The organism is Pseudomonas caricapapayae (genome assembly GCF_001400735.1).
In the GTDB taxonomy this organism is placed as follows: domain Bacteria; phylum Pseudomonadota; class Gammaproteobacteria; order Pseudomonadales; family Pseudomonadaceae; genus Aquipseudomonas; species Aquipseudomonas caricapapayae.
The window spans coordinates 57,521-114,853 of the sequence record NZ_LJPW01000012.1 but is presented as its reverse complement, the minus strand read 5'-3'; the positions used below and the strand labels follow the sequence as shown (position 1 = coordinate 114,853).

The following is a 57,333-nucleotide window of genomic DNA, read 5'->3' as shown; positions in this document are numbered from 1 at the left end:
GAGGTGTGAGAAACTGGTGCTTCCCGTCTCGCGTACGGCGACGGCCCTGGGGCGAGCGATCAGGCTGGACTGCGCAAGCTGCCTGATAAGATCGTTCATGTTGGGGACCTGTGACGATGGATCGAGGTCGCTCAGTGCGCGCGTGATATCCCGATAAAGTGCCGGATATAGCGCCCAAACATGGTGTTCGGTTAGCCAGGCTTTGCGGGTTTCGGGCGGGTCGTTTTCAATGGTGTGACGCACAGCCAAGGCCAGCGCCTCACGTAGAAGCTCAACCGAGAACGATCCCGCTACTTGTTCTACCGCTGACTGGGGGGCTGGTGGTGTTGTTGCTTCCAACCACCAACCGCTGGGTGCTTGACGGACGTCGTCCAGCGTAGAGAGCTGTGCAGGCACGCCCTGTTTTCCATTCCAGAACCAGTAGTGGCCCGGCAGGGGCGGGGTTGTCTGCGACCAGGTAGGCGCTATTGGGGTTAACTCGATTGGCGTATTCATAGCGAGTGGGCCTCAGACGGCTGAACAGCAGACCGTTGAACCTGAGCGGGCAGAACCGCGCGGACTCGTGGGGAAAGGGTGCCGGACGCAGCCAGTAGTAAAGTTTGGGGGCTACGACACAAACTTCTGAACGCTGAAGGTCTGGAATGAAAACAAGTGACATAAAACTGACATCTAATACCGCATAAGCTTTTGATGTATTCATTGCCGTAACTCCCCTGGCCAATCACTCTCGGCCAGTGTTGAAAACTGGGTGTGCTTGGGGGGGAGGGCGGTTCTGACGGCGTCAGGCAAGCCATTCGATGCTTGCCTGGAGTCAACTTTGCGATGCCTAGGTGGGTGTCGCATTGAGCAACAGGGTGCTGGACGCAGCCGGTGGTAAATCGGGGGGTGGAATCCCAAACCAACGTTGACCTGCGGAGGTCCAGTATGAAATTTAGAGACGCACAGTCGTACGATGCTCTTGCGCAAACAATTTGGAAGGCCGCGCAGGCGCTGCTCGGGATTAGCTTGGTTGCACAGCGACAATGGTATGAACAGACCTTTTGCCTGGCTGCTTTGGGTGATTCCTTGGCTATCGCAAGAAAATGGGATTTGTCAGGCATGGAGGCGATTGAGTATGCGCTCATTCTTCGGCACTCCTGGCTTCCTGATCAGATCCGGCAAATGACTCCTCGCGATAAGTGGCTATCACTGCATGAGGAACTGGCAGGACTAGAGATGGCTTATGGTGCGAAGCAAGCGTTGAGAGGGCGTGAAGCGAGAGCGCCATTCGCCATTGATTCGCCGGAGGACGTGTGGCGAGTGCACCCGTGGGGATGTCCAGTACCATGAAAGGAGGATCTTCAACCTGATGGCCAACCCAGGGAAATACATCCTGAATTGCGTTGTACGGCAGTTCGCTTTTGGCGAGCTGCCGTACTAGACGCCAGCACGCTCGACCGCCGAATTTCGAGTCATACCTCAGGACATACCGCTGCGGGCATGATATCAATTCAAATTGAACGAGAAGCTCAGCCAAATCGTTTGGGATTTGCCGACGTGGCATAGGGCCCAATGCAATGCTGATAAGCGCGCTCAGGGCGGCTGCATCTATCAGCACGATGTCATCAACCAGCCAGGCAGACGGATGAGGCTTTTCTGTCAGGCATTGACTGATTGCTTCGTGCAGATGAGGGGCAAGAGACTCTTTTGTCAGTTCAATGAAGGAAGTCATGCCCTAGCTCCTTGCCAAGTGCTGGCCGAGAGGTTTTCAAAACGGGTGTGTTGGGGGATGAAGGCCGTTCTGACGGTGCCGAGCGAGCCGTTCCGGTGCTTGCCTAAGATCAGTTCAGCTACGCCTTTGTGTTCGGTATCCGCGTTATAGACCTCATCCCTGTACACAAAGAGAATCAGGTCCGCATCCTGCTCGAGCGCACCCGAATCACGTAGGTCCGCATTGATAGGCCGCTTGTTGGGACGCCGTTCAAGTTCTCTGTTCAGTTGAGAGAGCGCTACGACAGGGCAGTCGAACTCCTTGGCCAGCGCTTTGAGCGAGCGAGAAATTTCGCTGATTTCATTGGCCCGATTCTCAGTGCCTGGGCACTTCATCATTTGGAGGTAATCGATCATTATCAGAGCCGGCTTTCCAAAGCGCCTCGCACCTCTGCGAGCCCGCGCGCGTAATGCCGAAGGCGTCAGTTCTGATTGGTCGTCAATAACCAGCCGATCTCTGTAAGCGTTTACTTTGGCTACTGCCAACTGAAGCTTCGGCCAGTCCTCATCTTCCAGTTGGCCGCGCATCAGCTTCTCCAGATTCAGACGCCCTAATATGGACAAAAGCCTGAACAGCATCGCTTCGGCAGGGGTTTCCAGGCTGTAAATCTGAACGGTTGCGTCGAGATTTTTTTGAAGCGCCGGGTCCACGAAGTTGAGTGCAAGACTGGTTTTGCCCATTGACGGTCTGGCAGCGAGGAGGATTAGATCCGCTGGCTGTAGCCCACCTGTGAGTTCATCAAGATCGTCAAGTCCAGTGGGTACTCCGATGACTGACTCACCGGCGTTGAAGCGAAGATCGATCTTGTCGACCACCTGCATCAGCACCTTGTTGACGTCGACAAAGTCAGAAGTCTGACGTCCTTGCCCCAAGGCAAACAACTGCTGCTCGAGGAAGTCCTGCACTACAGCCGCGTCCGCCTGTGGATCAGAGGCCTCGCGTGCGCATCCATAGCCGTGTGATATGAGTCGACGTAGATGAGCTCGGTTGCTCACAGTGTCGGCATACGCCTTGATGTTGGCTACGGAGGGGGTGTTTTTGGCAAGCTCACTGAGGTAAGCCAAGCCACCAGCAGCCTCTATTGCCGCTATGGAGTCGGAAACCGTGACCACGTCAAATGGCCTGTTCGATTCAGCCAGCGCCGCAATGCTCTTGAAGATCAGACGGTGCTCGGCCCGGAAAAAGTCATCAGCTTTGATACGGTCTGCGATCAGATCCCAAGACTCGTTATCAAGCATCAGCCCGCCCAGCACTGCTTGTTCTGCTTCGACAGAGTGAGGAGGGGCCATGTGAGAAATATCCATCATGCCCTCCCGATTCTTGCAGAGAACGGGGAGTGCTGATCGACGCCTCTGTGCAACGCGGCTGTCGATCCTTGCTTCCATCCCTGATGCTGGGATTTGAGGTCGTGGCCTTTCACGGAGGTCGGCTCGATCTCCTTTTCGATCAGGGTAGGGTCATGCAACCCGATGTAGGCACTGATCGCTTGTTGGGTTTGTTCGTCCTGGCGACCGGCGAACTTGTAAACGTTGCGGGAGACTGCATCGATCCAGGCTTCGGCAAAGATTCGTCCACGTCGTCTCTTGGTCGTTGGATTGCAGCGTTTGAGCTGCGACACATGCTGACGCCGTGCCGTCACCAGTTGCAGGTGAAGCGCTGAATAGGCATAGCTGGACAGATCCGGCGATACACCCAAACCGATGAACTTGAAGTGCCAGTCTCCAGGCCGAGCTTGGTACGCAATGCAATCGCAGTCGAATGCGATCGCACACGTGTTTGCCAGGCTATGCAGCCAACTGGCGGGTGCCCGTTTCGTACCGGCCGAGACTGATGCCTCGCAGGCAAGATGAGCCTCCACCTCAAGCTCTTCGAGCTGGTACTGTTCCATGAGCTTGCGGCCTTGTCGCAGAGCTGTCTCAGCCTCGTTAGGAGAGGCTCCCGCAGAACGGGCCAATGCGAAGCATTTGATGACTTTGTCGATTATCCGTTGGCGGTCAATACTCATGGCTGCACCTCAGGTTGGGCCCCGGATGCAAGAGCCTCTTTCCAGAGCCTGAGGGTTTCATGTTCTTCAGCTGTGAGTTCTGCTTTCGCACGTTCCTCAAGGACTTTCGACTGCAGAGTGGCTAGCCGATATTCGACCTCAGATCCATCGTCGTAAGAGATGTCATTAGTCAGTGCCTCAATGAGTTGGGGACGCAGTGAGGCTAGACAACTGACTCGATAAGCGGTCAGGCTGGTCCAACCTATCAGGTTGCTAAACGGCGTCAGTAGATCGCGTCTGACTCTGCTATTGAGCTCTACTGTGGTGTAGAAGCTGTCGTATGCGCCAATACGATTGAATAACAGCACTGTTTTGAGGAGTTCAAGTTGCTGGTCCAGGCTCTCAATGGGCAGAGGATATGCAGCAGCAATCAGTAGTTTCGCTCTTGCGTTGCGCGCCTCCTGCCGACGTTTGGCCGTTTTCTCGTCGCGGACACGTTTTTCCTTGGCATGCTCGACATGAGAGTTCACTGATTCAAGAAGCTGCGCGGCCTGTGTGAGCAGTTCACGCTGTTCCACACTCAAGTAATCACCGAGTCGGCTAATCAGGCCTCCACCCATTTTATGGCCAGCGCCTAAATTACGGAGCTCACGTGACGTGCTCGTAAGCTTGGTCTGAGCTGCGCGCAATAGTGATGAGTTGTACTGCTCGTTGAGCTTGCGCATCAATTCAGGGGTAATGCCGGAAGCCTCTGTGAGGTTGGTCATTCCCATCTCAATGAACCCCTTTAACGCGCGCTTCTATGGCGTCTTCAGTCATCACCACGAAGCGGTCTGACCACCTAGGAAACAGTTCGATAGCGAGTTCGCGGATGATCTGCAGGGCGCTGGGCGCACGCCGATTGCTGGGCTGCTTGTATTCAACTCTGTGGGCGGACATGCCTGAGGTAGAAGCCTGACGGAAAACTACAGAGGCCGGGACGGTGCTTTGCGCCACATCGATCTCGTCGCTTTCAGCGAACGTCTGCCGGATGGCAAGGTGGATTGCTCGCGCATCGTTGGTGGCATCGAGGCAGTTCACTACGACTTTGATGGGGGGTATGTTCAAGCCGAGACGGGAATAGGGACGCAGGCCGTCAAGCATTTGCAAGGTGCCACGATTGAATTCACGGGCACTCAGCATGTTGGGCTGCAAAGGAGATACAGCAAGGTCTGATGCCAGTACCACCATTTCCAGCATGACACTGCGAGCACCTTGGGTATCTATGAGGATCAGGTCAAATTGGTCGGAGAACGCTTTCAACAGGTGAGCCAGTCGTAGCCGACCGTCCGGTGCCTGGAGCAGCAGGTTGATCAACTGATTGTTCGGATCGTTTGACAGGATCAGCGAAAGATTGGGGATGCTGGTTCGCGAGATGATTTTTTCAGGATCTGTCTGGTTGTGGGCGATCAGATCGAATATCCCGCCGCTGACCTCCTCGGCCATGGGGTAGTAGGAGGACAGCGAAGGCTGGACCGGGTCCATGTCTATGAGCAGGACCTTGAGGCCGGCATCGGCGCAGAAACCGCCCAGGTTGGCAGCCAGGGTGGTTTTACCGACACCACCTTTGGTGGACAAAAGCGAGGTAACGAACATGGTATAAAGCCTCTAATGGGAACATTAGAGGCTGCGTGGTCTTTCAAAACCGGGTCCCGCGTACTCGTGCTCAAGGGGCAGTAGGACCAATTGTCTTTTAACCAATTGGTCGTAGGTTCGAATCCCACACGACCCACCATTTTTGGCTTCAAGGTTCACCTTGGAGCCGAATCTTAAAGATCTGATGCCACTCGTATCAGGTCGCAGGCAGCTGGTTGAGGTGCCTTGATTTACCGGGGTATAGCGCAGTCCGGTAGCGCGCCTGCTTTGGGAGCAGGATGTCAGGAGTTCGAATCCCCTTACCCCGACCAAACAAGCGGCCGTCTGTCGCAAAACATAGCGCCAGCAAGCTGTGATGTAAAATTGAAACGCCCCGTACCAAGCGAAAGCTCGTGTACGGGGCTTTTTTTTGGCAAAAAATCTGCTCTGCGCGTGTCCCCGACGGCCCTGTCGCCCGCACGCTTGAAGCAATCGTAGATCGCTGGGCATTAATGATCATACGCGACGCGTTCGACGACGTTCGCCGCTTCAGTGAGTTTCAGAAACGTCTTGGTCTCGCCAAGAACCTTCTCACCGTCAAGCTCAAAATGCTCGTCGAGTTGGGCGTATTCAACGTCCAGCCGGCCTCCGACGGCAGTGCCTACAAGGAATATGTGCTGACTGATATGGGGCGCGCGGTGTTTCCCATCGTCGTCAGCATGCGTCAGTGGGGGAGCATTATTTATTTAAAGCAGGGGAGAGCTACTCGGTGCTGCTCGACAATGAATTGTCGGAGCCGGTAGAAACCATCGCAGTACGTTCCAGGAAGGGTAAGGTGCTGACTCCGGCCGATTGTCATCGGCGAGTCGTCAAGCGCTGGGGGTGAGACGACCGGAGACCGGAACGCAAGCTGATCTGTTCATCACTGGCAGTGTTGCTAGCGTGGCCAGCGTCACACAGGCATCTTGAGGCAAGCCTGCCTCAGTGACGGTGTAAGTCATCCCGTTCTCTTATGGAAGTGAGCTGGGCGATCAGTTGACCGACGTTACCGTGCTCGTTGTTGACGTCCGAACTGCCCATCCCGATCAGGATAACGATGAGAGCGAATAACAATTCAACCGAGATATAACCGCTTTGGTTCGTCCGAGCCGAATGGGTGGTGTTGTGCGTGTGTGTAGTCCTGAGTATGTGGGTTCGGGGTGCTTGTCCTCGATATGATTCGCTCTGGATCAGTCAGGTATGGATTTGCTGTAATCCAAGGAGACTTTTCGCCTTGGATTACAGCGGCCAGAAAGCGCCAAGGCACGCTGGCCATTACTCCCAGCCTCCCACAATTGCGCGGGAGTTATGCCTGGCTACAGCATTGCGGTTGAGTCGATGGACGCGCTGACTACGCCCACCAATGACACTTGCCCCTGCGGCGCGAAGATCATGTCGGCATTGCCCAGGTCCTGGGTCCAGTCGCCGGTGAGGCCGATTTCGAAGCGATGGCCCTGAGTGTCCGCTTCCACATCCTTGAGGTAGGTGCGGTCCAGGTCTTGGTTATAGACCATCTTCAGTGTCGTCCCGGTACCGTCTCCGAACCCCGTGTAACCCAATGCAGACACGTCGATTTTGTCGTTGTTGTCGGCGAACCGGACAATCAGGTCCACGAAGCTCTGGCTGTCCGTGCGGTAGCTGTCAGTCGCCGCCGTGTAGCGGAACACGTCGGCGTCATTTATGCCGTTACGGCCATAGACCGAGAGGTTCGGATCGTCGCCGCCGCTCAACTGGTCGGCACCCGCGCCTCCAATGATCACATCCGAGCCCCTGCCGCCGTCGATGCGGTCGTTACCGGCCAGGCCATAGATGACCTCCGACATGGCAGTTCCCGTGATCACGTCCCTGCCTGCGGTGCCTTCGGCGGTTGGAGCGGTGAACACCAGATTGTTGCTGTTCAGTTGCCCCGTGAGGTTGCCTTCGAACGCCAGTTCGAAGCGCTGCCCGTCGGCATCGGCATCGAAGCTTTTCAGATACGTGCGCGTGCCCTCGGCGTTGGCCTGGATGGCCAGCGTGCCATTGTGGCCGTCGCCAATGCCGGTGAAGCCCAACGCAATCAGGTCTACCCGGTCCTGGGAGGCGTCGAAGTCCAGGATCCGGTCGCTGCCGGTTTCGGTAGCGGTACGGAAGCTGTCGCTGATCTGGGTGTAGCGGAAAATGTCCGATCCCGTCCCGCCTGTCAGGACGTCACGGCCACCGGCACCTTGCAGCACATCGTCTCCGCCCAGGCCGCGGATGATCTCGGCCGTGTCGTTGCCAATCAAGTGATTGGCATCGCTGGAACCATCCACGTGGTAGTTCCCGTCCTGACTGCCAAAGCTTGTGTCCAGGCTGCCATCCGCATTCAAGCGGGTGATTACGTCGCCGGCGATCAGAATTTTGCCATCGGGCTGGACGACGACCGAATGGGCATAGCTGGAGGTGCCTTGGGGCACCTGGATCGTGAGCTTGCCATCGCCGCTGAAGGAGGTGTCGAACGAACCATCCGCATTCAGCCGCAGTACGTTGAAGGCTCTATCGTCGTTACTCTCGCCGGCAATGACGATCTTGCCATCGGCCTGCACGGTCATCGCAGAACGGTAGTCCAGTCCCAGCGTAGCATCGAAGTACACCACGCCGTCCGCGCCAAACCGGGCATCCACGTTGCCATCCGCCGTAAGTCGCTGAACGGCATAGACCGGATCGCCCGGGCTGCCAGGTCCTTCGCCGTCTGCATACAGCCAGCTGCCGAGCAATACGCTGCCGTCGGGTTGCACGACGGTGGCGATATTACCGGTGCCGTAATACCCGGTAGGGTTGAGGACAAGTGCACCACCGGTACCGAAATCCTCGGCCGGAGCACCGCTGTCGTCCAGCTTGAACACCATTGCTTGAGAGGTGCCGCGAAGGCTGACGTACACCGAGCCATCTGCTGTGGCATAGATAGCCATTCCATCAGCCCCGATCGGTACATCGAGGCCTGCAACGCCGCCATTGCCGAAAGTGGTGTCCAAAGTGCCATCCACGTTGAAGCGTTCTACTTTCAAACCCCCAAGCCCTGGCTGTGCCGACAGTACTTTGCCGTCGGCCTGCACTGCCATGACGTAGTAAGCATAATCTTCCGGATCCAGATTGGCAGGCACGAGGGCAATCCCGTCCTGGCTGAAGCTGTTGTCCAGGCTACCATCACTGTTGAGGCGCACCGCCGTGTAGCTGCCGCGCGTACCATAGCTTTCATCGCCCGGCGAGCCCGGGTAACCAATGGCGGTCTGGAAGCTTTCGCCGCCGACGATGATCTTGCCGTCAGGCTGGAGGATTATGCTCCAGTTTGAATCGCGTCCCGTGGACGGGTCGACCTGCACAGTTCCCGGGCCGGTTCGCACGGTGGAATTGATGGTGGCCTTGCTATTGATGATTGACGCCATGACGTTGTCCTTTTGGCATGGGACCCGATGGATTGGGAAAAGGGCTGCACAGGTCCGTTGAATCTGACCTTGGCAGGACCTATTAATGCGAACGATTTAGGCTCTGGCACACCACATCAACCGCACCCTGCGGCATGACTCCGATCCCGAAAGGCGTCGATACCTAAAGCCAGATGCAGCAGCTCAAAGCCCTGGGCTGCCCCTATGCAGTGGTCGACTCATCCCGAACACGACGTTAAGTATTTTTCTGACTGAGCGGGTGCCGGTCCATCATTGAACTGCTGTGGCCGGACCCAGTTGTAGCGATGCATCAGATTAATCTCTGATGTCCCGCTGAGCCTCTTGGACCGTCATGTAGCCCACGTTCGGTATCCACTCAGTTTTCAAATGACTGTTCAATGGGCTTTGATCGTTCGTGAACAAAAAAGCGGGCCTGCATGATCTGTTCAAGAGATCGGTTACCACGCTCTTCTGCGATATTAAAAAGAGCTCCCATGGATCCCTGCTGTTCCGCTTCACTTCGAGCTGAATAATTTGAACACCTTATCCGCTTTGCTTTCCAAACCAGACCGAGCCTGGGGCAACCCAATGAAACGCACATTTTTAGCCATATCGGCGCCTTTGAATCAGAACGTTGCAGCCGCTGAACAGACGTTTGACTTGCCGAGTTGTGATGTGGAGCTGCGTACTGTGATTGGAAAAACCGGTGGAGATATCGGTGACACCAGGCAAGCCCACCTGTCAGGGGAGCAGATTTTCTGAGTGCAGATATCAATACATCACGCAGAGCTCGCAGGGTTACTCAGGCTCACGCTGAGTTCATGCTCAAACACGTTGAGGCGATCCGGCAGCAGAATGACGACCTTGTCGAGCAGCAGGGTTTTTTGAGTGCTGCAGAAAAAGCGAGCGTTGACCGCGATTTCGATGCCATCGCATTGCAGCTGTGCCAATAGGGTAGACCATGTTAGAACATCTCGACCTCAACGCGCTGATTGCCGCCTACGGCTATTGGGTAATCTTCGTGGGCTGTCTGCTGGAAGGTGAAACAGTGTTGATCCTCGGCGGTATGGCTGCGCACCAAGGCACTCTGCAAATGCTGCAGGTGATCGGCTGGGCTACGTTGGGCGGCGTATTGGGCGACCAGTTGTTATTCTGGACCGGACGTTATTCCGGTGAGCGTCTGCTGCCCAGACTCAAACGTCACCAATCTGCCATCGAACGGGTCGAGGGTCTTATCAAACGCTACCCCACGACTTCTGTGTTCGCTGTTCGCTTTCTGTACGGAATGCGTCTTGTGGGGCCTATGGTGATCGGTGCAAGTGGCCTGTCGCCTTGGCGTTTCGCCTTGATCAATGTGCTGGGCGCGGCAGTCTGGGCAACCCTGTTCGTCTGTGCGGGCTATTGGGCCGGCGAGGCACTGGAGCATTTTCTTGGCGACATTAAGCCCTATCGCCTGCCGATCTTTCTCACGGTGGTAGCACTAGTGACCTGTGCGGCACTGTTACGGTATGTACGTAAGCGGGGGGAAGCAAAGCATCGGTGAGGCAGCGGGTTCGAGACATCGGAATGGTCAGATTCCACGCTTTGTCTTGATCTTCTTTCGCATGTCGAAGAGCACATCCTCAACACACACAGATTTCCTCAGATACCGACATGGATTTCATATCGATTTTTTAAACTGATTGCAACGGGAGATAGCAATTAATACCGGCAGTTTCTGTATGGGGATGGAGTATTCGGCGCACATATAGGTAACGCATTGTTACGAATTCGAGATTTGGACAGGTATGTGTCTATTAGAGTCAAAGTTCTATTTCATCCGTTCGTCGATACCCACCAAAAAAAATTTCAGAAAAGAAAAAGTGTGACGACATAATAGCGCTTAGCCATGGATCGGCTTTTTATATTAACTGAGAGATGCTCGATCTATGAATAGGCTTTCCCTGCCTAGGCCCCTCGTTGCCCCGAAAATAAATGTTTTTCGAGTATTTACTCAACCTGTTCGACGGGGGTGCGGATGACGCAGCAGTGCGTCCAGTCAATTATCCGGCCCTGCCCTCAATGAGGGGGTGAGCAGAATTAATAGAGTGGTTTATCCGGATTTTTATCAAACCTGATGCTCAGGTGCTTTTCCGGCGGACTTTTTTTTCAAAAAATTAATGGGTTATATATGTCCAGCGCAACATCAGGTGTGTTAAGTAATATGACGGTCCGGGCGAAGCTTATGGTCGGCTTCGGAGTGTTGATTTTAATGCTGCTATTGATGGCCTATACAGGAAAGGAAGCGACCGACTCGTTGAAGCGCCGTGCCGAACTGTCTGGAGATATTGCTCAGTTCAGCTCCACCGCTCGAGATATGCGCATCGAGCGTTTGGTTTATTTTTTAAAGGCAGACGATGCACAGGCTGCAAAGTGGTTGGAAGCATTAGAGCGGACCGAGCGTCAGCTGGCAACGATGTCACCGCGTTTCAAAACACCCAACAATATTGAGCTGCTGAAAGAGGCCCAGACAACGATGCAGCTTTATCGTGGGTTCTACAGTCGATCAGTCGAGGCTACCCGAGAGCGTGAGCAGTTACGTACACAGGCCGGCGCATCGGGCGAAACGATTAACGGGTTTTTAACGAAGGTCGCAGAAGCCGCCAATGGCGAGAATGGGAGTGCAACGGAACGTCAGAAACTTCCGGAGCTTTTTATCTCTGTCCAGAAGATGCGTACCGCCTTTCGTTCGTATACGGCATCCCCAAGTAAAAATGGGGAAGATACAGTTCGTCAGGCTATAGGGCAGGTGGGGGCACGTGTAGAGGCTCTCAGAAATACAAACTTACCCACTGCCGAGGTTCAAGGATTAGCTGCCAGCGTGGCCGTCTACAGTGGGCAGCTGGAAGCGTTGGTTGCCGCTCAGACTAAAGTTGATGAGGCTCAAGGCGGTATCACGACATCGATCGCTACCATTCTGGGTATCACGGACAAGATGACCGCCATTCAAAATGAGCTTCGTACATCCGATGCAGAGAAAGCACAGCAGAAGATTTTGCTCTGGCTGACCCTGTCTGCCCTCTTGAGTGTGCTTGCTGCCTGGTTGATCACACGGTCGATTGTTCATCCGCTCAAAGAGACTGTTGAAATCGTCGAGGTCGTTGCAGGAGGAGACTTTACGTACAAGACAGTCGTTACTCGTAGCGATGAGCTTGGCACGTTGCAGGGCAGCATGCTGCGTATGACGGCCGGACTTAGAAGCCTGATCAGCGAAATGAAAGACGGGGTTGTGCAGGTCGCAAGCGCAGCAGAGGAGCTTTCAGCGGTAACGGAGCAGACCAGTGCGGGCGTGAACGCGCAGAAGCTGGAGACTGAGCAAATCGCCACTGCGATGCAGCAGATGACGGCCACCACTCATGAGGTATCCCGTAACGCAGCTCAAGCCGTCAACACGGCACAAATCGCCAGTCAGTTGGCCCTGAAAGGTGGGCAAGTCGTTGACAGGACTCGCTCCCAGATAGAGACCCTGGCGCGTGAGATGAACATGACCAGAACGGCAATGGCGGCGCTTAGAGGGAATACTCAAAGCATTGGTGGCGTTCTGGACGTGATAAAAACGGTGGCTGATCAGACGAACCTGCTGGCGTTGAACGCGGCCATTGAAGCGGCGCGTGCCGGGGAGGCAGGACGTGGGTTTGCTGTAGTCGCGGATGAGGTCAGGGGCTTGGCCGTGCGCACCCGCACGTCGACAGATGAGATCGCGCTGCTCATAAACGAACTGCAAACCAGTACCCATCATATGGGGCAAGTGTTGGAGCAGAATCTGGCACTGACAGACAGCAGTGTTGAACTGTCTACCCAAGCCAGTGAGATGCTGCAAAGTATCACGGCATCTGTTCATGAGATTGAGGTCATGAACGAACAGATCGCTGTTGCCACCGAGCAGCAAAGTAACGTCGGTGAAGAAATAGGCAGAGGCGTCACAAATGTCAGGGACATTTCAGACCAAACGGCTGCTGCCAGTGAAGAGACAGCGACATCGAGCGTTGAATTGGCCAGGGTCAGCGCCAGGCTACAAGAAATGACCAACAGATTCATAATCTAGCCCAACTACCTGGTCCAGGGCGATTTCGTCGTGGGCCAGGACCTGAATTCGGAGGGGTATGATTTACCCTCTGTTCTTCAAAGCGTCTGGCTTTTTTGCAGGGGCGGTCAGTCAAGCAATGAATCATGGCGCGTTGCTGCAAACATCGACGTATGAGTTCGATTATCCACAACGGATATCCGGAAGTTTCGGATATTGGCTTCTGCGCAGGCAGCTTCCACAGCAGTGTGGGCTAACCTTGTGTCGCGCGACATTCACATCGGCTGCACAGTGATCTGAAAGGGCTACTGGCTTGTGCTCGCGGGCTCGAAATACACTGAACGCCCAATCTCTGTCTGACTCCAAATCTTGCCCCGGCGCTCAAAAACCAACGCATCACGTCGATGGGTATTCGAATCATCTGCCTATCAAGGAATTTCCATGACCGATCCACGTAACGTCGCACATGACAAAAAAGTTCAGCAAGAGAAGAAGAACCATGGCGAAGAAATCGCCCCCAATGCCGAACACGCGCCTCAGCCAGGTTTGAAGCCAGCACTCAAACACGAAAATGATGACAAGGACGACGAGCAAGCTTGAGCCGGGCATCCGCCTGACCTGAAGACTTTCGTTTGGCGCTGCTGGCTAAGGTCGGCAGCGCCATTTTTACTGGCGTTACCTGTACTTTGCGCGTCCTGAAAAACTTGCGCTTTATGATTGCCCTCAAGAAGACGTAAGGGGTTCGTGGAAAGGCGTATTCAGCGCGGTTATCCGCCGACGCTGGTTGATATAGCATTTACCCCATACCTGAACGTATAAATGTTCGCTGAACCAGCCCCCACGGTCGCTAATGAGTTCGGGCTGGTGACCATTCGAAGCAAAACTGCCCCAATGGCCATCCAGCCCGACGTTGCAACTACAGTCAGAAGCGAACCGTCACGCCTGCGTTAACCGAATGGAAGCGCGTGTCGGTACCGAACTGCCCCTGGTAGGACAAGTCCAGATCGGTCTGCCGATTCAAGCGCAGTTTCGCGCCCACTTCAGTCAAGGCGGTGTTGCGGGTTTGAGCTACACCCTGTACCTCAAAGTCTGGACCGCCGGCAAAGGACTGAATGTTTCGCGGGTCCAGGTCGCCATAGGCGCGTCTCCATCCCAACGAGCCGTACACCTGAGTATTGACGTTCGCCACATCGATGTTCGACGACGCGCGCAGACCCAGTGTCGAGAAGACGGTGTCCTGTTTGTCGCTGGACACGTCCAGGGCGGCTGGTCCGCCTTTTTCGTGCAGGTCCTGGGCGTCGTAGCGTACATAAGACAGGCCGGCGAAAGGCTCCAGAGCGACACGGCCAACCGGGATGCGGTAGGCCGCCTCACCACTGGCCTGCAGCGACTTGGCGTTGCGTTTGCCGGTCAGGTGGTCGCTGAATCCGGCAAAGGCCACGTTCCGCTCGCTTTCCAGCTTGTGCCAGGTGTAACCGACGTCAGCACTGAGGCGCAGGGCGTCGATTTGGCCACCGGTGTAGAGACCCAGATGGTAGTTGTCGCTGTGGCCGTCGGCATCGCGGTCATCGGCATCGAATTTCGAGCGGCTGTAGCCGGCGTAAACGCCACCGCGCCAGTCAGGGGTGAAACTGCCATCCGCCCCGAACAACAGGCCGCCGGTGCTTTGGTGCAGACCACCGGCACCGTTGTTGCCGTCTACCTTGGTCCAGTTACCGAAGGGCTGCACCCAGGCACCGTTTTGAGTGGTTGGCGCGCTTGGCATCAAATTGAGCGCCATGGCTGGCATGCGCAGCGTTCCCGTATCCAGAATATTGCGCAGGCGAGTGCCCAGCACGCCGGACACCACCTGGCTATTGGCGATCAGGGCCGTCGAGGTGCTGCCGTGATAGTCGCCGGACAGTTGATCGGCAGCGTTACGAGCGCTTTCCGCATCGAGAATCAGCAGGTTGTTGTAGAGGCGCAGCGGTTCACCACTTTGCTCGAGTACGCTCAGCGCGCCAGCGGTATTGAACTGGTTTTGAGTCAGCATGACCGTCTGAAAGATGCCGGGAGCTGGTGCAGGTTCTGGAGTGGGCGTAGGTGTAGGCTCCGGTGTCGGTGTCGGTGTCGGTGTCGGCTCAGGAGTTGGAGTTGGCTCCGGTGTTGGTGTTGGTGTCGGAGTTGGCTCAGGAGTAGGAGTTGGCTCAGGAGTAGGAGTCGGAGTTGGCGTAGGTGTCGGCTCTACGCTTTTTTGCTCGATGGTGAGGTTCAGATCATTGGCCGTGCGCTGCAGTCCGACATTCAGGAATGCCGAGTTGGTCAGCGCCTGGGCATAGGCGGTCCCTGCGGCGGCACCGTCGACCACACCGCCCTGAGCAGAGAGCAGGGTGTAAGTCCTGCCGCTCTGATAGCTCTGCGCGGGATCCAGCGCGGTCACGTTGACCTGCGTACCGCGCAGGGTGGCTGTGCCGCTGACGTTGATCTTGTCGGCTCTACCGTCGCCTGCGATGTCCGCGGCGTAACGTGAGCCTGCGGCCATGTCGAGGTCGCCTTGTATGGCCAGCGCACCTATGGCGTTTTCGCCGGGCGACAGGGTACCGCCGGAAGCTACCTGCGTAGTACCCACCTGACCGACGCCGGCCAGAACGCCGCCGTCCAGTACCTGGGCGCTGTTGGTATAAGTCCCGAACTCGGTGCGCCCGGCAATACCGTTGACCACCAGCGTGCCGTTGCCTACGTTAAATCGCGAAAGGCTTTGGGTCGTGGCCGTATTGCCGCGCTGATTAACCTGGTCGACGTTCCCCGACAGCACCAGTCGCCCGCCGCGCACAACAACGCTGCCGGCCAGTCCGGTAAGGTCGCCGCTCAAGGTGGTATTGCCGTTGAACGCATACACTCGGCCCGTTCCGTTCAGGGTGTTGGCGACCTGCAGATCAGTATCGGTATGGTTGAACGCCAGGTGCCCGTTGCCGGTACCGAAATTAATGGCGGTTTGCGGGTCCAGTCGGCCAGCCGCCTGAGCTGTTCCGGCAGTCACCGAATCGATATCGGTACGGTTGGGGTCGGCCACGACCGGACCGCCCACAGCAAGCGTGCCGCGTGTTGGAGTGTTGATGCTGCTTATGGTGCTGATGAGAAGACCGTTAGTGGCGCTCAGCTCTGCACCGTCTGACAGTGTCAGGTAGGTGCGGGTGTCGCTGGTGCCCAGCGTCATGATTTGCGCTGCGAGCCGTGTGCCTTGTCCGGTAATAGTCACCTGATTGCTGCGGCTGGTGATGGCCGAACCCAGCAAGAGCGAGTCGGTCGTCAGCACTGCACCGTTGTCGAGCGTGAGGTTGTTTCTGTTCCTGAAAACCCCGCTGTTGTCCCATCGGGTTCCGGCTCCGGAAAGATTGACGACGGAGTCGATGTCTACCTGTTGGCTATTGATTTTGCCGCCATCGTTGGCCGTGATGCTCGATCTATAGACAAAGACGCCACCGGCTTCGATGTTGACTGCATCGACCAGCGAGTTCTGGCCACTCACCAGCAGTTCGGCGTTCGAGAATGCGTTGGAGCGAGAGCCATTGACATCGCCCAGGTCGAGGTCCCGCACCGACACCTGACCTCCATTGCGAACAGTCAGGTCGCCTTGACCGACCCCACCGACAACGATCGTGTTACCCAGTACAAATGAGGTACGCGGTACTACCCAGCGCGAACCGGCCCCTTCGACTATGACGCTGGCCTGGGCCGGGTTTACGCCAGTACTGCTGGCTTGGCCAACGATGTTGCCGCCTTCGCTGGTCACGGTTGCGCCACTGTTGATGGTGAGGCTGGAAGAGTTGCCGTCAGTTGACCGCACCTCGATCGAGCCATCAATGACGCGGTCGCTGTTAAAGGTTTCCTGACCATTGGTAAGAACGTAATCCGCTGCCTGAGCATCTGGAAGCAGTGCAAGAGTAATCGCAAAAGCAAGAGGGGATATTCTGAATAAGGGGTTCATAGCGACTCCAGATACTCCATAAAGGCCACAAGGGTGGCTGCCAGCCCTGAGGGCTTGGGCGGTTCCGTTCGGCAGGTTGCCAACGACGGGAGTATTGGGAGGCGAGGGGGTAATGGATATAGTACGCATGTACTAGGCCTGTCTATAAAGTGGCTGCGCCCGGTGAAGCTGCTTTAAAAACAGGTTCGGGCGCGAGTCCGACCGGAAGACTTATTTATAACCTGATCTTCGCTCGCCAACTGTTCTTACAGCGCCGGGTGGCCGCTGAATAATAAAGCCTGCTCGGTTAATCCGGAACTGCCTTAGTGCATCTGTACTATTGATGTTAGGTCACGCAGTAGCTACCGTTTCGTGCGACGTTATCGGGCGCAAATTATTTAAATAATGAATGACAGGGTTAGGCACTTGGTTAGCCAGTCACTGGAGTGTGTAAATGAAAAGTGTAGCCTTGTTTCCATTGATCCTGGCTTTGTCGGGATGCGCGGGTCTTGATCAGGCCATGTCAGTGACCAATGGTGTTATTGATCAGACGGGTGATGTGCTGAGCGGAGATTTCAGAGGGCTGACGGACGCCAGGCAAACAACGTTGACGGAAATATGGGGCGATTGGCAGACCAATGAGGTTACTGCCAAAGAAAAATGGGACGCCCGTACACTGATTATTCCTGGCGTGGTGCAGCGTATTACCAAAACAGGCACAGTCGTCGGTCAGAATCAGATTGCCGTGATCTTCAGCGATCCGTCCAACCCGAAGTGCACGGGCCAGGGCTTGACTCGCGATGACCTGTTGGTGAACAAGAAAAAAATAAGCAGCTTCAAGAAGGGCGACAGAATCCTTGTGAAAGGGGTTTTAGGCACCAGTGAGTCGAAATGGACCGATAATGATTCCTGCTGGCTGTCGTTTGATAAAGCCGAATTTACACTTCAGAAATAAAGCACGGCAGCACAAAACCCGGACGGTGTCCGGGTTCTTCAAGCGGCCTGTCTGCTGCGCGGTCAGTTTTGCCAGGTGGTGTAATAAACCGGAACGCCGCGCGAGTTGGTGATGGAGGCATAGTTGAAACCCGGCGCAAACGATTCTCCGCCTGCGAAGGTATAACCAAACGCGCTGAATTCAATACCACCGCCGACCTGAGCCAACTCGCTCTCGTCCAGCACCCGAAGGGCGGGCACGGTAGGAAGTGCATCATGCGCCTGGTGTGGGTTCACTGCGTGAGTCATGGCTTTATTTCCTCTAAGCTGATCATTGAATGGGTCTTGCGGTCACCAGAAATGACAACAGACCACAGCATTAAAGTCAGCGCCGACAGGCACATCAATAGTACAGATGAACTAGTTATTCGTGTGTCTCTTGGCCATTAGTTCATCTGTGCTATTGAGGTTGCCTGGCATCAGGGGCTGTAATGCGTCGTCCTGTTGTCTCGATAGTATTGCCAGCGTGCCCTTGCAGATTCAGTGATGCAGTCAGGTAGCTGTTACATGGGCTGGTGACACGTCTGTTTTGATCTTTTCAAAACACGGGTGAACCCCCTATCTGTTTTTAGGGTGCATTCCTGATGATCGAAGCGATGTTCATTCATGCTCTTCCGGCCTGAGGCGCTTGACGCGCAAAAGCGCAGTACGCTGGGGACGGTTTTGCTGGTCAGCCCATTGTCGATGAGACTGGCCGCCGCAGTGGCGTTGCTGTTCTGCATGTGCATGGGCCTGTTCCTGACTTTCGCCACCTACACCAAGCGCACAGCCGCAAGCGGCGTGCTGTTGCCTGAAACCGGCCTGATCAGGATCTACTCGCCGCAGGCCGGAGTGATCATCCGTCTGAACATCGCCGAGGGGCAACGCGTGGATGCCGGTGCCGTGCTGATGACCTTGTCCAGCGACACACAGAGCGGCGAGGCGGGTGGTGCGCAACAGGCGATCAGCCTCTCGATCAGACGGCGTCAGGAAAGCCTCACTCAGGAAATCGACGAGACGCTTGCCCTGCATCGCCAAGAGCTGGACGGCAAGAAACGTCAGGTCGCTGCGCTGGAAACCGAGCAACAGAAGATACTCGCGCAAATCGATCTGACGCGTCAGCGACTGGCCTTGACCAAGGGCCTTGCCGAGCGCTACGCCAACCTGCAACGCCAGGACTACGTGTCCCGCGACCAGCTTCAGGAAAAAGAAGACGCCGTTCTGGACATGCGCCTGCGTGGCGAGGAACTGAATCGGTCGCTACTGACGGTTCGCGCCGAAAGCACAAAGCTGCGGGCGGAACTGGTCGAGTTGCCGTTCAACCAGAGCAAGCAGCTCGCCGATCTGCAACGCCGACTGGCCGAGAATCAGGATCGTCTGATCGAAAGTGAAACCAAGCGAGAGATTCTCATCACCGCTCCGACGCTGGGCGAGGCCACGGCGATTGCCGTCTCCAACGGTTCGCGAGTCGACAGTGCGCGACCGTTGCTGAGCATTGTGCCTGCCGACGCGCAACTGCACGCCGAACTCTATCTGCCCAGTCGCTCAGTGGGGTTCGTGCGCACGGGTGACACGGTCATGCTGCGTTACCAGGCCTATCCCTATCAGCGCTTTGGATTGCAACCGGGCACGGTTTCATCGATCTCGCGTACCGCGTTGCCGGCCGATGAAGTCATGACCCTGGGCAACGTCTCTGACCCGATGCGCGAGCAAGGGCCTTTCTATCGGGTCACGGTTGCCCTGGCGGCTCAAACCATCGACGGTCAGGGCATGCACGAGCGCTTGCGTTCCGGCATGCAACTGGACGCCGACATCATGCAGGAAAGGCTGCCGCTCTATGAGTGGATGCTGGAGCCTTTGCGCGGAATAGGAAAGCGGCTTTGAACCTGAAAAATGCCTTCACGTTTGGTATCGGGAGAAAGCTGCCGGTTGTGCTTCAGGCTGAGGCCACCGAGTGCGGTCTGGCGTGCATGGCCATGATCGCCAGCTATCACGGCCAGCACAGCGATCTTTTGTCATTGCGTCAACGCCTCTCGCCCTCGATGAAAGGGGTCAACCTCAAGCAACTGACCCACATGGCTGCGCGGCTCGGGTTAGGCAGCCGTGCGTTGCGCGTCGAACTGGACGCGCTCGGGCAGTTGCAGTTGCCTTGTGTGCTGCACTGGAATTTCAACCATTTTGTGGTGCTCAAGGAGGTCAATGCACGCGGCGTAGTGGTGCATGATCCGGGGCGGGGGGTGTGCAAGCTGACCTTCGACGAGGTGTCCGCAGCCTTTACCGGCGTGGCACTGGAGGTGTGGCCGGAAAGTGATTTCCAGCCCGCCGCTGCACAGCCGCCGATCCCGCTGCGCAAGCTGCTGGGGCGAGTGCAGGGCTTTGGCCGGGTATTGACGCACGTGCTGCTTCTGGCTCTGGCGCTGGAGCTGTGCACCATTCTCAGTCCGTTTTTCATGCAGACCGTCATCGACAAGGTCCTGGTCAGCGCGGATACCGACCTGTTGACGGTGCTGGCGATCGGATTTGGCATATTGCTGATCATTCAACACACCGTTGCGCTGGCCCGTGCCTGGGCGTTGATGTACCTGGGGACGATGCTCGGCTCGCAGTGGCAGATCAATGTCTTTACCCACCTGCTGCGCTTGCCGGTGGCGTTTTTCGAACGTCGTCATCTGGGCGATATCGTTTCGCGTTTCGGTTCTCTGAAGGCGATCCAGCAGACCGTTACCACATCGTTCATCGAGGCCCTGCTGGATGGGCTGATGACGGTTGTCACGCTGGGACTGATGATTGCCTATAGCCCCAGGCTGGCGCTTGTTGCAGTGGTGGCGATGATTATCTACGGCCTGGCGCGCTGGATATGGTTCGGGCCGCTGCGTCGTGCCAGCGAGAATCAGCTGGTCCACGCGGCACGCCAGCAGTCGCACTTTCTGGAAAGCGCGCGGGGCGTGCGCACGATCAAGCTGTTCAACCGGCATGAGCAGCGTTGCAGCGCCTGGAGCGCTTTGTTGGTCGAAGAAATCAATGCCGGGCTGCATCCGCAGAAACTGCAACTGGCCTATCGTGCGTTCAACGGCGTGCTGTTCGGGCTGGTCACGATCATTGTTATCTGGATGGGCGCCAGGCTGGTTCTGGAAGGACAGTTCAGCGCCGGTATGCTGATTGCCTTCAACTCCTACAAAGAGCAGTTCAATGGTCGGGTGGCTGGTCTGATCGACAAGATTGTCGACGTGATCATGCTGCGCCTGCACGGTGAGCGTCTGGCCGATATCGTGCTGCACGATGCCGAGCCGATTGCCGGTCCACAGGCGTTCGAGGAGGCGGGCAACGATAGGGTGCCCAGCCTTGAGGTGCGTCAACTGCGCTTTCGCTATTCCGAGCATGAACCCTACGTTCTGGATGATGTGTCGATCCATATCCGCGCAGGCGAATCGGTGGCCATCGTCGGCCCGTCGGGGGGCGGCAAAAGTACCCTGCTCAATGTGATGCTGGGCATCCTGGCTCCCTGCGCAGGCAGCGTTCTGCTGGATGGCTTGCCGGTCGGAGCAGAGAGCATGGGCAGGCTGCGCCGTATCACCGGCACGGTGCTGCAGGACGACGTGCTGTTTGCCGGTTCCATCGGCGACAACATCAGCTTTTTCGAGACCGGTGCCGACCAGCAGTGGATCGAGCAATGCGCACGTCTGGCTGCCGTCCATGATGACATTGCGCAGATGCCAATGGGCTACAACACCCTGGTGGGCGACATGGGTACGGTGCTTTCCGGAGGTCAGAAGCAAAGGGTGTTACTGGCCCGTGCCCTCTACAAACGGCCGCAGCTACTGTTTCTCGATGAAGCGACCAGCCACCTGGACATCGCTCGGGAAGCAGCAGTCAACCAGGCGCTGCAAGCGTTGAACATCACTCGCATCATCGTTGCCCATCGTCCGGAAACCATCCGTACGGCGGATCGGGTTGTGGCGCTTGCGCAAGGCCGGGTTGCCTACGATGGTCCGGTGCTCAACGAAGCTCCTTCAGCGTGAGCCTCGCGGGCATGATGCGCCGTACTCGCTGGCGGTCCATGTGGTGCGTTTTCGGCGTGTTGGCCGCCTCGTTATGCATGGCGGACGCCCGTGTGGACGCGTGCCCCGGCTCCAGTCGACTGCCTGACGCGCTGAGTCTGGCAACAGCAGTCTCTGTCGCATTGTGCGCCGATCCGAAACTGCGTGAGGTGTGGCTGACCGAGCTGGCTCGGCAGGCAGAACTGGATGCCGAGCATTCGGCTTACTATCCGACCGTGCAGGGTCAGTTTCAAAAAGGCCGCGCTGGCAAGACCACGCGCTATCCGGGTTTTCCCGAAGCGGACTCCAGACTGAACTCCAATACCAGCGTCTACGGTCTCAACCTGAACTGGGTGCTGTTCGATTTTGGCCTGCGCGCCGCAAAAGTCGAAAGTGCCCGGCAGTTGTTGAATGTCGCCAGCAGCAGCCGGGTTGAAGAAGTGCAAAAATCGATGCTTGCCACTGCCAGGGTTTTCTATCAGGTGCAGGCGAACACGGCGCTGCTGCAAGCCAGACTCAGCGCCGAGCGTCTGGCGGCCAACAGTCTGAAAGCCGCTGATGCGAAATATCGCGCCGGGGCCGGTGAGCAGACTGATCGCCTCCAGGCTCAATCCAGTTATGCCGAAGCGCAGCTGGACAGGGTCATGGCGGAGGGGGATCTGGCCGCAGCGCAAGGCGAGTTGGCCTGCCAGCTGGGGTTGTCACCGGCAGCACCGCTCAAACTGGTTGCGCTGGATGAGCCCGGGGCTGATGAAATGGTGTTTCTGGGCGACGTCAGCAGTCTGATGGAGCAGGCCAGGGAAGGGCATCCGGCTATCGAAAAGGCCCGTGCCGACTGGGCGGCAAGCCGCGCCAAGGCCGATGCGGCAAGCGCCCAAGGGCTGCCGACGGTGTCGTTGTTCAGCAATTACAGCCGCCAGGACACGCCTATCGAACAGGTTTCGACCCGTCAGGAGGTGAACACCTGGACCATCGGTGTGCAGATCACCGTGCCGATTTTCGATGGTTTTCTCAATCGGCGCAGGGCGCGGGCCGCCGGTTACGAAAGCGCTGCCCGCGAAGAGGCCCTGCACGAGGTGGAAAACAGCATCGCGCTCAGTGTCTGGAAAAGTCGACAGACACTGGAGTCCAGGACCCGGGCGCTGGCCATCAGTCGTCTTTTTGTCGAGAGTGCCAGCAAGTCTTACGAAATTGCCCAGGGTCGTTACAAAGCGGGCGTAGGCAGTATTCTGGAGCTCCTGCGCTCGCAAAACGATCTGAGCGCGGCCACTCAGAAGCGCGTGGAGTCTCTGGTCAACTGGCATAACGCCAAGCTGCAGTTGGCATCCGATCTTGGCAGCCTGAATATCGGCGACTGAACACCGTCACGGGACGTGCCTGATCGACTGCATAGGGTGAGCGGTTCCGGTTCGCTGCGAACGAGGTGTGTCGATGAAAGACAGAAAGAAAAACGCTGAGCTGGATCAGGCTACCTTGAGGTTGATCGTGGCGACATTTGCGATCACCTACGTATCGTTGATCGGTTTTCTGCCGGGGCTCAGTGTTGGCACCTACCAGCCCATCATTTTCTACTATGCGGGTTTTCTGGTGGTGTCTCTGCTGCTGCGCCAGCACATCATCAGTTACCCAGGTGTATTTCCACTGCGCCGCGTCCTGGGCATGGTGCATGACTACACTGGCATTTCTGTCGGGCTGATTGTTGGCGGTGAAGCCACACTGCCGATTTTCAGCGTGATGGTCTGGGTCACTCTGGGCAACGGCATGCGCTTTGGCTCGCGCTATCTTGCAATTGCCGCGTCTCTGGCCCTGTTGGCGATACTGATTACCTATCAACTGACGCCTTACTGGCAGGCGCAGCCGTTCATGGTCCTGATGCTCGTCGCCGTCACGATTCTGGTGCCTGCCTACGCTCACATTCTGTTGGTGAGGGCTCGTCAGGCGTCAGAGCAGGCGACCGTGGCCAATCGCGAGAAAGAGCGGTTTCTGGCTCAGGCCAGCCATGACCTGCGTCAGCCCATTCACTCCATAGGCATGTTTACTGCCTGCCTGCGCTCAAGCGCGCTGGGCGATCACGAGCGTCAACTGGTCGACAACATCGATCGTTCCCTGCACAACGTGTCGCAACTGTTTCGCTCTATTCTGGACATCTACACGCTGGACAGTGGCAAGGTTTCAGCGAAGCTGGATGTAGTGAATCTGGGCGACATGCTCAATGAAGTCGCGCATCAGAACGCGGCGGCGGCTCGCTGGGCCGGTGTGGAACTCAGAGTGCGCCCCTGTCGGCGATGGGTCAGAGTCGATGCCACGCTGCTCGCCACGATGGTGCAGAACATCATCTCCAATGCCCTCAAGTATGCGCCTGACCACCCGGTGCTGATCGGTGTGCGCAGTCACGCGGGGCACCTGTCTATCAGTGTGCATGATCAGGGGCGGGGTATTGCTGCTGAACATCTGCCCAGAGTCTGCGACGAGTTCTACCGGATCCGCCATGTACGCGACAAGGACGTGGAGGGCGTGGGACTGGGGTTGTCGATCGTCAAGCGGCTTAGCCAGATCCTCAATGTGCACATCGCGATTGTTTCGCGGATAGATCGTGGAACGACAGTCACCATTCATGGACTCGAAGAGGTGAGCGCACCTGTGCGGGTGGTCCGCAAAAAAACGTTGGGCGAGAGTCTGCTCAAAGGGGTCAGGGTCTGCCTGGTGGAAGACGACCAGAATGTTCTGATGGCCACTGCAGCGCTGCTCGAAAGGTGGGGATGTGAGGTACAGACAGCCCGTTCGGCGCAAGGGCTGATTACCGATTGCGACATTATCGTTGCCGATTACGATCTGGGTACCGTGGCCAATGGGCTGGACTGTATCGAGAGCATACGCGCCGCCCGTGGCTGGGATGTCCCCGCCCTGATTGTTACCGGGAGGGAGGTGGACGTTGTTCTTGAGTCCATGCAGGGCGCAGAGGTGTCAGTGCTGTCCAAACCGTTGCGCCCTTCGGAACTGCGCCTGAACCTGCTCTCGATCCGCGAGCGGAGGTTGAGTAATCCCTGACCCGCAGACACGCGGGCCAGGGAATACAGGTGCATCAGACGGTGATGACGGGGCCGCGAATATCCGACGGCGGGGGCACGTCAGGGAATGGGTAGACGCAGATCGGGTCCGGTTTGATTACACCAATACCGGGCACCGGCATGATGGTGAAATCGGCACCGCCGGAGACGCTGTGCATCTCGGCGTCGGTCAATACATGCGCATGAGCCGAACAGCCATCGACTGTGTTTTTCTGATTGCGGTTATTCATGTCAAACCTCTTGGTCGTTATGAAAAAAACGCTTCAAGCGAGGCCGGTTATTCAGGGGCTCGATTATCAGGTGCTGTCAACGGCGTCCAGAGGCTAGCGTCCCGAGCGTGTCTGTAGCCGGATCAACCGTTGAAAGGCACTTGATAATGAGCACGTCAACCATGAGCGCACTCGCCGTGCAGCATTTGCAAAGACAGCAGTCCGTGGGCAGACGTGTCAGGGTCAGCACGCTGCTTGAGCCCTAGACTTCTTGCCGACGCTGATGGGTGGCGGCCACTGCTACAAACATGCCGGCCAGCCCGATGTAATACCATTGAAAATCAAGACTGGCGGCAATCAGAAACGCTAGCGCTGCCAGCCAGAACAGCTTCGACGAATTAACGGTCTTCCCAAAGAGCTTATGACGATCAGGCATCATAATGTTCTCCTGTATGCCCAGTGGGTCATTGCACTGCGCTGTCCATTCGGAATGGCAGGCGTGTCACTGCGCCATCTGGTAGGTCTGAAAAGCGTCAATCGCGGCGGCACCTGCCACGCCAGCCAATATGACCCCGGCACCGACCGCCGTTACCGGGGCCAGCGCCGTTGCAGCGGCCACTACGCCGATGGCTGCAACACCTTCTCCTACGCTCATGCCGCCGGATATCTGTGCCAGTTCTTCATGAGTCAGTTCGCGCATGATCGATTCCTTATTCATTCGACGTTACCTCGTTATCGTAGTGTTTAACCTGTCTGGTCAGTAGACCAACCGCGTTGTCGTCGGCGGTTCTCTGAGCGCCGGTGACTCGCGAGTGGCAGGGACAATACTTAACGACTGTGCCCGCTAATTAAATAGTACAGGTGTGCTAACTGAGCGGGTTAATATTATAAAGCCATTATTCGCGGTTGCTTTATTTGCCGGCAACATTGTCAAGTGCACGACCATTGCTCTGCGCTCCGTAGCAGGTAGACGCCTGACGAACGTTCACTGAAAAGAGTGCTGCCAGGCCTCGTTGGTGGTTGGCAAGTGCGCGGCATGCCTTTGTTTAATGAACGTGCCCTGTCTGAAACTTGTAATGCGCCGGCGGGCAGCAGTGACTTTCTTATAGGTTGTCGTATAACTTACGACTGACCACATGGCTGCACAGAGGCAATCAAATAACGTGGCTTAAACCCGGCCCTATTGGGTTTAAAGATTTTTCCAGTATTCTGAATCACTCGCAGTGATACTTTTTTATACTGTAACTTCTTCTCGTTATTTAATGGAACCTCACGGCGCACTGCGACACTCATCTACTCAGTTTTCTAACGGGTTTAGCCGATGAGCCTTCGCCATGAAGAATATCCAACCGATTATAAACAGTGCTTATTTTCGATATTTGCCGGGCGGTGGCAATGAGCTGCTTATTTCGGGCTGCCCATGATAAGTCGGATGTATTCATGACTCGCTCGATTCAGAAAGTGGCTATCTGCTTTACGAGCATCGGCTGACAGCCTTTGGGCCAGTTGAACGTCCTGATGCCTGTGCTGCCAATGACGAAATTTCATCACTTGCCCCCGACGAATGTGCAGGAATGTTTAATGATAAATCCTATAAAACACTCGTTCAGTCACCTTGGGTCTTCCAATGCTCAAGGTGCCTCGACATCACACAGTGACCTGGTGCCTAACTTTGTGTCTCGAGGACGGACTGGAAAAGTCTCGCTGACCCATTTTGACACCCACGATGAGCGTCATCTGGCAAACCGGCAGAACAACGTTCTGGAATCAATAGACGGCAGAGACTTCATGCTGCTGTTGCAGAAGTACACGGCGGCTGAAACAACCAACGAAGAGTTTGCTGTTCTGAGGGCCGCCATTCCGCGCTATTCCATTGAGTTGGCTGAACCGGGCCGTTCTAAATTGCTTTATCGGGGGATATCGCTGGGCAGAGCGTCTGCGTCGATCTTGCTGACTCTTCCCAAGGGCTATTACAGCCGTGAAGTAGCACATGGCCTTGTGCATGGCATGCAGTTGTCGGACGGCAGTTACTCCGGACGGGGCGTGGCCAGTACCTCGACAGTGTCGGCCATTTCAGAAAGCTTCGCGCTGACCAACGCAATCAGGAAAAAGGAAGTACCCATCCTTTTTGAGCTGGAGGCAATGCCCCCCGTTCCAGAGCTCAAACACAGTGGTGCAAAGGGCGTGACACTTAGCATCAGCCGGTTGCCCTCGTCGGCAGCCGGCAAGAGTGAACATGAAGTCATTCTGGATATCACCAATCGCTACGAAATCACGGAGGTCACCCATAAAGACAAGTGCATGGTTGTCAAAATGACCGTTTTGGGCCGGTCAAAAAGGGGAGACGAACTCGCCGCGCTCGAGACGGATAAATGGAAACAACTCTCGACGGCCAAAGGTTCTAACCCGGGCGGATTGTTTCAGGCCCCTGATGGCGTTAAATGGTATGTGAAAACAGGGCGTTCTACGGATAACTTCCATAACGAAGCGCTTGCCTCCTTTCGCAATGAAGTGCTCGCTTCCAAGCTGTATAGCGCCGCAGGTGTTGCTGTCCCCGATGTGCGGCTGGCGTCCCGGCATGGCAAGCCTGCGTTGATTTCCCGACTTGTAGACGGAACTCAAAAAGACCTTGCGACGATGGCAAGGAGTAGCCAGTTGAAGTGCGGCTTTGCTGTGGACGTCTGGTTGGGCAACTGGGATGTCATCGGCCGGGAGGGGGACAATGTTGTGTTCAGCCACAACCACAAGCCTGTGCGTATCGACCTGGGCGGCGCACTGGTCTTCCGCGCCGGTGGCGAGCGTAAGGGTAACTTCGGTGTCACGCCTATGGAACTGGTCACCCTGCTGTCTCGTAAAGAAAACACGTCCAGTTATGTCTTCCAGAATATTGAGCGTAATGACATCCGCGCCGGCATTGCGGCGATAGAAAAAATACCGGACGCACGCATTGCCGAACTCTGTGCAAAACACGGCCCTGATAATCGTCTCGCACGCGAGGCACTCGGTGAAGTGTTGATCAGAAGGAAAAGGTGGCTGGTCAGTGTGAAGCAAGAGCTCCCTTATATTCATCCTCGAAAGAATGAGCTCGGCCAGGTAGTCACCGTTAAAAATCCAACGTTACCCAGCGGCGTGGACACATGGCGTGATTCATCCCGAACGGCTGTTTTCGTACCTCACCGTTCTGTCCGGGGCAGCCTGAACAATACCCCGTTCAAATCATTTCAGGCCCCCGGAACGCTTTCGGAGTGGAGTCGGATCAGAACGCGCGCTGTCGCTTTCGCAGAGCCTTCGTTCCAGAAGCATGATCGTCTTCGCTCAGCCAGCGGTGCGATAGTTTTCGAGCCCGATGGCAGGGTATGGGTCACCGAGCCGACCGACCATGTATTCGGCACCGCTCATTCTTTCCCCAAAGGCGGTCTGGAAAACGGACTGAACCTGAGGACCAACGCGGTCAAGGAAGTCTATGAAGAGACCGGACTACACGTTCAGCTCTACGGCTTCATTGGCGATTACGACAGAACAACGTCACGCACCCGTTACTACCTTGCCAAACGCGTGGATGGAACACCTTCTGACATGGGTTTTGAATCTCAAAGCCTGAAGCTGGCCAGGCTTACCGAGGCCGGCAGATTGCTGTCCAGCGAGCTGGACACAACCATCTTGCTGGACGCAGTGAAGGTTTTCCAAAAGACCTCCTTCCACTAAGCATCGGATGCTTCAGCGCTGACGGACGGTAGAAGGATCTTCAAACCCTGCGAAAAAACAGTTCACCCAAACGCGTTACCTCCACAGGAAAGGAGTAATGAAATGAGCATGAACACACCCGTAAGCAATAATGGCCACGCCTGGTTGCCTGCCCCGTCGTGCAACCAGGCGTCGGGTTCGGAATATTCCGGGAAGTCATCGAGCAATGCGGTGCACTTTCTTCCTTCAGAAAACACCCATCGTTCGCCCAATACCGTCAGTTGGGGAAATGGCACGCCAACAGCCACCACAGCGAATGCACGAGCCGGTGGAGCCGATCGCAATGACCTGGTCGAGGCGTTGAAGACGCTCATTTATGCGTTGCTGAAAAACCTGCTGGGTCGTTCTTCTGCCAGTGATCCTTCTCAGCGCCAGCCCTCTGCGTCGTCCGGACCAGGGCCGGCTTCTGCGTCTCCCGGCAGTGCTGCTCATTCGACTCCAGACTCAAGCCGGTCCGGGCAGCCTGATGACGGTCGTGCCTTCAATAACGCTGGCCTGGGTACTCATGGCGGCGCGAATACGGTTCCTGACCGGATTGCTTCCCCTGAGGCGGCGCGAAAAATGGTCGACGATGTGAAAAATGCCGGCGGCGGAACACTTCGCATACAAATGACTCACGACCAGATCAATGACCCCGCGCAGATGGCCAAGCTCAAAGCGATGGTCGATGCCGGTGACAAACAAGGGGTCAAGGTTCAATTCACGTTTCGTGACAACGCCAATGGCGGCGGTGGCAACGTCCTGTCCGGGGACAAACTCAAACAAGCCGCTGACGATATCAAAAACGTAGTTTCGGCACTTGGAAAACACCCAAGCTTTGTACTCGACACGTTCAATGAGGGCGGCAAGAGCGCCACCCAGGATTGGGCCGATATGCAAAGCACGCTGATCAAATCTGCGCGAGACGCAGGCTACAAAGGCGACATTGTGGTGGAAGACAGCAATTGGGGAGGTGGCCTGACCGCTGGCGGGGAAAGCGGGCTGGTCAAATACGCCGATCAATTGAAGGCCGCCAATGGCAGCAACAACCCCGGCCTGATCGGCAGTATCCATGAGTACGCCAGCGGTGCCGACGCCTCTTCACGCCTGTCATCGGAGATCAAGGCGTTGACGGGCGCGGGCTTCAAACCTCAGATCGGCGAAGTCGGCAACGCCAACTGGACCGGGGGCGGTAACTTTGAACAGCGCGACGGGGCCAACCAGGCTGTGAACGACAACATGGATGCGCTGAAAGCCGCTGGTGCCGATGTCCTGCCGTGGATGGACCAGTTCAGAAACGGAAAGATCAAGCACGACATCGGCTTCTCTAACAACGATCAATTTTCCTGACATTGCTCGTGGACATCTGATCATGCTCATCAACTGACCGTCGCCGGGTTACCTGCAAAGGTGGCCAGCGATCCATTCAACGTTATCAACACAGGGGAGGGCGACGAGAGGCAACAGCGTCGCCGCCTCTGCTCTTTATTTGTCTGAAAAAGGAGGTAATCAAAGCAATGGCTGTCACCAAACCCATGCTCAATCTGAAGTTGAACACCCAGTTAACGCCACCCGCTGTCAAAAAGGACACAAGCGCCGAACTAAGCCGTTTGAATCCGGGAGAAGTGCGCGCCAACACTCAAACGCGCTTTGCCTTGAACCATCGTGCCCCCACGTACGCGGTAGCGCAGCGCGCGCGGGGTGAAAATCATGGTGGCTGGACGGTTTTCAATACCTTCAGGGCGACAGGGACTGACCTGTTCATTCACATGGATCGCCGGGAGCCCAAGAGCAAGGGTGACTTTGCCGGTGACAAGTTTCACCTGAGTGTTGCGCCCGAACATGTCGCCAGCGCATTTGATGCAATAGGCAAACTCTTGCAAGCGGACGACAGTCCTGTCGACAAGTGGAAAGTGACCGACATGAATAGTGTGCAGACACACTCGTCGGCTGAACAAGCGCGTGTTACGCAGGGGGCTCAGTTCACCCTGTATGCCAAGCCTGACCGCGCGGATAACACTTACAGCCCTCAATACATGGGAAAAATGAGGGGCATGATCAGCAGTATCGAGCATGCGTTACGAGCCGCCGGCGTAGCGCAGAGCCGTCATCGCCCTGCATCGGATGTTGCTCCCGGGCATTGGGCGTATGCGTCTTATCGCAATGAGCACCGAAGCGAAAGAGCGGGATCAGCCAGCCAGGTCAACGAACTGCAAACAGAGCCGTTTTTCCAGCTGGTTTCATTGCCTGACATGGCCGCCTCGCCAGCGATGCCGAATGCCGGAAGTCGCTCGTTGCTGCCACCGCCCTGGACCCGCTGAACAGGTCCGGCTGTGGATCGTTGAATACCAACCAGTTCTCTTTACATCACATTGCCCGCAACCCTTGATCGGGTGTGTGCAGATTCTGTGATCACCCCACGTGCTACCTGCGTGCTTACAAAGCACGTGTTGGAACTAGAAAAAAGCCGTCGTACAACGAGGCGCCTTACAGGAAAAATGTCATGCCGAATCCAGTTTCTCAACACTCTGCCAGTCATGCTTATCTCTACAATCAGCCTTCCGGTAGCCAGCGTCCTTCGCAAGCACCCAGTGCCTCACAACAGGCTCATCGTGCCAGACCCGGCAACACCGTGGCGCTTGTCGGAGGACACCCTGTTCAATTGACCGCGATGAATCGGACCGGGTTTGCGTCTGCGTTTGCAACCTCCCAGACAGTGCACACCACGCAATGGGGGCAAAGAGGCATAGCGCCTGCCTCTGCCCAACAGGTTTTAAATCAGCGCCACCGACTGGCGCACGCGGCAGAGCTTGAAAAACAGCATATCCTCAACAATCAGCTGAATAATTTCCCGACAGAAAAAAGCAGGATTGCACATAACAGTCTGCAGCACTTTAGCCGCTATTCGCCCTCGCAGGGCAGGCAAGTCGTTGATGCATTGCATATCTATCAGCAGGATTATGGCGATAACTACCTGATGAATATCAGCGCGATGGGTTATCGCTCTCTGAGCCACTACTTGCAATCGCTCGACCCTAAATACCACAACGAAGCCGAGGTGAATAATTTTGTCCGTGATTTTGCTCGACATTACGAGGCGGGCGAACTGAACGCCGAGGAGTTTGAAATCCACAAGACCCACATCGAAACCCAGTTGGCGCCACAAACGGCTCTTTTACGACAGTTCATTCATGCCGCTCCGCGTATTTCAGGTGTCTCTCTGTTGAAAGGTGCGACAGGGCATGACGATCTGTTCACGACTCAGCTCAATGGCGAGTCTGCGCTGCACGCTCTGCTCTCGGGCAAGGCGCTGCGCTTCAACGGTTTTCTCAGTACGACATCCAGCGCGGACGCGGCAGTAGAATTCTCCAGTGTGTCGGATGAGCGAGGGTTGGGCAGAGCCAGGTATACGGTGGACCTTTCAAGCGGTGACCTTTCATCTGAAGTGTTGCGGCGTCAAACGCTGCGTGATCTGCAGAGCAATCGCGTTGATGCCTCGTCGATCTTTTTCCGCTTCAAGGCCGACCGCGTTGCGGGTATCCACGTGGATGCCATTCAGGATGCTCACAATCCGGATATGAGCATCAGCGAAGCGGGTGAGCAGGAAATTCTGCTCAATCCAGGGCATTACTTTCAGCCGGAAAAAATCGTGATGCTTGAGCAAGGTTTTGCAGTCACCGGGCGGCTTGCTTATGGCGAGCGCTGACGTGTCCTGAGCTGATCGGCAAGCGCGCTGACGTTACCTGTGCAGGATCGCCTGATGAATCTCCTGCAACGGCATGATGCGTTGCGCAGCGTTCAGTTTGATGGCTTCCTTGGGCATGCCGAACACCACGCAACTGGCTTCGTCCTGGGCGACTGTCGAGCTGCCGGCATCAAGCATTTCCTTGAGCCCGCGTGCGCCGTCGTCGCCCATGCCGGTCATGATGATGCCTGTCGCATTCTTGCCGGCGAATTTGGCCACGGAGCGAAACAGCACGTCCACGGAAGGACGGTGCCGGTTGACCAGCGGGCCGTCGATGACCTGCACGTGGTAAAAGGCACCGCTACGAGTGACCATCATGTGCTTGCCGCCGGGCGCAATCAGGGCCAGGCCGGGCAGGATGCGGTCATTGTTTCTGGCCTCGCGTACTTCGATCTGTGACAGGCCGTTGAGGCGTTCGGCGAACGAGGCGGTGAATTTTTCCGGCATGTGCTGGACGATGACGATACCCGGGCAGACTCTGGGCAGCGCAGTCAGCACCGCTTCCAGCGCCTGGGTGCCGCCTGTCGAGGTGCCGATGGCTACGATCCGCTCGGTGGTCTGCGCCATGGCATGACCGCTGGCAGCAGGCAGGATGGCGTCGGCAGTGAGTTTGCTGGCAGGCGTCAACACCGGTGCGGCAGCGCGCTTGCCGAGGTTCCTTACATTGGAGTTTGCCGCAGCACGGACTGCCGCGACCAGTTCGGCGGCCGAATCAATGAGGAAGTTCTTCAGGCCGGTGGTGGGTTTGGTAATGATTTCCACTGCCCCGGCAGACAGTGCCTGCAACGAGGTTTCCGCGCCTTTCTGGGTCAGCGACGAGCAGATCACCACCGGCGTCGGCCGTTCGCTCATGATCTTCTTGAGAAAGGTGATGCCGTCCATGCGTGGCATTTCCACGTCCAGCACGATGACGTCCGGCCATTCCTGAGCCAGCTTGCCCATGGCGAAAATCGGGTCCGACGCCGCGCCCATCACATGAATATCGGGGGTGTCGTTGAGAATTGCCACGAGTACCTGGCGAACGACGGCCGAATCATCGACCAGCAATACGCTGATTTTTTTGTTTGGCATCTTTTTCAATTGCTTCCATTGGTTGGTGCCTGACCCATACGTTTCCGTTCCACAGGTCGAAAATGATGTTGCGATGACCAGTGCTGCCCAGGTCCTGAGCCGTCAGCTTCAGACGGTGCCGGTCGGCCAGTTCCAGCGCCGCATGGATATTGCGATCCGCGACGTTCTGCATCTGCTGATCCTGACGCTGTGCAGGAAACATCTCGCCGCCGCCGAACAGCTTGACCTGATACTCCTCCGGCAACGTGCCGCTGGCCAGCGCATGGCGGATAAGCATTTCCATCGCTTCATCACCGTACTTGCCGTCCAGTGGTTGATGCTTGCGAATGCGCCCCGGCAACATGAAGTGGCACATCCCGCCGATACGCCGCCACGGGTGCCAGAACGTGATCGCAACACATGAGCCCAACAGCGTGCGCAGGCGCACCGGTCTAGTCTGGAAGACCACTTCTCCGGGAGCCAGGACTATCTCGGCAACGCCGACCGGCGTGTTCATGGTTTGCGGTAGATCGAAGGGGAGACGAGTTTCAGCGTGTCGTTTATGCCGTTGAGGCTCTCCGAATGGCTGATGATGAAATAACCCCCTGACTTGAGACGCGGCAGCAATCGCGCAACGACTTTACTCTTGGTTTCCTGATCGAAATAAATCATTACGTTGCGCAGAAAGATCACGTCGAATTCACCCAGATCGGGCAGGGTGTCATTGAGGTTTACCTGCACGAAGCTGACCCGGCTGCGCAACGACTTGTCGATCAGAAAGGTGCCTTCCTGTCGCCCAATGCCCTTCAGGCAATATTTGAACAACAACGGTTGAGGCAGGGTTTCGGTGCGCTCCATGGGATAGTGCCCGCTGCGCGCCTTGCTGAGCACGCGAGTGCTGATGTCCGAGCCGACCACTTCCCATGGAGTGGTGCCCAGATGTTCCGCCAGCGTCATGGCCAGGCTGTAAGGCTCTTCGCCGGACGAGCTGGCGGCGCTCCAGATCCGAAACACCTTGCCCGGGGTCACTTTGGGCAGGACCTGCTGGCGCAGGAAGTCAAAGTGCTTGGGCTCGCGAAAGAAGTACGTTTCGTTGGTGGTCAGCAGGTCGAGCGCCACTTGCAGCTCGCCATTGCGCTGGTCGCCCATGATCAGCTTGAAATACTCGCCATAGTTGTCCAGCTGGTAGTGCTTGAGGCGCTTGAACAGACGGCCGGCCACCAGTGCTTTCTTGGCCAGCGTCAGTTTGATGCCCGCAGCGTTGTACAGCCAGGCCTGGAACTGGCCGAACTCGCGATCGGTGAGCGACGCTGTATCAGGCATGTGCAGGCCTCACGTCGCGTCGGTGTCGGGCGGCAGTGACTGGCCAGCCTCTGCCAGGCTGGACATTTCATCGATGGACAACACGCGATCGACCTCAAGGACGATCACGAACTTGCCGTCGACCTTGGCCATGCCGCTGATGAAGTCGGCACGAATGCGCGCACCGAAGTTCGGTGGCGGTTCGATCTGCGAGGCCGGTATTTCCAGAACTGCCGAGACGTTATCGACCAACAGGCCGATGTCCTGGGGCTGGCCGTCCTCGCTGTTGGCCTCGATGATGATCACGCACGAGCGTCGTGTGATGTCCGAGTTCTGTCGCCCGAAGCGCGCCGACAGATCAACCACGGGCACCACCGCGCCGCGCAGATTGATCACCCCGCGCACGAAGGCGGGCATCATCGGCACCACCGTCAGGCTGCCGTACTCGATGATTTCCTTGATGCCCAGAATGCCGATGGCGAACATCTCGCCACCGAGCATGAAAGTCAGGTACTGCGCCTCTTCTTCGACCGCCGGGACGGTCTGCCGAGTCGTGACCAATGAGCCCATGTCGTTCTCCCTTTGAATCGCTAACGAAGCCGGCAATCAGAACCGGGTGAATTCCGATTCGTCCGGGGCACCCGCCATGCTTTGCGCAAATGCCTTGCGCGGAGCCTGTTGCGGCGGACGCGGCGGCTGGCGGTTCGGGCTGCTGCGGCTGTCGACAGGGCCGCCTTGTGCGACGCCCCTTGGCGACGCATCAAGGGTGAAGAAGCTCATGGCCTGTTGCAGTTGTTCGGCCTGACTGCTCATTTCTTCAGCGGTAGCGGCCAATTCTTCGCTGCTCGAGGCATTTTGCTGGGTAACCTGGTTGAGTTGGGTCATGGCGGTATTGATCTGCGCCACACCGGCCGCCTGTTCTTCCGAAGCCGCGCTGATTTCCTGCACAAGGTCAGAGGTCTTGTTGATCGACGGGACCATTTCGTCCAGTAGCTTGCCCGCCTTCTCGGCCATGTCCACGCTGCTCGACGACAGCTCGCCAATTTCCTGGGCGGCGACCTGACTGCGCTCAGCCAGCTTGCGCACCTCGGCGGCCACTACCGCGAAACCCTTGCCGTGCTCGCCCGCACGGGCCGCTTCGATGGCCGCGTTGAGGGCGAGCAGGTTGGTCTGATAAGCGATGTCGTCGATGATGCTGATGCGTTGGGCGATTTTCTTCATCGCGACCACGGTCTGCTGTACCGATTCGCCGCCATCGGTGGCTTCCTTGGCGGCCTTGCTGGCCATGCCATCGGTGACTTTGGCGTTCTCGGTGTTCTGGTTGATGCTGGCACTCATCTGCTCGACCGAGGCGCTGGTCTCTTCGACGCTGGCGGCCTGTTCGCTGGTGGCCTGGCTCATCGACTGCGCGGTAGCGCTGACTTCTTCCGAGGCGCTGGCCAGATTATCGGCGGCATTGCGTACTTCGCCGATAATATGCGACAGCTTGCCGACCATATTGCGCATGGCGTTCAGCACCATGCCGGTCTCGTCCCTGGAGCCGTGACCGATGTGCGCGTTGAGATTGCCTTCTGCCAGTTGCTCGGCGGCAGTCGCTGCTTCTTTGAGCGGGCGGGAAATGATCCGTGCAATGAACAGTGCCAGCCCCAGGCCGACCAACAAGGCTGCAACCAGTACGGCGATGATCGAGATGCGCGCGCTTTCGTACAGGCTCGTGCCCTTTTCTCCGGCGGCGGTTGCCCCGGCGTCGTTGAGCTCGACCATTTTTTGCAACTGGTTGGTCACTTCGTCGAAGTGCAGTTTGGACTCACCGCGCAGCAATGCACGCGCTTCGGTTTCCTGGCCCTGCCGGGAAAGCTCGAACAGGTCGTTGCTGACTTTCAGGTAGGCGGACCACGAGGCACTTACGGCACTGAACATCTGCCGGTCCTGATCGCTGATGATCAGCTTGTCGTAGGTGGCCAGTCGCGTCTCAAACTGTTTGCGGGACTCTGCAGCTTCCTGCTCCATCTGCGTCTTTTCCTGGGCAGTGTCGGCAGCAATGTGGCGGTTTTCCTTCAGCCGGAAGTTAGCTGCATAAAAGCGCATGCCTGACGCCGCACGCATGGACGGCATCCAGTTTTCCTTGATGTCCTGAGCGGCCTGGTTGACCTGGCCGAGCTGGATGATGGCAAAGACTCCCATGGCTGCGGTCAACGCCAGAACCACCAGAAACGAGGTAATCAGCTTGGTGGAAATCTTCAGATCGTAGAACCATTTCATTGAAGTAACTCCTTGGGAATTGCGAATCCGTCAGCGAGAAGTGGGCAAAAGGGATTGAGGTGCCTGGGTCGAGCGGGCTTCCATCTGTACGATCTGGTTGAGCAGAGCCGGGATGTCGAGAATCAACGCCACTGCTCCGCTGCCCAGAATCGTCGAGCCGCTGATACCACGCAGTGCGCCGAACAGCTTGCCCAGAGGTTTGATGACCGTCTGAAACTCGCCCAGCAGGTCATCTACCACCAGCCCGGCCTTGTGTTCGGCGTAACGCACCACCACGACGTTCTGGCGACGCGCGGCCGGGCCTTCATGATTGAAATGGTCGCGCAGGTAGACCAGCGGCAGCACTTCGCCACGCAGGTCCAGATAGCCGCTGTCCCGGGTCAGGTGACGATTCTGTTCGTCCAGTTCGATGCATTCCTGCACCATGTCCAGCGGGATGACGTAAGTCGATTGATCGATGCCGACCAGAAAACCGTTGATGATTGCCAGCGTCAGCGGCAGGCGAATGCGCACGATGGTGCCCTCACCGGGCTGGCTGTCCAGGTCTACGGTGCCGCGCAGCAAGGTGATATTGCGCTTGACCACGTCCATGCCGACACCACGCCCCGACAGGTTGGTGACGGCCTCGGCGGTGGAAAAACCGGGTTCGAAGATCAGGTTGTAGATTTCCTGATCAGTGAGGCTTGCGCCAGCTGCCACCAGCCCGCGTTGCTGGGCTTTGTCGAGGATTCGCTCGCGGTTGAGTCCGGCACCGTCATCGGCGATCTCAATGACGATGCTGCCCGAGTCATGGTACGCATTGAGGCTCAAATGGCCTTTGGCCGGTTTGCCTGCCGCACGGCGCGCTTCGGCGCTTTCGATGCCGTGGTCCATGGAGTTGCGCAGCAGGTGCATGAGCGGGTCGCCGATCTTTTCGACGACGGTCTTGTCCAGTTCGGTTTCCGCACCGTTGATAATCAGGTCGATGTCCTTGCCCAGTTCCTGGCTGACATCGCGCACTACGCGGCGGAAACGATTGAACGTGTCGCCGATGGGGATCATGCGCAGGTGCAACGCACCGTCCAGAATTTGCTCGACCAGGCCTGAAACGGTCGAACTGGCTTCCTGAAGCGGGTCGTTGTCACACGAACGGGCCAGCAGATTGGCACCGGCGCTGGCAATGACCAGCTCGCCGACCAGGTTGATCAGTTCATCAAGTTTGTCGGCGTTGACGCGCACATAACGGCCGTCCTTGCTTTTCTGTTCGCTGCCCGAAGAGGGTGGGCGTTCTACTGCCGTAGCCGTAGCGGGCGTGCGCGGCACAGCACGCTGATCGCCCAGCAGTTCGCCGCTGGCAACCGCAGGGCTGTGTCCGGTCTGCGAGACCAGTTCTGTACCGGTTGGCTCGATACCGTCTGCGGGCTCGTTTATGAGGGTTATTTCTACGGCACAGTCTTCACGCACAAAATCGAAGACTTCATTGATCGCGGCGTGCCCGGCAGAAGAGCGGAAATCGATCTCGAAACCCAGATGACAGGATTCCGGGTCCCACGCTTCCACTGCCGGAATGCTGTCGGTTACCGTCGTGACCTGAACCATCTGCCCCAGAGTATTGAGGTAGCGCAGGAACGACAGCGGGTCCATGCCATTACGAAACACATCCACGCCAAAACGCAGCGAGATATGCCATAGCCCTTCGGCCGGCGGCTCATCGATCACGCCCGGCGCTCGCGCATCGTCGGCAGGCTGGGCATTGGCGGGGGCCTGATAGACCTGTAATGCCTGGCGCAATGCCGCTTCGCGTTCCAGAGCAGGTGCCTGCAATTGCTCGCCACGGCTGGCCACCACGTCGATCAACTCAAGCATGTGATCGCCGGATTTGAGCAGCACCGCGATCAGCCCCGCGTCCACCGAAACACTGCCCTCACGCAGACGATCCAGCACGTCTTCGACGATGTGAGTAAAACTGACAATGGGCGTCAGCCCGAACAGTCCGGCCGAGCCTTTGATGGTGTGCGCTGCGCGGAAAACTGCGCCAATCGCATCCTGATCGCCGGGTTCGCTTTCGAGCTGCAGGAGGGATTCTTCCATAGCCTGCAAAAGCTCACGCGCTTCAACGATGAACGTTTGCTGTGCCTGATCGAGATTAATACTCACGGTGACTTCCTTGATCGATCACTGGGCAGTACTGCAAATGGACGCGCTACAGCACGACACCCGGATTACATAACTCGAAGGTTTCGCTGACCGCTTTGCTTTGCCCGGTCAAATGCAGCGAAGTCCCGGTCTTGCCGGCTTCACGCTGGATGACCGCCAGCAATTGCAGGCCCGCACCGTCCATCTCGGTGACCTGCGAAAGGTCCACCTCCAGACGTGCCGCAGCGCCGATCTGTGGCAGCAGTCGGGCAGCAAGTTCGGTCACGGTGTAAATCGTCAGCTCGCCATCTATCTGCACGCGTGCAGTGTCGGTGGCACTCTCGTCTGGCGTCGGCATGCTGGCCTCCAGGGACCGGGGTCTCAGGGCAGGATCAGCTTGGAAACAGCCGCCAGCATTTGTGCTGGCTGGAACGGTTTGACGACCCATGCTTTTGCGCCAGCAGCCTGACCTTCAGCTTTTTTCGACTCCTGAGACTCGGTGGTCAGCATGATGATCGGCGTGAATTTGTAACTGGCCAGCTTCTTCACTTCCTTGACGAACGTGATGCCATCCATATTCGGCATGTTCACGTCACTGATGATCAGGTGCACTTTCTGCCCGGTCAGCTTGCCCAGTGCATCTTTGCCGTCGCAGGCTTCGATAACGTCGTATCCGGCACTTTTCAACGCGATGCCGACCACCTGCCGGACGCTGCTTGAATCGTCGACCACCAAAACACTCTTAGCCATGATCTACTCCTAGAAAAATGTGATTTCCTGCGAATTCTGCTGGGCAGCCGATTCACCGTGGTGAGTACGGCGTTGCTCGTCGGTCGCGTACGTGGACTCCATACGCGCCAGCCATTGCCGTGCGTCGATGGCGACGGTCTGATCGGGAGACTGGCTGGCCTGCAGCAAGTGCGCGTGCAAAGAGTCGATGTTGTCGCGTACGTGGGTCAGGATCTGGCTGACCCGATCCTGAAACTGCAGGTTTACGAGCACCTCGGTCATTTCGTCGCGAATACCGTAGCTTTCCTGCTTGAGCAGGTCTGCGGATTCGGCCAGGCGACCTGTAATGCTCTGGAAGCGCTCCAGTACGTTCTGGATACTTTGCTCGGAAGCCGCCACCGAATGGCTGTCCTGGTCGGCACCGCTGGAGGCGGCCTGCACCAGTTGCGTGATGGCGTTGTTGATGATGTCGACCTTGGCGGACATCTGCTGACCGGTTTCGCTGGACTTGCTCGACAGGCTGCGCACCGCGTCGGCTACCACGGCGAAACCTCGGCCTGCTTCGCCTGCGCGTGCGGCTTCGATGGCGGCGTTGAGGGCCAGCAGGTTGGTCTGTGCAGCAATGGCGGCAACGTCCGCGGCCATGGTGCGCAATTCGCCAGTGTAGGCGGTCAGGCTGCGAACCTGAGACAGCGTCTGGTCGCGGCTGGCCTGGGTGGCCTTGAGGGAGTCGATTACCTGGCTCAGCTCGCTGTCGCTCTGGGACAGGACTTTCAACGCACCATCGGCGTTCTGACCGTCGAGTTCGCCGGCAGCGTGTTGCGAGGCCTGCACGGTTTCCTGCAAACGCTCGGAAATCCCCATGAAACGGCTGCTCAGCTCGACGATGGCGGTTTCGGTCTGCTGACGTGAGCTTTCAACCTGCTTGGCCCAGATCGGCATGGCACCGAGGAAGATTTCATTGAGTTGGGCACTGGTGGCCGTCGCGGCGCTTTGCCCGCTGTGCGCCTGATGATGGTCCAGCGCTTGAGTCACGGCGCGACGCACTTCATTACGTTGTGACTGAGCAGCCCAGAAAGCAGCGCCAACGCCAATGGCAACAAGGGCAGCGCACGCAACCAGTTCGGCAGGGCGCGTACCCGATTGCGTCAGTATCCAGGCAACGGCAGGTATGACAGGAATCAGGGGAAACCAGATAAAGCGTGGATGGCTTTGCGCAGGAGTACTGCTGAATTGATTCGACATATGGGTTCGATCCCTGAACAGTGCAGCGTGATACACGACTCCCTAGTTATCTGCGTGGCGTAGACGAACTTTATACCTGTGCGGGTGCCTTCCGTCTGATCACTGCGTGTAGAGCCCGATCACTTTAAAAATAGCGGGTATTCAGAACGCTGCAAGTCAGCGTCGGAAGTGGGTTTTCAGGCTTCTGCCCGAAGGGCGTGGGAGCGAACTTGTTCGCGAAAGGGCCGGCATGATCGCCGAAAATGCGTCGCCTGAAACACTGGCTTCGCGAACAAGCGAAGCGTCGCCCGTCCGCTCCCACGGCCTCCGGCCAGAATCTAAAGCAGACTTGTATAAAACGCCGAGCGCTGTGGAATGCATTTCGCGACGCTCTGCATCGCAAGAGGACGCAGAGCGTCCAGAACGGCATGCCGACGCGGAGCGTCGCACGATAGTCGAGGCTATCGCTGCGTACGCTCCAGCGCCGGTATGGCAATAAGCCCGGCGCGGGCTGTTAGTGCAGCTTCATTCGCGGCTCGGTGCCTTTGCCGATCTTGCTGCCCAGCATCAGCATCAGGGTGCGGAAGGTGCCGTACAGCGCCATCTGGTGCATGCGGTACAGCGATACATAAAACATCCGCGCCAGCCAGCCTTCAAGCATCACGCTGCCCATCAGGTTACCCATCAGATTGCCGACTGCCGAGAAGCTCGACAGCGAGATCAGTGACCCGTAGTCCTTGTAGGTGTATTCCGGCAGTGTCTTGCCTTCGATCCGCAGGCGCAGCGATTTGGCCAGGAGTGACGCCTGCTGGTGAGCAGCCTGGGCGCGGGGCGGGACGTTGCGGTCGGTGCCTTTTTGCGGGCAGGCTGCGCAGTCGCCGAACGCGAAGATATTCTCGTCACGGGTGGTTTGCAGCGTCGACAGCACTTGCAACTGATTGATCCGGTTGCTTTCGAGGCCATCCAGTTCATGCAGAAACGCCGGGGCACGAATACCTGCCGCCCAGACTTTCAAACTGGCCGGGATGAGCTGTCCGGTAGCCGTGATCAAACCATCAGCGGTCACTTCACTGACTGCTGCGTTGGTCAGTACCGTCACACCGAGCTTTTCCAGGGTCTTGTGGACCGGCGCGCCGATGCGTTCTGGCAGCGCAGGCAACACCCGTGGCCCGGCTTCGATCACCGTGATACGCAGGTTTTCCGGTTTGATCTGGCCCAGCCCGTAAGCTGCCAGCTCATGCGCCGCGTTGTGCAGCTCTGCCGCCAGCTCGACACCGGTGGCACCAGCGCCCACGATGGCCACGGTAATTTCCTGCGCGCTGTCGGCCTGACCGGCGTGGGCGCGCAGGTAGTGGTTGAGCAACTGCTGGTGAAAACGCTCGGCCTGCTTGCGGCTGTCGAGAAACAGGCAGTGCTCTGCCGCGCCCTTGGTGCCGAAGTCGTTGGTGGTGCTGCCCACCGCAATCACCAGCGAGTCATAGCCCAGGCTGCGTGCCGGCACCAGTTCTGCGCCGTTCTCATCCAGCGTCTCGGCCAGATGAATCTGACGGCTGGCGCGGTCCAGGCCGGTCATGCGCCCGAGCTGGAACTGAAAGTTGTTCCATTTGGCCTGAGCGACGTAGTTCAGCTCGTCCTCATACGAGTTGAGCGAACCGGCAGCCACTTCGTGCAACAGCGGTTTCCAGATATGCGTCAGGTTGGCGTCGACCAGCGTGACACTGGCCGTGCCTTTCTTGCCCAGGGTCTTGCCCAGACTGGTAGCCAGCTCCAGACCGCCAGCGCCTCCGCCAACGATAACAATACGATGCGTCATAAGGATTACTCGGAAGGTTTAAGGAATTCGGGGGGAGCTCGATCTTCGCGAGCGCAAGGCAGCTCATAGCGTCAGAAGGCTCGATAACAGGTTCATCACGGCAATACCGGAATCAGGAGCGGCCTGCGCTCGACTGGATAGCGGTTTGCCTGAAGGTACTCTTCGACACACCTTTGCGGTTCCGGGTTCAGAGGGCTGCTCAATTTATCCGTCGTCTCAGGCGTGCTGGCGGGCAGGGGGCCAGGGGTCGGTGACTTCGAGCGGCTCGACCTGCAGCGTGTCATCCAGGCGGATGATTCCGCTTTGTAACACTCGCGCAGTAATTCCACCATGCCCGCGCACCGCCTGAAAGGTGCCGTGGCCGAGACGCTGCTCAAGCCGCGCACAAGGCTGACACCAGCCGGTGGTTTCGAAAATAGCCTGACCTATTCTGAAACGTCGATTCTTCAGGCTGAACAGGTTGATGCTACTGATCACCAGATTGCGCCGCAAGTCCTGCGGCACGACAGGGTTATCCGCCGCACGGCCCAGCAACGAGCCAATCACGGCCAGATGTTCCCACTGAATCAACGTCACCTGCCGCGCATTACGCGGGCCAGGCCGTGAATGGTCGCCGGTCAGACCCGCTTCGCGACGCGCCTCCACTGCATCCAGCTCGATCATCTCGACCCGCGACTGCGGGCGCACGCCTATCCAGCGCACGCGACCTTGTTGAGGCACATCGGCCAGCAGTTCCTGCAAGGGGCTCATAAACTGATTCCAACATCGAAAACAACACTGCGCCCCAGATTGGTACGCAGAAAATCCGGAGCGCCCGGATGCGCGAACAATACCCGAGCGAAGGTCGGCCCCACCAGCGACAACGAACGCCAGCCCTGACGCAGGTACTCGGTCGGCGGCGGAAAATGACTGTTGAGGTCCAGAACCTCACGCTTGAGACTGGCGAAGGCGATGATATCCAGCCCGCCCAGATCAATGCCGCGTTCGCGATAGTTGGTGGATTTCTTGCGCAGGGTAGGGGCGAGTCGGTGCAGCAGTTCAGAGGCCGGAATCCGCTTGGGCTTGGCTTCCCGACGTACCAGCTGGCTCAACGAGAACGCGCTTCGTCGTCGCGCCAGTTCTTCGCGCCACTCGTCATTGAGACGCCGCCCCTCGTCGAGTACGAAAAACACCTCGAAACGCCCGTCACGAAACAGTACATCCGGCGGCTCCTGACTGGCGGGGGTGAAGTCCTCATTGCGATGCGCAATGTTCAGCCCCTGCAACAACCGCTGACAAACCCAACGCTCACGCTCCCACTTCCGCGCATTGGACAGAAAGGCGTTGGCTTGTTCGGCCTGGATCGTCAACAGGCGCAGGTAGTCTGAGTCATCCATAGGGGGCTAGCTTAGCGTTCAAGTTGCCATGACTGGAAGAGTGAATGCCGGGGTGTAGACTGGCAATTCATTTTTTGATTGCCTGCCATAAATGCTCGCAGGCGCTGCTTTTATCGAGGATCGATCTGTGAAGCTCCTGCCCATCCTGCTGCTGGCCTTGCTGCCCCTCACCGCCAACGCTCTGCAAGTCGGCGAACGTCTGTCCTACTGGACGTTGCTTGATCAATACGACCAGCCCTATACGTTGAATAACCACACGCAAACCCTGCTCGTCGCACGCAGCATGGACGCCGCCAAGCTGGTCAATGCCGCCCTTCAGAACAAGCCCAAAGGCTTTCTGGAATCGCGCCAGACGGTGTTCGTCGCTGACATTCAGAAAATGCCGACCCTCATCGCCAAAATGTTCGCCATCCCCAAAATGCGGGATTACAGCTATCGCGTAATGCTTGATCGAGAAGCGCGCATCGTGCCGCAGTACGCAGGCGATGACGATAAAGTGCTGTGGTTACAGTTGCGCGACGGGCAGTTGGTCAGTCAGCAGCAGTTTGGCAGTGCGGATGCGTTGAGGGCTGCGTTGGAGAAGCCTCAGTCTTGACGGCGTGCTTGCGCACTTGCTTATACATGTACTGCGTTAGGGCAGATTCAGGTTGGGATCAAAGCATGGGTTAGATAAGCCTGCCTGATCTGGGGTCGAGCATTTATAAGGCGCTTGCTCACCGCTCAAGGCGATGGCTATGAAAATAGACTGTGCCGCTTTCAATTTTTTTGCCGTGTGTATAGCGCGTGGTAGATTTCCATTCAGTCGCCTAAAGCTTTTCTGTCCAGCGCCGAAGGCATGAAAAGCCAGTCAAATGGTACTCAGGGTTTCTTCTCACATGGATCGTAAATGAAGCTATTTTTCTCTCTGGGTCGGGCGATCTTGATCTGCATTTTTACCTACGCACAAGCGTTCTGTGCCTGTTCAACGCCAAATGCCTGCGGGCGAATGTGGCGGGTGATGAGGGTCTCTAAACATGTATTCAGGAAGCGGATATTGAAAGCTGATGCACTCTTCGCCGGCTTTTTGTTCTTTTGTCTTTCAACGAGTGCATTGGCATCAATGCAGAAGGGCCTGGATGCGTACAGTCAAGGACTGTATCAGCAAGCATTTTCTCTCTTCCAAAAAGAGGCTGCAAAAGGCAATGCTCAGGCCGAGTACTACATCGGGTTGCAGTATGAGGAGGGTAAAGGTGTCTCCAAAGATGCGATAAAGGCCTTTGAGAATATCTCTGCCGCCGCACAACAACGGCTGGTGCTGGCTCAATACAGGTTAGGTTTTTTTTACGAAAACGGTGTTGGCACAGCTGTAAATCTAGCAAAGGCTGCTGAGTTTTATAAGGTCGCTGCGGAACAAGGTTTGCCTGCTGCGCAGTCCCGATACGCACTTATGCTTGGCGAAGGAAGAGGCGTAGAAAAAGATGAAGCGTCAGCGGTAGACTTCATACAGCGTGCCGCTGACAGCGGTGATGCCGAGGCGTTGAATATTCTGGGCGTGGGATACATCGAAGGTCGTGGTGTCGACCGTGATGCGGCCAAAGGTTTTCGCTTTCTCAAATTGGCAGCCGAGAAGGGCGACACCCTTGCGCAACGAAACCTGGCTAAAAGCCTCGCGGACGGAAAGGGCGTCGAGAGAGATGAGCGTGAGGCATTTAAATGGTATGAAAAATCCGCTGCGGGAAACGACCCTGTCGGTCAACTGGCGCTGGGCCAAGCCTATGAGTATGGCGCAGGTGTAGAACAGGATTATAAAAGCGCCCTTGCCTGGTATAGGCGTAGCGCTTCAGCTGACTATGCCCCTGCGCAGTACAAGATTGGGTATTTTTCTATCGTTGGCAAAGGAGTGGCGACGGACTACACAGAGGCTCGTTATTGGCTTGGGCTCGCAGCTACTCAAGGGCTTGCCGTTGCGCAGGCGGATCTTGCAAGTCTTTTTGAATCGGGCCGTGGCGGTGCTGTTGATAACGCCGCAGCTGCAAAGTGGTACCGATTAGCGGCTGCTCAAAATATGCCGCGTGCCCAGTATCAGCTTGCGCGCATGCTGAAAGAGGGGCGTGGTGTCGAACGTAACTATGCAGAAGCGCTGCTGTATTTTCGTGCGCTCCCTGCGGAGCGAATTGCCTATGCGGAAAACGAGTTAGGCAACATGTACAAACATGGCTATGGTGTTCCCCAGGATTACCCGAAAGCTATGGATTGGTACTGGAAGGCAGCGGAGCAGGACGACGCCGCCGCTTTCGCGAACCTCAGCTTAATCTATGGGAAAGGTTTGGGCGTTTCGAAAAATTCAGTGATTAGCTATGCCTTGATGAAATGCGCGTCTAGCATAAATCCTGACAGCAAGGTCTACAAAGACGCAATACGTAAGGTTGTCGAGGAGATGGATCCCGGGAAGACTATCGATGGAGACAGACTGTCGCACGAGGTTTGTAGAAGCAAGAGCGTTGCTATTGGTAACTACCTGAAATAGACTTTTTTGCGCAGTTTATTAGCGCGCTGGTAGAAGCGTCATGTGGGGCTGAAAAGGCTGATGTGGCAGTGAAGGTAAAATTATCCTGAAGCAGGAACCTGGCAGTGTTTATTTTGGGTTTGGTGGTTTACGTGTTGGGCGGTATAGGTCTCTATTATGTGACTGGGTATTTAAGAGCTACGGGTGAGATAATGGACGCCATGTATGCTTGGATTTTTCTTGACGCGGGAGTTCAGATATCGGTCTATCAGTTTACGTGCTTTGGGTGGTCAACAGTATGTCACGCTTGTTGGAGTACATTTTTCTCACGACGGGGTGTGGTGTGGGTGGAGAGTATAAGTTTTTCAAACGTTATTTGTTTATTCTTTAGAGTGCTCGGTTATTTATTTTTCTGTCTTTTTATTCTGGGGATTGTTGGAGTGGGGGTTGCCAAGAGACCTTTTTCTGACTTTCATCAATTCTTTTCCATACTGATTCCCTGTCTTTTGCTGGGCGGCTGGGTTTGGTCTGCACGAGATATTCTGATTGCTGTTTCTGGGGGCAAGAAAAGGGGGGGCGGGTGAATATACCCTCGAGAGGCTGACCACAGCCGCTTGGAGTCAGGCGACTGTGAGACAGCCTTCGTGTGCAACTCGGATCGTCGCTCTAGTCACTCGTCCGTTGGCAAGAAGAGAGTTGTCTGGGACCGTGTCGATCAATGCCCCCGATGCGGAGCCTCCAGATCACCCGAGAACAATTCATCCTCAGCATCCGGACTCACCGGAATCGCATGCTCTTCAGAAGCCCAGGCTCCCAGGTCGATCAGTTTGCAGCGTTCTGAGCAGAACGGGCGGCTTGGACTGGCCGCGCTCCATTCCACAGGGGCGTCGCAGGTTGGGCATTGAACGGTCATTGGTTGGCTCATGATTGGCCTCCACGCAAAGTAAGGTAAAAGTGGTGCAGCCGCTCGACCTCGCTGATCAGCCAGGCAGGGTCGCGGTCGTTGACCAGCACATCGTCAGCATGACGCAGGCGGTCTTCACGTTGGATCTGCACCTTGAGAATGGCTTCGACCTGCTCCTGGCTGGAGCTGTCGCGCAGCATGGTGCGTTCTATCTGCAGGTGCGCCGGAGCATCGATCACCAGCAGCCGCTGAACCATGCGGTATTGCCCGGACTCGACCAGCAGTGGCGAGACCAGAATGGCATAAGGCGATTTGGCCTTGGCCAGATGGCTGACGATTTCCTGATTGATCAACGGATGCAGCAGCGCTTCCAGCCAGCGCCGCTGCTCGGGGTTTTCGAAGATCAGCTTGCGCAGCGCGCCACGATCCAGCTCGCCGCTGGCCTGCAACACGTCCTTGCCGAAATGCGCAGCTATCTGTTCCAGCGCCGGGCGCCCCGGTTCGACCACCCAGCGGGCGGCGTGGTCGGCATCCACGGTGTCGATGCCAAGGTCGATAAAGCACTGTGCCGCTGCACTTTTACCGCTACCAATGCCGCCAGTCAGGCCAAGAATCCAGGGTTTTTGATCGGGGTGAGTCATCTGAAACCGGCAAACTGCATGTAAGAGTCGGTTATTTGACCACCCCAGAGCAAAGCGATCCACCCCGCAATGGCCAGATAAGGACCAAAGGGGATCGGCGTACCGCTTTCAACCCTGCGCACACGCATCATGATCACCCCCAGCACCGCGCCCACCAGCGACGACAGCAGGATGGTCAACGGCAGAATCTGCCAGCCGCCCCACGCGCCAAGCATGGCCAGCAACTTGAAGTCGCCATAACCCATGCCTTCCTTGCCGGTCACCAGCTTGAACAGCCAGAACACCGACCACAGCGCCAGATAGCCGGCCACCGCTCCCCATAGCGCATCATTCAGCGAGGTGAACAGCCCGAAAGCGTTGACGATCAGGCCCAGCCACAGCAATGGCAGCACCAGAGAATCAGGTAACAGCTGGTGATCAGCGTCGATCAGACTCATCGCCAGCAGCCCCCAGCTCAACACCAGCATTGCCGCCGCCTGCCAGCCGTAGCCGAAATGCCAGGCGACGTAGGCTGATAACACGGCGCAGGTCAGCTCGACCAGCGGGTAGCGTTTGCTGATCGGCGCTTTGCACTGCGAGCATTTACCGCGCAGCAGCAGATAGCTGATGACCGGCAGATTTTCCCACGGGCGGATTTTGTGCGCGCAGTGCGGGCAACTGGAGCGGGGGCGGTTCAGGTTGAAGGCAGGCTGATCGGGTTCTGCGGGCAGGCCGAGCATTTCGCGGGATTGGGCTTTCCAGTCGCGCTCCATCATTTTTGGGAGGCGGTAGACGACTACGTTGAGGAAGCTTCCGATGATGAGGCCGAGGATGCAGCAGGTGGTGACGAAGGCCAGGGGGGAGCTGGCCAGTAGGTCGAGGAGAGGCATTTCAGACAACGTCTCCGAGCTTGAAAATCGGTAAGTACATTGCTATGACCAATCCGCCCACTACCACACCGAGAACGGCCATAATCATAGGTTCCATAAGGCTGGTCAGACTGTCTACCATATTGTCGACCTCATCCTCATAATAAGTTGCGACCTTATCCAACATATTATCCAACGCACCAGACTCTTCTCCAATGGCAGTCATCTGAATTGCTAAACTGGGAAAAACTCCAGTAGAGCGCATTGAGAAATTAAGCTGCATTCCGGTGGACACGTCTTGCTTAACCTTGTTCACAGCGTTTCTGAACACCACGTTGCCCGTTGCCCCTGCGACAGAGTCGAGAGCCTCTACTAGCGGAACTCCAGCGGCAAAAGTTGTTGCGAGCGTGCGGGCATAACGCGCTACTGATGACTTAAAAATCAGCGGCCCAATGATGGGGACTTTCAGCAAAAGACGGTCAAGGCTGTCGCGAAATTTCTGAGACTTATTATAAGCACGTTTGAATATGAAAATGCTGAAGAAAAACATGCCTGCAATCGCCAGCCACCATTTCTGCACAATCTCTGAAAGACTTATAACCATCAATGTGAACGTAGGGAGTTCTGCACCAAAGCCTGCAAAAACTGACTGAAACTGCGGAACTACTTTAATTAATAGAATGCCGGACACAATAAGTGCAACGATTAAAACAGCAGCGGGGTAGGTCATGGCTTTCTTTATTTTTGCTTTGAGCTTTTCTGTCTTTTCTTTGTAGCTTGCTACTCGATCCAGCAGACTCTCAAGAGCACCAGCTTGCTCGCCCGCATCCACGAGGTTGCAAAAGAGATCATCAAAGTACTCGGGCTTTTGCCGCAAAGCCGTTGCAAAACTGTTACCTGCTGATACTTCTTGTTTGAGTGAGCCTACCAGCGCTCGCATATTCGGATTTTCTGCACCCTCACCGATAATATCGAACGACTGTAGCAGCGGAACTCCGGCTTTCATCATCGTCGCCATTTGCCGAGAGAAAAAAGCGATGTCTAGAGGCTTGATTTTTTTACCCTTGCCGAAGATCGAGGCAGCTTTTTTGCGCACCTTGGTAGGGTTGACACCCTGTTTACGCAATTGTGCTTTGATAAGCGCCGGATTGTGGCCGCTTAATTCTCCGCTAAGTTTGACGCCTTTTTTGTCCACGCCTTCCCATGTGTAAACGATGACTTTGACTGCCTTGCTGGCCATGTTTAATCCTTGGTCACGCGGTTGACTTCTTCAAGGCTGGTGATGCCCTGCATGGCTTTCGAAAGCCCTGATGTGCGAAGGTCATTGAAACCGTCCTTGCGCATCTGTCTAGAGATCTCCAGCGAGTTGCCTTCTTCCATGATGATGCGTTCCAGTTCCGGTGTTTTCTTGACCACTTCGTAAATGCCCACCCTGCCTCGGTAACCCCCGTTGCAGTGCTCACAGCCCACCGGGCCGTATATCTTGAAATTGCCGATTTTCTCTTCTGGAAAACCTTCCTGAAAAAGTGTCTCGCGAGGAATATCCAATTCTTTCTTGCAGTGGCTGCACAGCTTACGTGCCAGCCGTTGCGCAATAATCAGGTTGATTGCCGTAGCAATGTTGAATGCCGCGACACCCATATGATGCAGTCGAGTCAGCGTTTCCGCTGCGCTGTTGGTGTGCAGTGTGGAAAGCACCATATGCCCGGTCTGCGAGGCTTTGATGGCAATTTCTGCCGTTTCCAAGTCTCGTATCTCACCGACCATTATCACGTCGGGATCTTGACGCAGGAACGCGCGCAATGCTTGAGAAAAGTCTAGCCCCTGACGCGGGTTGACGTTGACCTGATTGATACCTTCTAGGTTGATCTCTACCGGGTCTTCGGCCGTGGATATATTGATGTCCACAGTATTAAGGATATTCAGACCGGTATACAGAGAAACGGTCTTGCCGGAACCCGTGGGGCCGGTCACTAGAATCATGCCCTGCGGCTGTTTCAGCGCCTCCAGATACAGTGCTTTTTGCTCTGGCTCGTAGCCCAGAGCATCGATGCCCATCTGTGCGCTGGTCGGGTCGAGAATCCGCATCACGATTTTCTCGCCCCATAGAGTGGGCAAGGTATTCATACGAAAATCAATAGCTTTGGTTTTGGACATTCGTAACTTGACCCGGCCGTCCTGTGGTTTGCGCCGTTCCGAAATGTCGAGGCTCGCCATGACTTTCAGGCGTGCAGCAATACGATTTGCCAGATGAATCGGCGGCCTGGCAACCTCATGCAAAATGCCATCGGTACGCAGGCGCACGCGAAAGATCTTTTCGTAGGGCTCGAAATGTAGATCGGACGATCCTAACCGGATGGCATCCAACAGCATTTTGTTGACGAAACGGACCACCGGGGCATCGTCAGCGTCATTCTGCGTCGCGAGGGACGTTTCCTTACCATCAGCCGGTTCGATATCCACACCCAGATCGACATCTTCCAGATTGCCCAGACCGCTATCACTGTCAAAAAATCGATCTATCGCAGTGGTCAGCTTGTCATCTTCGACCAGAATCGCTTCGGTGTTTAGGCCAGTACTGAACTGAATATCGGTCACAGCCTGATGATTGGTCGGATCCGATATGCCAATGAACAGCTTGTTACCTCGTCGCCAGAGCGGCAGGGCGTGATGCTGCCGAACCAGCTTTTCACTCACTAGACCTTTAGGCTGGCTTTCCTTGTCCAGGCTGGCGAGGTCCATGAACGGCACGCCGAACTGATCAGAAGCCAATTCCGCCAGCGTGAGGCTTTTGACCAGCTTGTTCTGAACCAGATAGCTCACCAACGAAATCTTGTCGCGGCGCGCCTGTTGATACGCTTGCTGCGCAACAGGTTCAGTAAGGAGCTCGGCGAGGACCAATTGCTTGGCCAAACCAGTGAGGACAGCATCAGTCATAAAACCACCAGACACAGACAATGGGTGGGTTATAGCGCAGTCGGGCGGTGCTGCCAAATGGCAGTGCGGGATGTGACGTAAATTGTCAGTTTCTGCGGATTACGGAGCAACCTGATGCCACGGATAACGGCTTTCCAAATGGTTCGCAACGCATTGCACTTTGGCACGCCGTGTGCTTTAGGTGGATCAAGGCACTAAAAACTGACGCCTCGGAGAAGTAAGCTATGAAAACACAAAAAGGTTTTACGTTGATCGAGCTGATGATCGTAGTGGCGATCATCGGGATTCTGGCTGCGGTGGCACTGCCTGCATATCAGAATTACACCAGAAAAGCGGCTTACACAGAGGTCGTGTTGGCTATGGACGCCGTTAAATCTGCCGTCGCCGTTTGCTATGCGCAGACGACTGACCTCACCGCATGCGATACTGCAGCAAAATTAGGCATCACTCTTCCAACCGCCACCCCAGGTGCTTTGGCTAGCGTTGGTATTACGGCTACAACAGCGGTTATCACCGGTACACCTAATGCTTACAAGGGCATTGCTGCTGCGGATACCTGCATATTGACCCCTACCCGCTTGGTTGGTAACACCGACGTTCTTACTTGGCAGTACAGCGGTGGTTGTTTGACACAGGGTTACGTGAAAAACTAATTCCAACATGCAGCTAATCGCGCCTCTTTAATGTTAGCGTTAAAGAGGCCGATTTAGATAGCCTGTTAGCACAGGATTGTCTTTGCTATAAGTTTGTAGGGGGGCAGTTCTCAGTATTAATCAGAGAAAAATTTCGATCTATGCTGGTCGAGCCTTCTCTCTTTGCTTTTTTTTTCAGGCAAGTATTTCAAACTCAAGACTGTATCTGTTGCTTGCAACTAACGGAATTTAATTCTCAAGTCGCACACCATCTGCCACGTCCTTCCCCCGCTTCAACCTCAACCGATATTCAATCTTCGCAATCGCCGGCAGCAACTCCAATTTCAACTCCGAAAGACTGTACTCCGCAGGAGGTGGCGAAGTCGCCAGCACCGTCCGAACAACCACACCTTTATCTCCCACCTCTTCAAGCCTACCGACAGTATCTTTGCCGAAATACCGGGGATGTCGACGCGCAGTTCGCCGAATCGCCGAGGCCCACCACTTTAACTCCACAGCAAATTTGGAGTCCAGACACCGCTCAGGAGCCACATGCACGCCGCTATCGCGCATTCGGGGACGGGATGGTTGACTTGCTTTTGCGCATTTTCAATGACATGGCAGGGTTTTCCTTGTCGGATCGCGAGTTTCCAGAGCGTAACCAGGTTACATAACGGCAACCGGAGAACTAGAGTAACCTTAAGTTACCAGCTATAAAAAGTTATCTGAGTGCTAGGATCTGGTCATTCTCAGCCACCGGAACAATCACCTATGAAGCTTTACTACTCACCTGGCTCCTGTTCGCTTGCTGCTCACATCGTGTTGCACGAAGCGGGTGTCGCTCACGAATTGGTCAAGGTCAATCTGCGGCAGCATACGATTGAATCCGGCGATGACTATTACGCGATCAACCCCAAAGGGCTGTTCCTGCGTTGGGGTTGGATGGCGGTGCTGTTCTGACTGAAGGCAATATCTGGGTGACCACTTCGTACCAATGCTGGTGCCAGCCAACGGGACGCTGGAGCGCGCAAGGCTGCAGGAGATACTCAATTATCTGGCTGCTGAATATCACAAGGCCTGGACACCGCTTTTCTATTTGGCGAAGGGGGTGGATGCCACCGACGCCCAGCGCCCGGTCATCGCCAAACAAACCTACTTGAATGGTCTGCTGGCGAATGGTCTTGATTACCTGCTGGGTAACGATTTCAGCGTTGCCGACACCTACCTGTTCGCGGTAACACGCTGGCCTGTCAATTTTGGCATTTCGCTGGAAGCGCAACCTGCTTTGCAAGCGTTCGTGGCGCGAGTAGAAGCACGTCCATCCGTCAAGGCTGTACTGAAAGCGAAGGGTTTGCCCAAACTGTTCAACAAGACCTGAGCCTGCTTAAGACTCAGGTTAGACTCACCTTTTAAACAATAGCGCCCCCGGCGGATGTGCTTCGTTGCGGGCGCTTTGATTCGATTACTTGGTGTTATCACGATGGCATCGTAGGAAATTTCAGCTTTTGCATTAGGTCACTTCCTGATCCGCTTCGGTTATCAAAACGTCCGTTGATTGATATCCGAATCAAGCCCAGAATTACTCTCCTGATTACCCTACACATGAAGAGAGGAGCTATGAACACCACTACATCACCCAGCCGCCTCCTCGGTGTGGGCCTATACACCCCAGCAGAAGCGTCCTCATACACCGGCATTCCGGCGAAAGACATTCGCAGATGGATGTTCGGCTATTGCGCGGCAGGCGTCGATCACCCCGGCCTCTGGACGCCAGAGGTCGCATTTCTGGACGAAAAGCTGCTCGGCTTCCACGACCTGCTGGAAATTCGCTTTGTCCATGCGTTTCGCCAGCACGGCGTCAGCTTGCAAGCGATCCGCAGCGCCTCGTTACAAGCCAGAGAAATGTTCGGCCAGCTCTACCCGTTTACGTGCAGACGTTTTCAAACTGACGGACGAGATATTTTCGCGACCGTTCTGTATGAAACGGGTGATGAGGCGCTTCTGGATCTGGTGAAGCGGCAATACGCGTTCAAGCAGGTCATTACGCCCTCTCTGTACGAGGGCATTGATTACGCAGGTGAAGAGTCGGCAAAGCGCTGGTATCCAGTAAAGCGAAGCAAGGCAGTTGTTTTGGACCCGGCAAGGAATTTTGGCAAACCGGTGTTGGCAACGACGGGAATCGACACAGCAGCGATCTATCATTCTTATCTGGCTGAAGGCCAGAACGCGAAGCGTGTAGCGTTACTTTATGAGATTCCGCCTGCAGCAGTGGAAGCCGCAGTCAATTTTGAGCACAGGATCGCGGCTTGAATTTTTTGATCGATAACAATCTGCCGCCCGCTATCGCCAGAGCGCTCAATGAGCTGACAAAGAGTGAAGGTCACTCAGTGGTATCGCTGCGTGAAAGATTCCCTGCCAACTCCGCTGATATTGACTGGGTGACCCATCTCAAAAAAGAAGGCGGTTGGGCGGTCGTGTCTCAGGACAAGTTTTCCAAGGGAGACGCTGAGCGTCGGGCATTCCGGGAGTGTGGGATGCCCATTTTCTGCCTTGCCAGGCAATGGGGGAAAATGACCTACTGGAACAAGGCAGAAAACCTGGTCAGGTGGTGGCCTTCAATTACCGAGCAGGCTTTGTTAATCGAAGGCGGCGCAGCCTTTCGTGTGCCATGGACGTTTTCTGCGGCCCGCAAGTTCCAGCAGCTCCATATATAGCCCGATCATAGACCGGGCTTTTCGCAGTATCTAAAGTACGAAAATTACCTCACCACCCCATCAACCCGCGCCCGCCCTTTAAACCGCCTCCTCACCCCAACCATCACCACCAACAACCCCACCACCACAAAAAAAATCGTATTAAAAATCGGAAACGGCTGATCACGACTCGTCACCGCCTCAACCTCGGTCACGTTGGGAAACATCGACAGGATCGTTATGCGCCAGCCGTAATAACGAATCAGCGCCAGCTGTTGGGAGTCACGCGAGTAGCCCTGGGCTTTGGCCTGGATGTCGGCGGAGTCGAATTTGAAGTACCACGGGAAGCTCCAGCCAGTGTCTTCGTTGCGGTAGACCACGACCTTTTTGCTGTCCGGGTCTTCGGTGTTGATGAAGTACACGTCGCGGGTCGGGCCGTCTGCCGGGTTTTCGGCGTTGATGACGCCGTCGGCGTCCATTCTTTTGACTTCCACGCCGGTGATCATCACGACATCATGGCGCGGCAGGACGTAATAGAGGCTTAATGCGCCGATCCCGAGTGCAACGAATACCACAAGCCAAATCGACCTTTTAAGCCACTTCATACCAGCGTCCTCTGTTTAAATTGCGTGACTTTGCCCTAATCCGAACATTTCGAAGCAAAACAGTTATTACAAAATTCGACAAGGCCGTTGCGGATGGCATTGTCTCCCGGAGATTGACATGATTTGGTTCCTTGAAGGGCAGTCCAGCCAGCGTGAAGTGATCATGGGCGCGCGCGACGCGTTGCCTGCGTCAGTGCAGATTATCGCCTCCCATCGCCAGCAGCGCTCCGAAATTACCGGGCAGGCCCATGTGGCACTGCAAGAGCCGGTCGACAATGAAGAGCGTATCGACTGGGTGCTGGAGACCGCTCGGGCGCTGGGCGTCAGGGTTATCGTCGCCGGGCGCATCGGCAGCTTTTACGAAGCGCAGCGTGCACGTTTTGTTGCACAGGGTTTGGACCTCGTCACAGGCGGAACGTCCCGGCAGACTTTCATGGATGTCGATGACAAGAGCCGCTTCACGGCAGCGGCCGAGGCGGCAGGGCTGGCGTGTATTCCGGGAATCGCCGCGAGCAATGCCGAGGAGTTGCAGGCGGCTTACGAAGCGTTGTCGGTATATGGCGAAGTGTGTATCAAACCGGTGGTCGGGATTTATGGCCGCGGTTTCTGGCGCTTCAAGACCGATGTCGACGATTTTCGCTGTTTCGCCAACCCGGATGCGCGTGAAACCACCTTTCAGGCGTACCTTGATGCTTATCGCCAGTCCGATGACGTTCCGGCGATGTTGCTGATGCCGTATATGCCGGGCAGTGAGTGCTCGGTGGACATGGTCTGCGAGCACGGCAAGGCGGTTGCCTTCGTCGGACGGCGCAAGGTGGGGCTCAATCAGACCTTCGAGCGTGACAGCGAAGCGGTGCAACTGGCGGTGCGCGCAGCGGAGCATTTTGCCTGCGACGGGCTGATTAATGTGCAGACCCGCGACGATGCCGACGGCAAGCCGCGCTTGCTGGAAATCAACCCGCGTTACTCGGGCGGCATCGGTTATGTGCGTGAAACCGGCGTTAACCTGCCGGGTATTTTTGCGACCCGCCGTCTCGGCTTGAAAGAACCGGAAACACATTGGCTTGAAGATATCCGCGTGAAGGCCATCACGGTCGCTGTACGGGCCTTGGTTTGATCGCGATAATAGATTTTTGCTATCACTAATCGCTCTTATCAGGGAG

At 56.4% G+C, this 57,333-nt stretch carries 51 protein-coding genes, 1 tRNA gene and 6 pseudogenes (1 of these 58 running past the window's edge); 24 read left to right on the top strand and 34 right to left on the bottom strand.

The annotated features are described in order from the left end of the window. The 6 genes from ALO80_RS02525 to ALO80_RS02500 form a co-directional block, all read right to left on the bottom strand. Positions 1-495 carry the 5' portion of a hypothetical protein gene (locus ALO80_RS02525; protein WP_223813417.1) on the bottom strand. 291 nt of this gene lie to the left of the window's left edge, so only the first 495 of its 786 coding nucleotides appear in the window; it begins with the start codon at positions 493-495; its stop codon lies off the left edge, out of view. A 625-nt stretch (positions 496-1,120) separates the two neighbouring features. Beyond that, positions 1,121-1,711, bottom strand: a complete 591-nt coding sequence (locus ALO80_RS31225; protein ID WP_055007807.1) for a hypothetical protein — start codon at positions 1,709-1,711, stop codon at positions 1,121-1,123. Further along, the gene (gene dnaB, locus ALO80_RS02515; protein WP_055007823.1) at positions 1,708-3,054 is read right to left on the bottom strand and encodes a replicative DNA helicase; all 1,347 of its coding nucleotides are present in this window, start codon (positions 3,052-3,054) and stop codon (positions 1,708-1,710) included. Before dnaB ends, ALO80_RS31225 begins: the two co-directional genes overlap by 4 nt. Beyond that, positions 3,054-3,755 (bottom strand): DUF2786 domain-containing protein, encoded by a 702-nt coding sequence (locus ALO80_RS02510; RefSeq protein ID WP_055007806.1) that lies wholly within the window; start codon positions 3,753-3,755, stop codon positions 3,054-3,056. The genes dnaB and ALO80_RS02510 overlap by 1 nt, the downstream gene beginning before the upstream one ends. After that, complete coding sequence (locus ALO80_RS02505) at positions 3,752-4,507, bottom strand: hypothetical protein (RefSeq protein WP_055007805.1); 756 nt, start codon at positions 4,505-4,507, stop codon at positions 3,752-3,754. The genes ALO80_RS02510 and ALO80_RS02505 overlap by 4 nt, the downstream gene beginning before the upstream one ends. A gap of 1 nt (position 4,508) precedes the next feature. Further along, positions 4,509-5,369 carry a ParA family protein gene (locus tag ALO80_RS02500; protein WP_055007804.1) on the bottom strand — a complete coding sequence of 287 codons (861 nt, stop codon included), beginning with the start codon at positions 5,367-5,369 and terminating at the stop codon, positions 4,509-4,511. 234 nt (positions 5,370-5,603) lie between these two features. On the opposite strand from ALO80_RS02500, the gene ALO80_RS02495 reads away from it, so the two are divergent. Together ALO80_RS02495 and ALO80_RS02490 are read left to right on the top strand one after the other, a co-directional pair. Next, positions 5,604-5,680 (top strand) — tRNA-Pro (locus ALO80_RS02495). A 108-nt stretch (positions 5,681-5,788) separates the two neighbouring features. Then, positions 5,789-6,234, top strand: a pseudogene (locus ALO80_RS02490) (winged helix-turn-helix transcriptional regulator). Between the two features lie 55 nt (positions 6,235-6,289). Here ALO80_RS02490 and ALO80_RS28880 read toward each other — a convergent pair. From ALO80_RS28880 to ALO80_RS30405, 3 genes and pseudogenes are all read right to left on the bottom strand, one after another. Then, positions 6,290-6,536, bottom strand: a pseudogene (locus ALO80_RS28880) (type 4 pilus major pilin); the annotation flags it as partial. Between the two features lie 167 nt (positions 6,537-6,703). Beyond that, positions 6,704-8,791, bottom strand: coding sequence for a calcium-binding protein (locus ALO80_RS02485; RefSeq protein WP_055007803.1), 2,088 nt, complete (start codon positions 8,789-8,791; stop codon positions 6,704-6,706). Between the two features lie 218 nt (positions 8,792-9,009). Then, positions 9,010-9,178, bottom strand: a pseudogene (locus tag ALO80_RS30405) (IS3 family transposase); the annotation flags it as partial. Between the two features lie 201 nt (positions 9,179-9,379). On the opposite strand from ALO80_RS30405, the gene ALO80_RS31220 reads away from it, so the two are divergent. Then, on the top strand, positions 9,380-9,553 hold the full coding sequence (locus ALO80_RS31220) for a hypothetical protein (RefSeq protein ID WP_159420653.1): 174 nt from the start codon (positions 9,380-9,382) through the stop codon (positions 9,551-9,553). Positions 9,554-9,570: 17 nt separating this feature from the next. On the opposite strand, the gene ALO80_RS31215 is transcribed toward ALO80_RS31220, so the two are convergent. After that, positions 9,571-9,741 carry a hypothetical protein gene (locus ALO80_RS31215; RefSeq protein ID WP_159420652.1) on the bottom strand — a complete coding sequence of 57 codons (171 nt, stop codon included), beginning with the start codon at positions 9,739-9,741 and terminating at the stop codon, positions 9,571-9,573. A gap of 11 nt (positions 9,742-9,752) precedes the next feature. Here ALO80_RS31215 and ALO80_RS02480 point away from each other — a divergent pair, with 11 nt between their 5' ends. The 4 genes and pseudogenes from ALO80_RS02480 to ALO80_RS31520 all read left to right on the top strand — a co-directional run bounded on the left by ALO80_RS02480 (position 9,753) and on the right by ALO80_RS31520 (position 13,454). Next, entirely contained in the window at positions 9,753-10,334 is a 582-nt protein-coding gene (locus ALO80_RS02480) for a DedA family protein (protein ID WP_055007802.1), read from the top strand. 573 nt (positions 10,335-10,907) lie between these two features. After that, a pseudogene (locus ALO80_RS32410) lies at positions 10,908-12,017 on the top strand (methyl-accepting chemotaxis protein); the annotation flags it as partial. Beyond that, entirely contained in the window at positions 12,003-12,875 is an 873-nt protein-coding gene (locus ALO80_RS32405) for a methyl-accepting chemotaxis protein (protein ID WP_375233056.1), read from the top strand. The pseudogene ALO80_RS32410 and the gene ALO80_RS32405, both read left to right, overlap by 15 nt. Before the next feature lie 420 nt (positions 12,876-13,295). Further along, positions 13,296-13,454, top strand: a complete 159-nt coding sequence (locus ALO80_RS31520) for a hypothetical protein (protein WP_081034632.1) — start codon at positions 13,296-13,298, stop codon at positions 13,452-13,454. Between the two features lie 322 nt (positions 13,455-13,776). Here ALO80_RS31520 and ALO80_RS02470 read toward each other — a convergent pair whose 3' ends face one another. After that, positions 13,777-16,821, bottom strand: a complete 3,045-nt coding sequence (locus ALO80_RS02470; RefSeq protein WP_083493115.1) for an autotransporter domain-containing protein — start codon at positions 16,819-16,821, stop codon at positions 13,777-13,779. A 433-nt stretch (positions 16,822-17,254) separates the two neighbouring features. On the opposite strand from ALO80_RS02470, the gene ALO80_RS02465 reads away from it, so the two are divergent. Further along, positions 17,255-17,755, top strand: a complete 501-nt coding sequence (locus ALO80_RS02465; RefSeq protein ID WP_055007801.1) for a hypothetical protein — start codon at positions 17,255-17,257, stop codon at positions 17,753-17,755. 62 nt (positions 17,756-17,817) lie between these two features. Here ALO80_RS02465 and ALO80_RS02460 read toward each other — a convergent pair whose 3' ends face one another. Then, positions 17,818-18,042: a hypothetical protein gene (locus ALO80_RS02460; RefSeq protein ID WP_055007800.1), complete on the bottom strand. Its 225-nt coding sequence runs from the start codon at positions 18,040-18,042 to the stop codon at positions 17,818-17,820. A 357-nt stretch (positions 18,043-18,399) separates the two neighbouring features. Between ALO80_RS02460 and ALO80_RS02455 the strand changes: the two genes are divergently transcribed. The 4 genes from ALO80_RS02455 to ALO80_RS02440 all read left to right on the top strand — a co-directional run bounded on the left by ALO80_RS02455 (position 18,400) and on the right by ALO80_RS02440 (position 24,857). After that, entirely contained in the window at positions 18,400-19,656 is a 1,257-nt protein-coding gene (locus ALO80_RS02455; protein WP_055007799.1) for an HlyD family secretion protein, read from the top strand. Continuing rightward, positions 19,653-21,791 carry a peptidase domain-containing ABC transporter gene (locus tag ALO80_RS02450; RefSeq protein WP_055007798.1) on the top strand — a complete coding sequence of 713 codons (2,139 nt, stop codon included), beginning with the start codon at positions 19,653-19,655 and terminating at the stop codon, positions 21,789-21,791. Before ALO80_RS02455 ends, ALO80_RS02450 begins: the two co-directional genes overlap by 4 nt. Before the next feature lie 14 nt (positions 21,792-21,805). Further along, positions 21,806-23,167 carry a TolC family protein gene (locus ALO80_RS02445; RefSeq protein ID WP_122302017.1) on the top strand — a complete coding sequence of 454 codons (1,362 nt, stop codon included), beginning with the start codon at positions 21,806-21,808 and terminating at the stop codon, positions 23,165-23,167. A 73-nt stretch (positions 23,168-23,240) separates the two neighbouring features. Further along, on the top strand, positions 23,241-24,857 hold the full coding sequence (locus tag ALO80_RS02440; RefSeq protein WP_055007797.1) for an ATP-binding response regulator: 1,617 nt from the start codon (positions 23,241-23,243) through the stop codon (positions 24,855-24,857). Positions 24,858-24,891: 34 nt separating this feature from the next. On the opposite strand, the gene ALO80_RS02435 is transcribed toward ALO80_RS02440, so the two are convergent. The 3 genes from ALO80_RS02435 to ALO80_RS02430 form a co-directional block, all read right to left on the bottom strand. Continuing rightward, complete coding sequence (locus tag ALO80_RS02435) at positions 24,892-25,107, bottom strand: hypothetical protein (protein ID WP_055007796.1); 216 nt, start codon at positions 25,105-25,107, stop codon at positions 24,892-24,894. A 241-nt stretch (positions 25,108-25,348) separates the two neighbouring features. Beyond that, positions 25,349-25,525, bottom strand: a complete 177-nt coding sequence (locus ALO80_RS31515; protein ID WP_162839034.1) for a hypothetical protein — start codon at positions 25,523-25,525, stop codon at positions 25,349-25,351. A gap of 63 nt (positions 25,526-25,588) precedes the next feature. Next, entirely contained in the window at positions 25,589-25,786 is a 198-nt protein-coding gene (locus tag ALO80_RS02430; protein ID WP_055005966.1) for a bacteriocin, read from the bottom strand. A gap of 881 nt (positions 25,787-26,667) precedes the next feature. Between ALO80_RS02430 and ALO80_RS02425 the strand changes: the two genes are divergently transcribed. The 4 genes from ALO80_RS02425 (at position 26,668) to ALO80_RS31860 (ending at position 32,515) form a co-directional block, all read left to right on the top strand. After that, entirely contained in the window at positions 26,668-28,791 is a 2,124-nt protein-coding gene (locus tag ALO80_RS02425) for an NUDIX hydrolase (protein WP_055007795.1), read from the top strand. Positions 28,792-29,325: 534 nt separating this feature from the next. Then, a complete protein-coding gene (locus tag ALO80_RS28865; RefSeq protein ID WP_162491656.1) occupies positions 29,326-30,159 on the top strand; it encodes a cellulase family glycosylhydrolase in 834 nt (277 codons plus the stop codon). A 167-nt stretch (positions 30,160-30,326) separates the two neighbouring features. Further along, positions 30,327-31,130: a type III secretion system effector phosphothreonine lyase gene (ospF, locus tag ALO80_RS02415; protein WP_055007794.1), complete on the top strand. Its 804-nt coding sequence runs from the start codon at positions 30,327-30,329 to the stop codon at positions 31,128-31,130. Between the two features lie 341 nt (positions 31,131-31,471). Then, entirely contained in the window at positions 31,472-32,515 is a 1,044-nt protein-coding gene (locus ALO80_RS31860; protein ID WP_310886601.1) for a hypothetical protein, read from the top strand. Between the two features lie 33 nt (positions 32,516-32,548). On the opposite strand, the gene ALO80_RS02405 is transcribed toward ALO80_RS31860, so the two are convergent. The 12 genes from ALO80_RS02405 to ALO80_RS02350 all read right to left on the bottom strand — a co-directional run bounded on the left by ALO80_RS02405 (position 32,549) and on the right by ALO80_RS02350 (position 44,425). Then, entirely contained in the window at positions 32,549-33,625 is a 1,077-nt protein-coding gene (locus ALO80_RS02405; protein ID WP_055005969.1) for a protein-glutamate methylesterase/protein-glutamine glutaminase, read from the bottom strand. After that, positions 33,588-34,121 carry a chemoreceptor glutamine deamidase CheD gene (gene cheD, locus ALO80_RS02400; protein ID WP_055005970.1) on the bottom strand — a complete coding sequence of 178 codons (534 nt, stop codon included), beginning with the start codon at positions 34,119-34,121 and terminating at the stop codon, positions 33,588-33,590. The genes ALO80_RS02405 and cheD overlap by 38 nt, the downstream gene beginning before the upstream one ends. Continuing rightward, the gene (locus ALO80_RS02395; protein ID WP_055007793.1) at positions 34,118-34,927 is read right to left on the bottom strand and encodes a CheR family methyltransferase; all 810 of its coding nucleotides are present in this window, start codon (positions 34,925-34,927) and stop codon (positions 34,118-34,120) included. Before ALO80_RS02395 ends, cheD begins: the two co-directional genes overlap by 4 nt. A gap of 9 nt (positions 34,928-34,936) precedes the next feature. Next, positions 34,937-35,476 carry a chemotaxis protein CheW gene (locus tag ALO80_RS02390; RefSeq protein ID WP_055007792.1) on the bottom strand — a complete coding sequence of 180 codons (540 nt, stop codon included), beginning with the start codon at positions 35,474-35,476 and terminating at the stop codon, positions 34,937-34,939. Between the two features lie 36 nt (positions 35,477-35,512). After that, positions 35,513-37,168, bottom strand: a complete 1,656-nt coding sequence (locus ALO80_RS02385) for a methyl-accepting chemotaxis protein (RefSeq protein ID WP_055007791.1) — start codon at positions 37,166-37,168, stop codon at positions 35,513-35,515. Between the two features lie 30 nt (positions 37,169-37,198). Continuing rightward, positions 37,199-39,304, bottom strand: a complete 2,106-nt coding sequence (locus tag ALO80_RS02380) for a chemotaxis protein CheA (RefSeq protein WP_055007790.1) — start codon at positions 39,302-39,304, stop codon at positions 37,199-37,201. 46 nt (positions 39,305-39,350) lie between these two features. Next, the gene (locus ALO80_RS02375; protein WP_054988348.1) at positions 39,351-39,641 is read right to left on the bottom strand and encodes an STAS domain-containing protein; all 291 of its coding nucleotides are present in this window, start codon (positions 39,639-39,641) and stop codon (positions 39,351-39,353) included. A 23-nt stretch (positions 39,642-39,664) separates the two neighbouring features. Beyond that, complete coding sequence (locus tag ALO80_RS02370) at positions 39,665-40,033, bottom strand: response regulator (RefSeq protein WP_002553206.1); 369 nt, start codon at positions 40,031-40,033, stop codon at positions 39,665-39,667. 9 nt (positions 40,034-40,042) lie between these two features. Then, positions 40,043-40,876 (bottom strand): methyl-accepting chemotaxis protein, encoded by an 834-nt coding sequence (locus tag ALO80_RS02365; RefSeq protein ID WP_375233055.1) that lies wholly within the window; start codon positions 40,874-40,876, stop codon positions 40,043-40,045. A gap of 874 nt (positions 40,877-41,750) precedes the next feature. Further along, entirely contained in the window at positions 41,751-43,049 is a 1,299-nt protein-coding gene (locus ALO80_RS02360) for an NAD(P)/FAD-dependent oxidoreductase (protein ID WP_055007788.1), read from the bottom strand. 216 nt (positions 43,050-43,265) lie between these two features. Beyond that, entirely contained in the window at positions 43,266-43,799 is a 534-nt protein-coding gene (locus tag ALO80_RS02355; protein WP_055007787.1) for an MOSC domain-containing protein, read from the bottom strand. Continuing rightward, positions 43,796-44,425, bottom strand: coding sequence for a DUF1780 domain-containing protein (locus ALO80_RS02350; protein ID WP_003345130.1), 630 nt, complete (start codon positions 44,423-44,425; stop codon positions 43,796-43,798). The genes ALO80_RS02355 and ALO80_RS02350 overlap by 4 nt, the downstream gene beginning before the upstream one ends. A 127-nt stretch (positions 44,426-44,552) precedes the next feature. Between ALO80_RS02350 and ALO80_RS02345 the strand changes: the two genes are divergently transcribed. The 3 genes from ALO80_RS02345 to ALO80_RS02335 all read left to right on the top strand — a co-directional run bounded on the left by ALO80_RS02345 (position 44,553) and on the right by ALO80_RS02335 (position 47,494). Continuing rightward, positions 44,553-45,020, top strand: a complete 468-nt coding sequence (locus ALO80_RS02345) for a hypothetical protein (RefSeq protein ID WP_055007818.1) — start codon at positions 44,553-44,555, stop codon at positions 45,018-45,020. A 390-nt stretch (positions 45,021-45,410) separates the two neighbouring features. Continuing rightward, the gene (locus tag ALO80_RS02340; protein ID WP_055007817.1) at positions 45,411-46,931 is read left to right on the top strand and encodes a tetratricopeptide repeat protein; all 1,521 of its coding nucleotides are present in this window, start codon (positions 45,411-45,413) and stop codon (positions 46,929-46,931) included. A 104-nt stretch (positions 46,932-47,035) separates the two neighbouring features. Then, positions 47,036-47,494, top strand: coding sequence for a hypothetical protein (locus tag ALO80_RS02335; RefSeq protein ID WP_055007786.1), 459 nt, complete (start codon positions 47,036-47,038; stop codon positions 47,492-47,494). A 131-nt stretch (positions 47,495-47,625) separates the two neighbouring features. On the opposite strand, the gene yacG is transcribed toward ALO80_RS02335, so the two are convergent. Genes yacG through pilB form a run of 5 tightly spaced genes read right to left on the bottom strand, consistent with a single transcriptional unit; the run spans position 47,626 to position 52,240 of the window. Continuing rightward, positions 47,626-47,835: a DNA gyrase inhibitor YacG gene (gene yacG, locus ALO80_RS02330; RefSeq protein WP_002552020.1), complete on the bottom strand. Its 210-nt coding sequence runs from the start codon at positions 47,833-47,835 to the stop codon at positions 47,626-47,628. Further along, on the bottom strand, positions 47,832-48,455 hold the full coding sequence (gene coaE, locus ALO80_RS02325) for a dephospho-CoA kinase (RefSeq protein WP_055007785.1): 624 nt from the start codon (positions 48,453-48,455) through the stop codon (positions 47,832-47,834). Before coaE ends, yacG begins: the two co-directional genes overlap by 4 nt. Then, positions 48,452-49,324 carry a prepilin peptidase gene (locus ALO80_RS02320; RefSeq protein WP_055007784.1) on the bottom strand — a complete coding sequence of 291 codons (873 nt, stop codon included), beginning with the start codon at positions 49,322-49,324 and terminating at the stop codon, positions 48,452-48,454. Before ALO80_RS02320 ends, coaE begins: the two co-directional genes overlap by 4 nt. Position 49,325: 1 nt before the next feature. Then, complete coding sequence (locus tag ALO80_RS02315; protein ID WP_055007276.1) at positions 49,326-50,543, bottom strand: type II secretion system F family protein; 1,218 nt, start codon at positions 50,541-50,543, stop codon at positions 49,326-49,328. A gap of 2 nt (positions 50,544-50,545) precedes the next feature. After that, positions 50,546-52,240, bottom strand: a complete 1,695-nt coding sequence (gene pilB, locus ALO80_RS02310; RefSeq protein ID WP_055007783.1) for a type IV-A pilus assembly ATPase PilB — start codon at positions 52,238-52,240, stop codon at positions 50,546-50,548. 224 nt (positions 52,241-52,464) lie between these two features. Here pilB and ALO80_RS02305 point away from each other — a divergent pair, with 224 nt between their 5' ends. Continuing rightward, positions 52,465-52,893 (top strand): pilin, encoded by a 429-nt coding sequence (locus ALO80_RS02305; RefSeq protein ID WP_055007278.1) that lies wholly within the window; start codon positions 52,465-52,467, stop codon positions 52,891-52,893. Positions 52,894-53,121: 228 nt separating this feature from the next. On the opposite strand, the pseudogene ALO80_RS32245 reads toward ALO80_RS02305, so the two are convergent. Further along, positions 53,122-53,491: pseudogene (locus ALO80_RS32245) on the bottom strand (winged helix-turn-helix transcriptional regulator). 152 nt (positions 53,492-53,643) lie between these two features. Here ALO80_RS32245 and ALO80_RS32240 point away from each other — a divergent pair. From ALO80_RS32240 to ALO80_RS02285, 3 genes and pseudogenes are all read left to right on the top strand, one after another. Then, positions 53,644-54,250: pseudogene (locus tag ALO80_RS32240) on the top strand (glutathione S-transferase family protein). A gap of 344 nt (positions 54,251-54,594) precedes the next feature. Next, positions 54,595-55,182, top strand: coding sequence for a DUF433 domain-containing protein (locus ALO80_RS02290; protein WP_162491655.1), 588 nt, complete (start codon positions 54,595-54,597; stop codon positions 55,180-55,182). Then, positions 55,179-55,586, top strand: a complete 408-nt coding sequence (locus ALO80_RS02285; protein WP_055007281.1) for a PIN-like domain-containing protein — start codon at positions 55,179-55,181, stop codon at positions 55,584-55,586. The genes ALO80_RS02290 and ALO80_RS02285 overlap by 4 nt, the downstream gene beginning before the upstream one ends. Before the next feature lie 44 nt (positions 55,587-55,630). Here ALO80_RS02285 and ALO80_RS02280 read toward each other — a convergent pair whose 3' ends face one another. Then, positions 55,631-56,170, bottom strand: a complete 540-nt coding sequence (locus ALO80_RS02280) for a DUF1523 family protein (RefSeq protein WP_055007781.1) — start codon at positions 56,168-56,170, stop codon at positions 55,631-55,633. Between the two features lie 118 nt (positions 56,171-56,288). Here ALO80_RS02280 and ALO80_RS02275 point away from each other — a divergent pair, with 118 nt between their 5' ends. Continuing rightward, positions 56,289-57,287 (top strand): ATP-grasp domain-containing protein, encoded by a 999-nt coding sequence (locus tag ALO80_RS02275; RefSeq protein ID WP_055007780.1) that lies wholly within the window; start codon positions 56,289-56,291, stop codon positions 57,285-57,287. The last annotated feature ends 46 nt before the right edge of the window (positions 57,288-57,333 follow it).

Coding starts and splice junctions, on each gene's coding strand:
- ALO80_RS31225 (WP_055007807.1), bottom strand. CDS start 1,711: ATGACTTCCTTCATTGAACTGACAAAAGAGTCTCTTGCCCCTCATCTG.
- dnaB (WP_055007823.1), bottom strand. CDS start 3,054: ATGGATATTTCTCACATGGCCCCTCCTCACTCTGTCGAAGCAGAACAA.
- ALO80_RS02510 (WP_055007806.1), bottom strand. CDS start 3,755: ATGAGTATTGACCGCCAACGGATAATCGACAAAGTCATCAAATGCTTC.
- ALO80_RS02505 (WP_055007805.1), bottom strand. CDS start 4,507: ATGGGAATGACCAACCTCACAGAGGCTTCCGGCATTACCCCTGAATTG.
- ALO80_RS02500 (WP_055007804.1), bottom strand. CDS start 5,369: ATGTTCGTTACCTCGCTTTTGTCCACCAAAGGTGGTGTCGGTAAAACC.
- ALO80_RS02485 (WP_055007803.1), bottom strand. CDS start 8,791: ATGGCGTCAATCATCAATAGCAAGGCCACCATCAATTCCACCGTGCGA.
- ALO80_RS31220 (WP_159420653.1), top strand. CDS start 9,380: ATGAAACGCACATTTTTAGCCATATCGGCGCCTTTGAATCAGAACGTT.
- ALO80_RS02480 (WP_055007802.1), top strand. CDS start 9,753: ATGTTAGAACATCTCGACCTCAACGCGCTGATTGCCGCCTACGGCTAT.
- ALO80_RS32405 (WP_375233056.1), top strand. CDS start 12,003: ATGCTGCGTATGACGGCCGGACTTAGAAGCCTGATCAGCGAAATGAAA.
- ALO80_RS31520 (WP_081034632.1), top strand. CDS start 13,296: ATGACCGATCCACGTAACGTCGCACATGACAAAAAAGTTCAGCAAGAG.
- ALO80_RS02470 (WP_083493115.1), bottom strand. CDS start 16,821: ATGAACCCCTTATTCAGAATATCCCCTCTTGCTTTTGCGATTACTCTT.
- ALO80_RS02465 (WP_055007801.1), top strand. CDS start 17,255: ATGAAAAGTGTAGCCTTGTTTCCATTGATCCTGGCTTTGTCGGGATGC.
- ALO80_RS02460 (WP_055007800.1), bottom strand. CDS start 18,042: ATGACTCACGCAGTGAACCCACACCAGGCGCATGATGCACTTCCTACC.
- ALO80_RS02455 (WP_055007799.1), top strand. CDS start 18,400: ATGCTCTTCCGGCCTGAGGCGCTTGACGCGCAAAAGCGCAGTACGCTG.
- ALO80_RS02445 (WP_122302017.1), top strand. CDS start 21,806: ATGCGCCGTACTCGCTGGCGGTCCATGTGGTGCGTTTTCGGCGTGTTG.
- ALO80_RS02440 (WP_055007797.1), top strand. CDS start 23,241: ATGAAAGACAGAAAGAAAAACGCTGAGCTGGATCAGGCTACCTTGAGG.
- ALO80_RS02435 (WP_055007796.1), bottom strand. CDS start 25,107: ATGAATAACCGCAATCAGAAAAACACAGTCGATGGCTGTTCGGCTCAT.
- ALO80_RS31515 (WP_162839034.1), bottom strand. CDS start 25,525: ATGATGCCTGATCGTCATAAGCTCTTTGGGAAGACCGTTAATTCGTCG.
- ALO80_RS02430 (WP_055005966.1), bottom strand. CDS start 25,786: ATGCGCGAACTGACTCATGAAGAACTGGCACAGATATCCGGCGGCATG.
- ALO80_RS02425 (WP_055007795.1), top strand. CDS start 26,668: ATGATAAATCCTATAAAACACTCGTTCAGTCACCTTGGGTCTTCCAAT.
- ospF (WP_055007794.1), top strand. CDS start 30,327: ATGGCTGTCACCAAACCCATGCTCAATCTGAAGTTGAACACCCAGTTA.
- ALO80_RS02405 (WP_055005969.1), bottom strand. CDS start 33,625: ATGCCAAACAAAAAAATCAGCGTATTGCTGGTCGATGATTCGGCCGTC.
- cheD (WP_055005970.1), bottom strand. CDS start 34,121: ATGAACACGCCGGTCGGCGTTGCCGAGATAGTCCTGGCTCCCGGAGAA.
- ALO80_RS02395 (WP_055007793.1), bottom strand. CDS start 34,927: ATGCCTGATACAGCGTCGCTCACCGATCGCGAGTTCGGCCAGTTCCAG.
- ALO80_RS02390 (WP_055007792.1), bottom strand. CDS start 35,476: ATGGGCTCATTGGTCACGACTCGGCAGACCGTCCCGGCGGTCGAAGAA.
- ALO80_RS02385 (WP_055007791.1), bottom strand. CDS start 37,168: ATGAAATGGTTCTACGATCTGAAGATTTCCACCAAGCTGATTACCTCG.
- ALO80_RS02375 (WP_054988348.1), bottom strand. CDS start 39,641: ATGCCGACGCCAGACGAGAGTGCCACCGACACTGCACGCGTGCAGATA.
- ALO80_RS02370 (WP_002553206.1), bottom strand. CDS start 40,033: ATGGCTAAGAGTGTTTTGGTGGTCGACGATTCAAGCAGCGTCCGGCAG.
- ALO80_RS02365 (WP_375233055.1), bottom strand. CDS start 40,876: ATGGGGATTTCCGAGCGTTTGCAGGAAACCGTGCAGGCCTCGCAACAC.
- ALO80_RS02360 (WP_055007788.1), bottom strand. CDS start 43,049: ATGACGCATCGTATTGTTATCGTTGGCGGAGGCGCTGGCGGTCTGGAG.
- ALO80_RS02355 (WP_055007787.1), bottom strand. CDS start 43,799: ATGAGCCCCTTGCAGGAACTGCTGGCCGATGTGCCTCAACAAGGTCGC.
- ALO80_RS02350 (WP_003345130.1), bottom strand. CDS start 44,425: ATGGATGACTCAGACTACCTGCGCCTGTTGACGATCCAGGCCGAACAA.
- ALO80_RS02340 (WP_055007817.1), top strand. CDS start 45,411: ATGTGGCGGGTGATGAGGGTCTCTAAACATGTATTCAGGAAGCGGATA.
- yacG (WP_002552020.1), bottom strand. CDS start 47,835: ATGAGCCAACCAATGACCGTTCAATGCCCAACCTGCGACGCCCCTGTG.
- coaE (WP_055007785.1), bottom strand. CDS start 48,455: ATGACTCACCCCGATCAAAAACCCTGGATTCTTGGCCTGACTGGCGGC.
- ALO80_RS02320 (WP_055007784.1), bottom strand. CDS start 49,324: ATGCCTCTCCTCGACCTACTGGCCAGCTCCCCCCTGGCCTTCGTCACC.
- ALO80_RS02315 (WP_055007276.1), bottom strand. CDS start 50,543: ATGGCCAGCAAGGCAGTCAAAGTCATCGTTTACACATGGGAAGGCGTG.
- pilB (WP_055007783.1), bottom strand. CDS start 52,240: ATGACTGATGCTGTCCTCACTGGTTTGGCCAAGCAATTGGTCCTCGCC.
- ALO80_RS02305 (WP_055007278.1), top strand. CDS start 52,465: ATGAAAACACAAAAAGGTTTTACGTTGATCGAGCTGATGATCGTAGTG.
- ALO80_RS02290 (WP_162491655.1), top strand. CDS start 54,595: ATGTTCGGCTATTGCGCGGCAGGCGTCGATCACCCCGGCCTCTGGACG.
- ALO80_RS02280 (WP_055007781.1), bottom strand. CDS start 56,170: ATGAAGTGGCTTAAAAGGTCGATTTGGCTTGTGGTATTCGTTGCACTC.
- ALO80_RS02275 (WP_055007780.1), top strand. CDS start 56,289: ATGATTTGGTTCCTTGAAGGGCAGTCCAGCCAGCGTGAAGTGATCATG.